The organism is Streptomyces sp. ITFR-21, from assembly GCF_031844685.1.
GTDB lineage: Bacteria > Actinomycetota > Actinomycetes > Streptomycetales > Streptomycetaceae > Actinacidiphila.
On the sequence record NZ_CP134605.1, the window covers coordinates 3,396,848 to 3,454,518 of the forward strand.

The following is a 57,671-nucleotide window of genomic DNA, read 5'->3' on the forward strand; positions in this document are numbered from 1 at the left end:
CCACAGGCGCTGCCTTCTTAACAGGTTTATTGGCACGGGCATCGGCCGCGGCACGACCGCGGCTGAGCACTCCGGGGAGCAGTGAGCGACGTTTCACGTGGAACACGATGCACAGCGGCACGCCGCTATCTCCGCAGACACTCCGGATTATGTCGGTTTGACCGTTTGTATGGCCCAGCTTCTGCCGTACGGAGCGGCAGCCCGGCCCTCGGTCAGCGGACGGAAACCCCGCCCCCATTTCTACGGGGCCCTACGGGCGGCTCAGCGCCGACGACGGCTCCCGTTGGCGGTCCGCGGGTTGCGGCTCGCGCGGGCCGCCTTCGCCCTGCGAGTGGCCGCACGGACGCCCCCCGGGCTCTCCCCGACCAGCACCCGTACCACGGTCGACAGCGGGTCCACGACGCCATCGCCGACCTGGACCACCGTGGCGTCCACCGCACCCAGCCGGCTCAGCGCCGCGCGCGCCGCCTTCAGCTCCTGCTCCGCGGTGTCGCCCTTGAGCACGGCCATCTCCCCGTGCGGACGCAGCAGCGGGAGCCCCCAGCCGGCCAGCCGCTCCAGCGGCGCCACCGCCCGCGCGGTCACCACGTCGACCGGCGGCAGCTTGCCCACCATCTCCTCGGCCCGGCCGCGTTCCACCCGCACGTTCTCGACACCGAGCAGCTTGACCACCTCCTCCAGGAACGTGGTCCTGCGCAGCAGCGGCTCCAGCAGGGTGATCCGCAGATCCGGCCTGGCCAGCGCCAGCGGAATCCCGGGCAGTCCGGCCCCGGAGCCCACGTCGCAGACCGACACGTCCTCGTCGATCACCTCGGAGAGGACCGCGCAGTTCAGCAGATGCCGCTCCCACAGCCGGGGGACCTCCCGGGGACCGATCAGCCCACGCCGCACTCCCGCGTCCGCGAGCAGCTCGGCGTAGCGCAGCGCGTCGGTGAACCGGTCGCCGAAGACCGTCCGAGCCTGCTCCGGCGGCGCAGGAAGCTCCGCTGCTGCCTCGGTCACGGGGGCTGTCCTTTCCTCGGTCCTGCACCAGACACCAGACGTACACGATCAGGCTTACAAGCTTCGGCCCCGCCTGCGAACAGACGGGGCCGATGGGACGGACAGCACACGTAGGGCGATCAGACCACGCTCAGGCGGGAAGCACGACCACCCGGCGCTGGGGCTCCTCACCCTCGGACTCGCTGCGCAGCCCGGCGGCGGCCACCGCGTCGTGTACGACCTTGCGCTCGAACGGCGTCATCGGGTCCAGCTTCACCGGGAGGCCGGTCTGCTTCACCTCGTCCGCCGCGCTCGTCCCGAGCGTGGCCAGCTCGGTCCGCTTGCGGGCCCGGAACCCGGCGATGTCCAGCATCAGCCTGCTGCGCTCACCGGTCTCCCGGTGGACCGCCAGCCGGGTCAGCTCCTGGAGCGCCTCCAGCACCTCGCCGTCCCGGCCGACGAGCTTGTTCAGCTCCCGGCTCGCGGTGTCACCGACGATGGACACCGAGGCACGCTCGCCCTCGACGTCCATGTCGATATCCCCGTCGAGGTCCGCGATGTCCAGCAGACCCTCCAGGTAGTCCGCGGCGATCTCACCCTCCTGCTCCAGGCGGGTCAGGGTCGCGGACGAACCGCTGTCGGGTGCCGTGGTGGTGTTGACGTCGCTCACGCCTGGCCTCTCCTCTTACTTCTTCTTCGAGACGTTGTTCGGCCTCTTGGGTCCGCCCGCCTTCGGAGTACCGCCCTTGCCGGCCCCGGCCCGCGGCGCGCCCGCCCGGGGAGCGCCGGCCCGCGGCGCACCGGGGGATCCCTTGGCGCCCCCTCCGGAGCCCTTGGCCGCACCGGCGTCCTGCGGCGCGGCGGTGGATCCGCCGGCCGACCCGGAACCGCCCGCCGAACCCGCGGCGCCCGCGGAGCCGGAACCCGCGCCGCCGCCCGCGACCGGGCCGCCGGTGCGCTGGGACTTCGACTGCCGCTTGGGCTGGGTGCGGTTGGCACGCGCGGCCTCCACCGCTTCCTTGGCCTTGACCTCCTCCGGCGGCTCCACCAGCTTGCCCTTCGCCCGCAGCCGCTCCTGGCGCTGTTTGAAGGCGAGGCTGCCCGGGGTGGGGTTGCGCCGGATGACGACGAGCTGCTGGCCCATCGTCCACACGTTGGTGGTCAGCCAGTACACCAGCACACCGACCGGGGCGATGATGCCGAAAACGGCGAAGATCAGCGGGAACACGTACATCAGCATCTTCTGCTGCTGCATGAACGGCGTGTTCACCGACATGTCCACGTTCTTGGTCATCAGCTGGCGCTGCGTGTAGAACTGCGAGAAAGACATCAGCACGATCATGATGATGGTGACGATGCGGACCTCGGTCTGCGTGGTGCCCAGCTTGGCCAGCGTCTCCGCGCTGTCCAGGAACTTGGCCGGCAGCGGGGCGCCGAAGATGTGCGCCCGCTGCGCACTCTCCACCAGGTTCTCGTGGATGACGCCGACCGGCTTGCCCTTGGCGACGTTGCTGAGCACGTGGTAGAGGGCGAAGAAGAACGGCGACTGGACGAGGATCGGCAGGCACGAGGAGAGCGGGTTGGTGCCCGTCTCCTTGTACAGCTTCATCATCTCTTCGGACTGCCGCTGGCGGTCGTTCTTGTAGCGCTCCTGGATCGCCTTCATCTTCGGCTGGAGCACCTGCATGTTCCGCGTCGACTTGATCTGCTTGACGAACAGCGGGATCAGGGCGGTGCGGATCAGGACCACCAGCGAGACGATGGACAGACCCCACGCCCAGCCGCTGTCCTTGTCGAAGATCATGCCGTAGAAGGCGTGGAACTGGACGATGATCCACGAGACGGCGTCATAGAGGGGGTTCAGGATCCCCACGGTCAGGCTCCTTGGGCGTGAGAGGGTCCGGTGGGCTCGGGCGTGACGGGCCCGTCGGAGCCGCCCCGCAGGTAGCGGCGCAGCCGATCGTGCCATGGCGGTCGTTTACGCGGCGGGACATGGTCCACACCGCCCGCCGACCAGGGATTGCACCGCAGGATGCGCCATGCGGTCAGGGCGGTGCCCTTGACGGCACCGTGCCGGTCGATGGCCGTGTATCCGTAGTGCGAGCAGGAGGGGTAGTACCGGCACACCGGCCCCAGCAGCGGACTGATCGTCCACTGGTAGAGCTTGATCAGTGCCAGTAGCGGATATTTCATCGAGCCACCCTCCCCTCGGCCTCGCCATGGGTGTCGCGACCCAGCAGCCGCGTCAGTGCGGCGTCCAGGTCGAGGGCCAGCTGTGCATGGTCCGCACCGCCGGCTCCGGGCAGTGCGCGTACGACAACCAGGCTACCGGGGGGCAGCAGGGACAGACGGTCGCGGACCAGATGACGCAGTCGGCGCTTGACCAGGTTGCGTTCCACCGAGCCGCCCACCGCCTTGCTCACGACGAAACCCGCACGTGCCGGGGGAGTGCGCCCCCCAGGCACATGCGGGTCCGTGGTGTCGCGGCGCAGATGGACGACCAGCAGCGGACGGCCTGCTCGGCGTCCGCGGCGAACCGCTTCTGCGAAGTCCTGCCGTCGCCTCAGCCGATTCTCGGTGGGAAGCACGGCATGGACCTGTGATGATCAGGCGGACAGCCGGGCGCGGCCCTTGCTGCGGCGGGTCGCGATGATCGCGCGGCCGGCACGGGTGCGCATCCGCAGACGGAAGCCGTGCGTCTTCGCGCGACGGCGGTTGTTCGGCTGGAAGGTGCGCTTGCTCACTCGGGGGCTCCAGGGAGGATCGTGGGTCCGACGGGGCTGTAGGGACTACGGGGGGCTACGCGGAATCGCCTGGCTGTCACCGTTTGCCCACGAGGAACTCGCGGACCAGTCTGGTGTACCGCTTCGTCGACCGCCCGAAGCCATCCGGAAGGTCTTCGCCCATCGGCAGGCAGGCGGCAGCAGCCATCGACAACTCGACCTCGATACGGTACGTGCGGCTAGGCCATCCGGTCAAACCCGGCGGCGGCACCCCGCCATTTGTACACAGCCTGTGGACAACGACTTGAACCGCGCACGTCGGCCTGACTACCGTGGCGGGGCCCGATGCCGCGCCGGCACCGAACCTCACAGACTTCCCGCCCGTCCCGACGATCACACTTTCGCGGGAGTTGTTTCAGCACCACCCAGACACCGAGAGAGCGTGCACTGTGACTGCCGATCTTGCCGCAGTGTGGCCGCGGGTACTGCAGAAGCTCCTGGTGGACAGCGAGGACCTGAAACCCAAGGACGCCGAGTGGCTCAAGCGCACCCAGCCGCTGGCGCTGGTGGCCGGCACGGCGGTGCTCTCGGCGCCCAACGAGTTCGCCAAGAGCGTCCTGGAGGGGCGGCTGCTGCCGCTGATCACCGAGGTGCTCAGCCATGAGTTCGGCCATCCCGTCGGCATCGCCATCGCCGTCGCGTCCGGCGGCGACCAGGAGCAGCCGCCCCCGCCGCAGGAGCGGCCCGACCCGCCCGAGCCGATGGCCCCGCAGGATCCGTACGACCAGGGCGGCCCGCGGATGCGCCCGGCCTACTCCGAGCGCCGGGACTGGCAGCAGCCGGGGCTCGGCACCTGGGGAGCACCGGGGCCCGGCGGCTTCCAGGACGCCGACCCCTACGGCGGCCAGCGGGAGCCGTACGACGGCAGGCGCGATCCGTACGACGGGCAGTCCGGCGGCTACGAGGCCCCGCGCGAACCGCGCTACCGGCCCGAGCCGCACGACGGCTACCCGACGGTCCCGCACCAGGGCCACCAGCCGTACGCCCCGCCCGGCTACCAGCAGCCGGGCGGGGGCCCGCTGACGGCCCGCCCCGAGCCGCCCCCCGGCGGGCCGTCAGCGGGCACCGGACGGCCCGGGGGCGGCGGCTCGGGCTCGTCGGGCGGCGCCGTCGAGCCGACCGCCCGGCTGAACCCCAAGTACCTCTTCGACACCTTCGTGATCGGCGCCTCGAACCGGTTCGCGCACGCCGCGGCCGTCGCGGTGGCCGAGGCGCCGGCCAAGGCGTACAACCCGCTGTTCATCTACGGCGAGTCCGGTCTCGGCAAGACGCACCTGCTGCACGCCATCGGGCACTACGCGCGGAGCCTGTACCCGGGTACCCGCGTCAGGTACGTCAGTTCCGAGGAGTTCACCAACGAGTTCATCAACTCCATCCGGGACGGCAAGGCGGACGCGTTCCGCAAGCGGTACCGGGACATGGACATCCTCCTGGTCGACGACATCCAGTTCCTGGCGCAGAAGGAGTCGACGCAGGAGGAGTTCTTCCACACCTTCAACACCCTGCACAACGCCAACAAGCAGATCGTGCTCTCCTCGGACCGGCCGCCCAAGCAGCTGGTCACCCTGGAGGACCGGCTGCGCAACCGCTTCGAGTGGGGTCTGATCACCGACGTCCAGCCGCCCGAACTGGAGACCCGGATCGCGATCCTGCGCAAGAAGGCGGTCCAGGAGCAGCTGAACGCGCCGCCCGAGGTGCTGGAGTTCATCGCCTCCCGGATCTCCCGCAACATCCGGGAGCTGGAGGGCGCGCTGATCCGCGTCACCGCCTTCGCCAGCCTCAACCGGCAGCCGGTGGACCTCCAGCTCACCGAGATCGTGCTGAAGGACCTGATCCCGGGCGGCGACGACTCGGTGCCGGAGATCAGCGGCACCGCGATCATGGCGGAGACCGCCGCGTACTTCGGGCTCGCGGTCGACGACCTGTCGGGCTCCTCGCGCAGCCGGGTGCTGGTCACCGCGCGGCAGATCGCGATGTACCTGTGCCGCGAGCTGACGGACCTGTCGCTGCCGAAGATCGGTGCGCTCTTCGGCGGCCGTGACCACACCACGGTGATGCACGCGGACCGCAAGATCCGCTCGCTGATGGCCGAGCGGCGCTCCATCTACAACCAGGTGACGGAACTCACCAACCGCATCAAGAGCTGAGTCCCGGCCGCCCCCACGCGGCCCCCACGCGGCCCCCACGCGGCCCCCACGCGGCCCCCACGCGGCCGGCGGGCGGCCCACCGGCCCACCGGCCGGGCGCCCGCACCCCCGTGCACAGGCCGTCGCCCTCGCCCCCCTCCGCCGGCGCTTCCACAGGCTCCTCTCAGCCCTCTCGGTCCTCTCCGCCCTCTCAGCGCCCCGGGATCCCTCCCCGGGGCGCTGCTCGTCGTTCACTCTCGCGTGAGGTCGCTGTTCGATTACCCGTCACCGACGGACGGTTCTCCACAGATAGGGTCCGATCCGGCTGTCCACAGGCTGGGGACACCGGAGTTGTCCCGAAGGCTTCCACAGGCCACCCGTCACCTGAGGCGTATGCCCTGCTCAGCCAGCTGTGGATATGTGGGCAACCGCTGTCCACAGGTTGTGGACGGAAAAGGCGCCCCCAGGGGGCCGTTCGGGGTTGTCCACCGCTCGCCCACAGGATGGTCCCTGTTGTGCACAGCTCCAGGCCAGTTCTCCACACCTTTGTCCACTGTTCGGTAATGAAATGCAGTCTGTCCCCTGGAAGAGTGAAAGGCGTCACACCATGGTGGTGGGTTGGCCTGGGGAGAACCTGGGTATTCCTGGGGACGGAGCTGGGGAGAACCCGGGGTCCCCTGTGGACCGGGTGTGCACAACTTCCGGCCGTCCACAGAGGGGCCTGGTTGTCCACCGGCCCCGTCCACAGGTCCGGTGGACAAAAAACACCGTCCGACCTGCAGGGGAACCGGTTATCCACGGTATCCACAACCCCTATTACTACGACTACACGTAGATACCGGGGAAACCGCTTCGAAGCGGGGGCTGTGCACAAGTCGGCCCGGAGCCGCCCCGCCGCCGTGTCGCGGCTTGACGCCAACCCGCGCCGAGTGTCAGTCCGGTGCGTCAGACTGGTCCCCGACAGTCAGCAACAAGCAGGAGGCGGTTCCGGTGAAGATCCGGGTGGAGCGCGACGTACTCGCCGAGGCGGTGGCTTGGGCTGCCCGCAGCCTCCCGGCCCGTCCCCCGGTGCCCGTCCTCGCCGGGCTGCTGCTCAAGGCCGAGGAGTCCAGGCTCAGCCTGTCCGGCTTCGACTACGAGGTCTCGGCCCGCGTGTCGGTCGACGCCGAGGTCGACGAGGAGGGCACGGTCCTGGTCTCCGGCCGGCTGCTCGCCGACATCTCCCGGGCGCTGCCCAACCGCCCGGTGGAGATCTCCACCGACGGCGTACGGGTCACCGTCGTCTGCGGCAGCTCCCGCTTCACCCTGCACACCCTGCCGGTGGAGGAGTACCCGGCGCTGCCCGCGATGCCGGTCGCCTCCGGCACCGTCCCCGGCGAGGTCTTCGCCGCCGCCGCCGCCCAGGTGGCCATCGCCGCCGGCCGGGACGACACCCTGCCGGTGCTCACCGGTGTGCGGATCGAGATCGAGGGCGACACGGTCACGCTGGCCGCCACCGACCGCTACCGCTTCGCGGTCCGCGAGTTCCTGTGGAAGCCCGAGCAGGCCGACATCTCCGCGGTCGCCCTGGTCCCCGCCAAGACCCTGCTGGACACTGCCAAGTCGCTCACCAGCGGCGACACCGTCTCCATCGCGCTGGCCGGCTCCGGCGCGGGGGAGGGCCTGATCGGCTTCGAGGGCGCCGGCCGCCGGACCACCACCCGGCTGCTGGAGGGCGACCTGCCCAAGTACCGCACCCTGTTCCCGACCGAGTTCGCGTCGGTCGCGGTGATCGAGACCCCGCCGTTCGTCGAGGCCGTCAAGCGCGTAGCCCTGGTCGCCGAGCGCAACACCCCGGTGCGGCTGAGCTTCGAGCAGGGCGTGCTGACCCTGGAGGCCGGCTCCAGCGACGACGCACAGGCCGTGGAGAAGGTCGACGCCAAGCTGGAGGGCGACGACATCTCGATCGCCTTCAACCCGACCTTCCTGCTGGACGGGCTGAGCGCGATCGACTCCCCGGTGGCCCAGCTGTCGTTCACCACCTCCACCAAGCCGGCGCTGCTCGGTGGCCGTCCCGCCCTCGACGCCGAGGCGGACGACGCGTACAAGTACCTGATCATGCCGGTGCGGCTGTCCGGCTGAGTGCCCCGCCACCGGCCGACGTAGGCTCGTCCTCGGTCAGTCTGGCGCAGGTCAAGCTCGCGTCGAACGCCTCGAAACGGCCTCGAAACGAAGGATCAGTGATGGAGCTCGGTCTCATCGGTCTCGGCAAGATGGGCGGCAACATGCGCGAGCGCATCCGCCGCGCCGGCCACACCGTTATCGGGTACGACAGGAACCCCGATCTCGCCGATGTCCACAGCCTCAAGGAACTGGTGGACTCGCTGCAAGGTCCGCGCGTGGTATGGGTGATGGTCCCGGCGGGCGCCGCCACCCAGTCGACCATCGACGAACTGGGCACGCTGCTCTCCCCCGGCGACACCGTGGTGGACGGCGGCAACTCCCGCTGGACGGACGACGAGCGGCACGCCAAGGAACTGCGCGACAAGGGCATCGGCTTCGTCGACTGCGGCGTCTCCGGCGGCGTCTGGGGCCTGGCCAACGGCTACGCGCTGATGTACGGCGGCACCGACGAGGACGTCGCCAAGGCGCAGCCGATCTTCGACGCCCTCAAGCCCGAGGGCGACGCCGGCGCCGTGCACGCCGGCGTGGTCGGCGCCGGTCACTTCGCCAAGATGGTCCACAACGGCATCGAGTACGCGATGATGCAGGCCTACGCCGAGGGCTGGGAGCTGCTGGAGGCGGTCGGGTCGGTCACCGACGTCCGCGAGGTCTTCCGCTCCTGGAAGTCCGGTACGGTCATCCGCTCCTGGCTGCTGGACCTGGCCGTGGACGCCCTGGACAAGGACGAGCACCTGGGCAACCTGCGCGGTTACGCGGACGACTCCGGCGAGGGCCGCTGGACGGTCGAGGCGGCCATCGACAACGCGGTGCCGCTGCCGGCCATCACCGCCTCGCTGTTCGCCCGCTTCTCCTCCCGCCAGGACGACTCGCCGCAGATGAAGATGATCGCCGCGCTCCGCAACGAGTTCGGCGGCCACGCGGTCACCGCGGCCGAATAGGCCATCGGCGGGTCACCGCCGGCCCCTGGCGGCCGGCGACGGCCCGCGACCGCACCGCACCGCACCACAGCAGGGAGGTCGGCGCGCCCAGCGCCACAGCACGCGATGCACGTAGCGCACCTGTCGCTCGCCGACTTCCGCTCCTACGCCCGGGCCGAGGTCCCTCTCGACCCGGGCGTCACGGCTTTCGTGGGGCCCAACGGCCAGGGCAAGACCAACCTGGTCGAGGCGGTCGGCTACCTGGCCACCCTCGCCAGCCACCGGGTCGCCTCCGACCAGCCCCTGGTCCGGGTCGGCGCCGAACGCGCGGTGGTACGCGCCCAGGTGGTGCAGGACGAGCGCCGGCAGCTGGTCGAGCTGGAGATCAACCCGGGCCGGGCCAACCGGGCCAGGATCAACCGCTCCTCCCAGGCCCGGCCGCGCGACGTGCTGGGCATCGTCCGCAGCGTGCTGTTCGCCCCCGAGGACCTGGCCCTGGTCAAGGGCGACCCGGGTGAGCGCCGCCGCTTCCTGGACGAGCTGATCACCGCCCGCGCGCCGCGGCTGGCCGGGGTGCGCGGCGACTACGAGCGGGTGCTCAAGCAGCGCAACACCCTGCTGAAGACCGCCGCGCTGGCCCGCCGGCACGGCGGCCGCGGCGCCGACCTGTCGACGCTCGACGTCTGGGACCAGCACCTGGCCCGGGTCGGCGCGGAGCTGCTGGCCCAGCGGCTGGACCTGGTGGCGGCGCTGCAGCCGCTGACCGACAAGGCGTACGAGCAGCTGGCCCCCGGCGGCGGCCCGGTCGCGCTGGAGTACCGCGGCTCGATGGGCGAGGAGCGGATGGCGGGGGCGGCCGGCCGGGAGGACCTGTACGGCAGGCTGCTGGAGGCGCTGGCGGCGTCCCGGCGCCAGGAGATCGAGCGCGGTGTGACGCTGGTGGGGCCGCACCGTGACGATCTGGTGCTGAAGCTGGGGCCGATGCCCGCGAAGGGCTATGCCAGTCACGGGGAGTCGTGGTCGTACGCGCTGGCGCTGCGGCTGGCGTCCTACGAGCTGCTGCGCGCCGACGGCGGCGAGCCGGTGCTGGTGCTGGACGACGTGTTCGCCGAGCTGGACGAGCGGCGCCGGGAGCGGCTGGCCGAGCTGGTGGCGCCGGGCGAGCAGGTGCTGGTCACGGCGGCGGTGGACGACGATGTGCCGGACGTACTGCTCGGCACGCGGTTCTCGGTGGCGGACGGGACGGTGGAGCGGCTGTGAGCGAACAGGAACCGCGGGGGGTGCCGGCGGCCCGGGACGAGGCCGCCGCGGCGGCCACCGGCGCCGGGCCGGCCGGAGTGGACCTGGCGCGCGTCGCCCTGCGCGCCGCCAAGGAGCAGGCCAGGGCCAGGGGCGCCGCGGCCGTACAGAAGCGGCAGGCCAGGCGGGGGGGTCTGCGCAGCGGCGCCCGCGCCGACGGCCGGGACCCGCTGCCGCTGGGCGCCGCGATCAGCCGGCTGATCACCGAGCGCGGCTGGGAGGCGCCGGCCGCGGTCGGCGGTGTGATGGGCCGCTGGCCGCAGATCGTCGGCCCCGAGGTGGCGCTGCACTGCGCCCCCGACCGGTACGACGAGGACGCCTGCGTGCTGACGGTGAGCTGCGACTCCACCGCCTGGGCCACCCAGCTGCGGCTGCTGGCGCCCACCCTGGTGGCCCGGCTGAACGCGGATCTCGGCCACGGCACGGTGAAGCTGATCAAGGTGCAGGGCCCGGCCGCGCCGCCGCGTACCTACGGCCGGCTGCGGGCGCCGGGCAGCAGGGGCCCCGGCGACACCTACGGGTGAGGCGGCCGTCCGCCGTGGCTCGCGCCCTGGCCTCCGCCGTCGGCGGGGGCGCGGTGGACGGCGGCCGTCCGCGAACGGGCGGAGGCAGGTACGCGCCGGTTACGGGCGTGACGGGAGTTCCCCTGCGCTGCGTAGCCGGGGGTTGACAGCCGGAAGCCCTGGACGCCCGCGTGAGCGGTTTCTGCCCCGGGGCCGCGTGTAGGGAGTCGGGCGGCAGCGGATTCGGTCGGTACATGGGAACTGAGGTACCGCCATAGCCCCATTCATGTCGTCGCTACCGGTAGACTGACAGGCAGACCGCCCTCCCCTGGCAGACCGGCAGGGGTACCCCAGCGGAACTTGTCGAACGACGCAGCCGCCCCCGTCCGCGGAGACGGCTCGTGCTGTGCCAGAAAGGGCGCTTCGTGGCCGATTCCGGCAACCCCAACGAGAACTCCAGCAAGTCCTACAACGCCAGCCAGATCACCGTGCTCGAAGGACTCGACGCGGTACGCAAGCGCCCCGGCATGTACATCGGCTCGACCGGTGAGCGGGGCCTGCACCACCTCGTGTACGAGGTCGTCGACAACTCCGTCGACGAGGCGCTGGCGGGCCACGCGGACTCCATCGACGTCACGATCCTGCCGGACGGCGGGGTCCGGGTGGTGGACAACGGCCGCGGTATCCCGGTGGACATCGTGCCCTCGGAGGGCAAGCCCGCCGTCGAGGTGGTGCTGACCGTGCTGCACGCGGGCGGCAAGTTCGGCGGCGGCGGCTACGCGGTCTCCGGCGGTCTGCACGGCGTCGGCGTCTCCGTGGTGAACGCGCTGTCCTCCCGGGTCGCGGTGGAGGTCCGCCGCGACGGCCACCGTTGGACGCAGGACTACAAGCTGGGCGTACCGACCGCGCCGCTGGCCAGGAACGAGCCGACCGACGAGACGGGCACCACGGTCACCTTCTGGGCCGACGCCGACATCTTCGAGACCACGGACTACTCCTTCGAGACGCTGTCCCGGCGCTTCCAGGAGATGGCGTTCCTCAACAAGAACCTCCGGCTGGCCCTGACCGACGAGCGTGCCGACCGGGTGGACGAGGACGGCCGGCCGCTGCACGCGGAGTACCGCTACGAGGGCGGCATCGTCGACTTCGTGAAGTACCTCAACGCGCGCAAGGGCGAGCTGATCCACCCCACCGTCATCGACATCGAGGCGGAGGACAGGGAGCGGCTGCTGTCGGTCGAGGTCGCGATGCAGTGGAACACCCAGTACAGCGAGGGTGTCTACAGCTTCGCCAACACCATCCACACCCACGAGGGCGGCACCCACGAAGAGGGCTTCCGCGCGGCGCTGACCAGCCTGGTCAACCGCTACGCGCGGGACAAGAAGCTGCTCCGGGAGAAGGACGACAACCTCGCCGGCGAGGACATCCGCGAGGGCCTGACCGCGATCATCTCGGTCAAGCTCGGCGAGCCCCAGTTCGAGGGGCAGACCAAGACCAAGCTCGGCAACACCGAGGCGAAGACGTTCGTCCAGAAGGTCGTGCACGAGCACCTGACCGACTGGCTGGACCGCAACCCCAACGAGGCCTCGGACATCATCCGCAAGTCGATCCAGGCGGCCACCGCCCGGGTCGCGGCCCGCAAGGCGCGTGACCTGACCCGCCGCAAGGGGCTGCTGGAGTCCGCGTCGCTGCCCGGCAAGCTGAGCGACTGCCAGTCCAACGACCCGACGAAGTGCGAGATCTTCATCGTCGAGGGCGACTCGGCCGGCGGCTCGGCCAAGTCCGGCCGCAACCCGCAGTACCAGGCGATCCTCCCGATCCGCGGCAAGATCCTCAACGTGGAGAAGTCCCGGATCGACAAGATCCTGCAGAACACCGAGATCCAGGCGCTGATCTCCGCCTTCGGCACCGGTGTGCACGAGGACTTCGACATCGCCAAGCTCCGCTATCACAAGATCATCCTGATGGCGGACGCCGACGTCGACGGCCAGCACATCAACACCCTGCTGCTGACCTTCCTCTTCCGCTTCATGCGACCGCTGGTCGAGGCCGGGCACGTCTACCTGTCCCGCCCGCCGCTGTACAAGGTCAAGTGGGGTAGGGACGACTGGGAGTACGCGTACTCCGACCGCGAGCGCGACGCCCTGGTGGAGCTGGGCAAGCAGAGCGGCAAGCGGATCCGCGAGGACTCCATCCAGCGCTTCAAGGGCCTCGGCGAGATGAACGCCGAGGAGCTGCGGGTCACCACCATGGACATCGACCACCGCGTGCTCGGCAAGGTCACCCTGGACGACGCGGCGCAGGCCGACGACCTGTTCTCGGTGCTGATGGGCGAGGACGTGGAGGCGCGGCGCACGTTCATCCAGCGCAACGCCAAGGACGTCCGCTTCCTGGACATCTGAGCCGGTCCCGCCGGCGGCCGCTCAGGCCGCTGCGGACGCTCCGGCCCCGGGCCGGACCAGAGCCCCGTATGACCCGTGGCCGTGTGTGCCGTGTGCCGTGTGCCGTGTGAAAGGACTATCTGACAGCGATGGCCGACGAGACTTCCAACATCCCCCCCGCGCCCGACATCCCCGAGTCCGAGCAGGACCTGCGCAACGAGTCCGGGGCGCTGCGCATCGAGCCCGTCGGGCTCGAGACCGAGATGCAGCGCAGCTACCTCGACTACGCGATGTCCGTCATCGTCTCGCGCGCGCTGCCGGACGTACGGGACGGCCTCAAGCCGGTGCACCGCCGCGTGCTCTACGCGATGTACGACGGCGGCTACCGGCCGGAGAAGGGGTTCTACAAGTGCGCGCGCGTCGTCGGCGACGTGATGGGCACCTACCACCCGCACGGCGACTCCTCGATCTACGACGCGCTGGTCCGGCTCGCCCAGCCGTGGTCGATGCGGATGCCGCTGGTCGACTCCAACGGCAACTTCGGTTCGCCGGGCAACGACCCGGCCGCCGCGATGCGGTACACCGAGTGCAAGATGGCGCCGCTGGCCATGGAGATGGTCCGGGACATCGACGAGGAGACCGTCGACTTCACGGACAACTACGACGGCCGCAACCAGGAGCCGACGGTCCTGCCCGCGCGCTTCCCGAACCTGCTGATCAACGGCTCGGCGGGTATCGCGGTCGGGATGGCCACCAACATCCCGCCGCACAACCTGCGCGAGGTCGCCGACGGCGCCCAGTGGTTCCTGGCCAACCCCGACGCGGAGCCCGAGGAGCTGCTCGACGCGCTGATCGAGCGGATCAAGGGCCCGGACTTCCCGACCGGCGCCCTGGTGGTCGGCCGCAAGGGCATCGAGGAGGCGTACCGCACCGGCCGCGGCTCGATCACCATGCGCGCGGTCGTGGAGGTCGAGGAGATCCAGAACCGGCAGTGCCTGGTCGTCACCGAGCTGCCGTACCAGACCAACCCGGACAACCTCGCGCAGAAGATCGCCGACCTGGTGAAGGACGGCCGGATCGGCGGTATCGCGGACGTCCGCGACGAGACCTCCTCCCGTACCGGTCAGCGCCTGGTGATCGTGCTCAAGCGCGACGCGGTCGCCAAGGTGGTGCTGAACAACCTCTTCAAGCACACCGACCTGCAGACCAACTTCGGCGCCAACATGCTGGCCCTGGTCGACGGGGTGCCGCGCACCCTGTCGCTGGACGCGTTCATCCGCAACTGGGTGACCCACCAGGTCGAGGTCGTCGTCCGGCGCACCCGCTTCCGGCTGCGCAAGGCCGAGGAGCGTGCCCACATCCTGCGCGGCCTGCTCAAGGCGCTCGACGCGATCGACGAGGTCATCGCGCTGATCCGGCGCAGCGACACGGTCGAGATCGCGCGTGAGGGCCTGATGGGCCTGCTGACGATCGACGACATCCAGGCCAACGCGATCCTGGAGATGCAGCTGCGCCGGCTGGCCGCCCTGGAGCGGCAGAAGATCATCGCCGAGCACGACGAACTCCAGGCGAAGATCAACGAATACCAGGCGATCCTGGCCTCCCCCGAGCGGCAGCGGCAGATCATCAGCGAGGAGCTGCAGGCCATCGTCGACAAGTTCGGCGACGACCGGCGCAGCAAGCTGGTGCCCTTCGACGGTGACATGTCCATCGAGGACCTGATCGCCGAGGAGGACATCGTCGTCACCATCACCCGCGGCGGCTACGTCAAACGCACCAAGACCGAGGACTACCGGTCGCAGAAGCGCGGCGGCAAGGGTGTGCGCGGCACGAAGCTGAAGCAGGACGACATCGTCGACCACTTCTTCGTGACCACCACCCACCAGTGGCTGCTGTTCTTCACCAACAAGGGGCGGGTCTACCGCGCCAAGGCGTACGAGCTGCCCGACGCCGGCCGGGACGCCCGCGGCCAGCACGTCGCCAACCTGCTCGCCTTCCAGCCGGACGAGCGGATCGCGCAGATCCTGGCCATCAAGGACTACGAGGCCGCGCCGTACCTGGTGCTCGCCACCAAGTCCGGTCTGGTGAAGAAGACCGCGCTCAAGGACTACGACTCCCCGCGGGCCGGCGGTGTGATCGCCATCAATCTGCGCGAGGCGGAGGGAACCGAAGGCGGCGCCGCGGAGTCTGATGAGTTGATCGGCGCTGAACTGGTGTCGTCGCAGGACGACCTGCTGCTGGTCAGCCGCAAGGCCCAGTGCATCCGGTTCACCGCGACGGACGAGGCACTGCGCCCGATGGGCCGGGCCACATCCGGTGTGAAGGGGATGAGTTTCCGCGAAGGTGACGAACTTCTCTCCATGAACGTGGTCAGGCCGGGTACTTTCGTCTTCACTGCCACTGATGGCGGCTACGCCAAGCGGACCCGGGTCGACGAGTACCGGGTCCAGGGGCGCGGCGGGCTCGGCATCAAGGCGGCGAAGATCGTGGAGGACCGCGGCTCGCTGGTCGGGGCCCTGGTGGTCGAGGGGACCGATGAGATCCTCGCCATCACCCTGAGCGGTGGCGTGATCCGCACCCGGGTGAATGAGGTCAGGGAGACCGGCCGTGACACCATGGGCGTTCAGCTGATCAACCTCGGGAAGCGGGACGCCGTCGTCGGCATCGCGCGCAACGCCGAGGCGGAGGACGATCCGGAGGTGGCCCTGGTGGCCGGCGAAGGAGAGCTCGACACTGCGGCCGAGGGCGAAGCGCCCGCGGCCGGTGAACCGGAGGAGTAAGCCGTGAGTGGAGCCACGGGCGCCGCGGGTGGTGCCGGTATGACCGGAGGGGCCCATGGCTCGGCCAACCTCAGCGGCCCTCAAGAGGGGGGATACACCGTGACGGACACCCGTCAGCCGTCGCCGCACCAGCCGGTGTCGGCGTACGCGCCGCCACCGCCGCCGGGCGCGCCCGGTGCGCCGGGCCCCGGCCTCCTGGGCGGCCCCGGCGGGCCCGCGGCCGCCGGAGTGCGCCGGCCGCGGCCGGCCGCCCGTACCGCGCCGCGCACCCGCAAGGCCCGGCTGCGGGTCTCCAAGGCCGACCCGTGGTCGGTGATGAAGGTGAGCTTCCTGCTCTCCATCGCGCTCGGGATCTGCACGATCGTCGCGGTCGCGGTGCTGTGGATGGTGCTGGACACCATCGGCGTCTTCAGCACCGTCGGCTCCACCATCAGCGAGGCCACCACCTCCGAGCAGGGCGGCAAGGGCGGGTTCGACCTGGTGTCCTTCCTGTCACTGTCCCGGGTGATGACGTTCACCATCGTCATCGCGGTCATCGACGTGGTGCTGGCCACCGCGCTGGCGACGCTGGGCGCCTTCATCTACAACCTCTCGGCGGGGTTCGTGGGCGGCGTCGAGCTGACCCTCGCGGAGGACGAATAGCGGACCACCGGGGCCGTGGATCAACCGATTTTGGGGCACGGCCATCGGTGCGCTAATCTTTCGGTGCAGCGCGGGGCTATAGCTCAGACGGTTAGAGCGCTTCCCTGATAAGGAAGAGGCCCCAGGTTCAAGTCCTGGTAGCCCCACTCGCATCGAGACCCCCGGCCGGATCGGCCGGGGGTCTTTTGTGTCGGCGGCAGGTCACCGTTCGGTATCGGCCGCTGTGTATAGTCGGGCGCGTCAGATGCTGTCCCCATGCAGAAGGAGGAGGTCACGCCATGAAGAAGATTCTTTTGGTCGCACTGGCCGCCGTCGCCGGGCTGTTCGTGTACCGGCAGATCCAGGCGGACCGCGCCGAGCAGGACCTGTGGACGGAAGCCACTGACACGGTTCCGGCGGGCTCCGGCTCCGGTACCGGCTCGGGCCCCGTCGCCGGCGAGAGTGTGTGACCGGCGGGAACGCAAAGCCCCGTGTGCGCGTATGACGGTGTGACGCGCGACCACGCGGCTCCGTGACACGTGACGATATGAGACGCCGCCGAGGACGCCGACACCGTGTGTCGCGACCGGGCGTCCTGGGCCCCGGCCGCTGAACGCGGTCGGGGCCGCTGCCTTGCCGACCCGGTGGCGGCCCCCGCGGGCGGTGGGTGGCCGGGTGGCCCGGCTGGTGAGGGTGCCGTCCGGGCCGGGGCGCCGGCGGCCGGGGTGAGGGCGACTTCCGGCCATTCCGGCCCTTCCGGCCCTTCCGCCCGTTGCGGTTCACCGGCCCCGTCGGCCCGTGGCGCTCCGCACGGCGCTGCCGCCACCGGCCGGGACCCGCTCCCCGCCGTCGCGGCGGGGCCAAGCGCCCCCACCGCACCGGCGGGGGCGGCGGACCGGGACCCGTACGGACAGAGGTGGGGTATGAGGCGTACGACGTCCTTGGCGGCGACGGTTCTGCTGGCACTGGCCGCCCTCCAGGCGCAGGGGCGGGCGGTCGCCGACGGCACGCCCGTAGCCGCCGGACCCGGGACACCGGCGGTGTCCGTGGGCCTGTCGGCCGGCCCGCCGGGAAGCGCGCCGACAGCCGCTTCGGGAAGCGCGTCCGGCGGTGTGGCCGCGGGCCGTATGTCGGGCGCCACGTCCGACACCCCGGCGAGGTGGCAGGTCGAGGGAAAGCCGCTGTCCGGTGCCGCCGGCGCCCCGGACGCGCCCGCCATGGACCCCACGGTCACCTACCAGGACACCATCGGGCCCGGCGAGACCAAGTTCTACGGTGTCGCGCTCGACGCCAGGTCCTCCGCCTACGTCTCGGCGTTCGCGGTCCCCGTCCCCCGCACGCGGGTCGGGTACGGCGACGGCCTGGACCTCAGGCTGACGAGAGCCGACGGCGCCGCCTGCGACAGCCGGACCGCGCACTTCCAGGACAACGGGGACGCCCGGCCGATCGGCACCGCGGTCTCCCGGCTCATCGGTGTCGGCACCTCCTGCCAGGAGGCCGGCCGCTACACCCTCCGGGTGCGCCGGGCGAGCGGCGCGACCTCCGACCCGGACGGCTGGCCGCTGGAACTGCGCTACGTGGCGGAGCCGCCGCTCGTCGCCGGCGCGACCGTGCCTCCCGCGCTGCCCACCGGGACCGCCCCGCCCGTACCCCTCACCGCGGGCACCCCGCGCCAGGCGCGCGGCGGCACCGGCTTCGAGACGGCGGCGGCGGTGCGGACCGGCATCTGGAAGGACAAGGTGCTGCCCGGCGAGACGCGCTTCTACAAGGTGCCGGTCGACTGGGGCCAGCAGGCCACCGTCTTCGCCGACTTCGCCGACGCCCAGGCCACCGGCGTGTCCGCGTTCGTGGGCTCCGGGGTGCGGCTGTCCGTCTTCAGCCCGGTCCGGGAGTACGTCGACGGCGAGGAGAGGTCGTACCTGGGCACCCCGACCTCGGTCGCCGAGCGGCTCGCACCGGTCTCGTACGCCAACCGCGCGGCCGACGACAACCGGGTGGCACGGGTCCGCTACGCGGGCTGGTACTACCTCGCCGTGTCGGTGCACCCGAAGGTGGCCGAGGTGGTGAGCGGTGCGCTGCCGGTCACCCTGCGGATCGAGGTGACGGGCGCCGCGCAGGCCGCGCCCCCGTACGACGGCGACCCGGGGGCGGCCGGTATCGGCGTGAGCGCGCACGACGCGGCCTCGGCGGGCGGGACGGCGGCCGAGGCCGGCGGGGGCGCGGCCGGGGGCGGGGCGCCCGCCCGGCCGCTGCGGGTCGTCGCCTTCGCGGCGTTCGGCGCCGGGACGGCGCTGCTGCTGGTGCTGGCCGGCTGGTCCGGGTACGGGTACGCGGCCGGGCGGCGCCGGTCCGGACGCGGGCGTGGGGCAGCGGACGCCGCACCGCCGGGAGCGGCCTGACCCCCGGCCGCTCCCGCGCCGGAGCCGGGGCTCCCGCGGCCCGGGGGCGTCGCCGCCCCCGGTGGCCCCCGGCGGGGCTCGGGGAGGTCCTCAGCCGGGCTTCTGACGGTCTGTCAGGAGGCGAGCAGGGCCAGGACGCCGACCGCGAAGCAGAGCGCGGCCAGCAGGAGGATCGTGACCGCCGCGCGGGCGGAGGGGCCGGGCCGGCGCCGGGCGGCGGGCAGATGGCGCGGCGCGGCGCCTTCCGGGAGCGGCAGGGTCGCGGTGGGGTGCGGCACGGCGGGCGGCGCCGGGGGGAGCGGCTGCACCCGGGGCCGGGGCGGCGCCGACCGCCCGGACTGCCCCTGGGCCCGCTGGAACGGCCGGACCTCCTGGGCGGCCCCCGGGGCGGCCTCCTGACGCGGTTCCGGCGCGGCCCGCTCCGCCCGCGTCGTGGTGTGCGTCACCGGCTCGTGGGCCGGGAGCGGCGCCGCGTGCCTGCCCTGGGGCCGGGGCGGCGCGGGCCGGGGCGGCCGCAGCGCGAAGTCACCGGTCTGAGCCGGCCCGTGCGGCTTCGGGGTGGCGGCGGCCAGCGGCCCCTGGGGGCCGAAGCCGTCCGGCAGCGCCCCGATCTGGTCGAAGATCACCACGGGTTCCTCGTCGGCGGGCGGCTCGGGCAGCAGCTCGACGACGGCCGTCAGCGCCTTGCGGGCGCCGGTCGCGGTACGGAACCGGGCGTTCGGGTCCGGCTGCAGCAGGGCCCCGACGACCTGCCAGAGCGGTTCCGGCACCCCGCGCGGCGCCGGCGGCATGCCCATCGCCAGGAAGCGCTCCTTGACGGCGTCCGCGTCCGGCTTCTGGCCGCCGAGCAGGAAGAGCGCGAGGAGGCCGACGGCGTACAGGTCGGCGGGGAAGTCGGGTTCCTCGCCGAGCAGCTGCTCGGGCGCGAAGTAGCCGGGTGTCCCGACCACGTAGTCCGTCTCGGTCAGCCGCGCGTCCCCCTTGCGCATGGCGATGCCGAAGTCCGACAGCCGTACGTGCGGGGCGCCGGCGCCCGTCGCCTCCAGCAGGATGTTCGCGGGCTTGATGTCCCGGTGGACGACCCCCTCGGCGTGCACCGCGGTCAGCCCGGCGAGCAGCTGGTCGAGCAGGACGACCACGTAGTGCGGCGGCAGCGGGCCGTAGTCCCCGACCAGGTGCGACAGCGAGCCGCCGCGGACCAGGTCCATGGTGAACAGCACCTTGTCGTCGTCGGCCGCCCAGCTGGCCGGCGCCAGCACATGGGGGTGGTCGATCCGCGTCGCCTGCTCGCGGACGAACCGCAGCAGGGCGTGGGCGTCGCTCTGCTGGAGCACCTTCGCGGCGACATAGCGCCGTCGCCGGTGGTCCCAGGAGCGCCAGACCGCGCCGACCCCGCCGCGTCCGATCGGGTCCACCAGCTCGTAGCGGCCCGCGAAGACCTCGCCCATGGTGTGCCGCCCCCCTCAGCTCCGGTCGGTCCCGTCAGTCCTGATGCGCTTCGTAGTGTGTGACGGCCTCACCGGTACGCCCGCCGCCGTACACACGGAGAAACTCTGCCAGTTGCGGGTACGCGTACGCGAGGGTGTGCGCCGCGCCCTCGATCTCCGCGGCCGACGCGACCGACCGCAGCACCGTCTGGATCCCCCGCACCACCTGCCGGGCGTCCGCGGGCGCCGCCGTCCCCGAGACCGAGTGCGTGGTGCTCAGCACCGAGGTGCCGGCCGACTCCCGGATCTCCGCCATCCGCGCCGCCGCCTCCATCGCCCCCGTCCCGCCCTCCGCCACCTGGAACGCCAGTTCCTGCAGCGCCTGCAGCCGCTGCACCACCGCCGGATTCCCGATCTTGGCCCGCTGCCCGCTCATCAGCTGCGACAGCATCGGCGCGGACAGCCCCAGCACCCCGGCCAGCCGCACCTGGTTCAGCCCCAGATCAGCCATCAACCGCCGGAACAGATCCCCCAGCGGCTCCCCGTACCACCCCCGCTGCAGCTCCATCGCCTCCACCGCCCGAGCGCCGGACCCCGGCACCGATGTCTCCATGCGCCCTCCCGTTTGCTCCCGCGAAATCGCAAACCATCCTACGTACCCCCCTCCCGGCTCCGCCCCCGCCTCGCCACCCGCTACGCTATTGCTGTCGCGGGGCCTTAGCTCAGTTGGTAGAGCGCTGCCTTTGCAAGGCAGATGTCGGGGGTTCGAATCCCCCAGGCTCCACTGTTTTTTCGCCGCCTTCTCGCCTCCGGCCGCTTGGGTCCGGTGTCGACGGTCCTCGTCGTACGGTCGCTCCTTTTTTGCCGCCTTCTCGCCTCCGGGTGCTTGGGTCCGGTGTCGACGGTCCTCGTCGTACGGTCGCTCCTTTTTTGCCGCCTTCTCGCCTCCGGCCGCTTGGGTCCGGCGTCGACGGTCCTCGTCGTACGGTCGCTCCTTCGTCGCTTCCTTCTCCTCGTCTCTTTCGACACCGGCGCGGCCTTTGGCTCGCCGGCTACCCGGTGGCACCGCGGGCGGTATCGGTGCCGTGGGTGGGTGCCCGGCATTTGGAGGGGTGCCGTCGGGCGCAACGGCACCAAAAGGGGGCCCAGGCCCGGGGGGTGCCGTGCCCCCCGCAGCGCCATAGGGTCCGCCGGTTGGTTCACCTGACGCCGTACGGCACCCACTTATGGGCACCCTGTCGCTGCGGGGCACCCCGCGTGGGCGCCCTGCTGCCGGACGGCACCCCCCAATCGGCGCCCCAAAGCCGGTGGGCGCCCCCCCGGGGCGCCGTTGCGCCCGACGGCCCGCCCCCGCGTCCACTGACCCGCTCGGCGGCACCCCCGGGTAGCCGGTGAGCCGAAGGGCGCGCCGGTGTCGAAAGGGAGAGCGCGCGCAGTGAGCGAGGTACGAGCGAGTGAGCACGGTCGACCGTCGGCACCGGATCGAAGCGCCCGGAGGCGAAGCGGCGGCAAAAAAGGGGTATGGGCGGTGCCGTAACGCCGTACGGCACCCACCCACGGGCCTCCCAACGCTGCGGGGCACCCGTTCGCGGGCACCCCAAGGTCGCCGGGCACCCACCCATGGGCGCCCCGACGTCCAACGGCACCCACCCATGGGCGCCCCCACCCCACCGGGCATCCGCCAGCGCCCCCAACGGCGCCCACCCCACGGCCCCTCCCGCACTCACGGGCGCCCACTCACAGCCCCCCACCCCAGTGGGCACCCCCTGCCGCCACCCCCGTCCCGGTGCCCCGACGGGGAAATCCCCCCGCGCCTGTGGTCGGAACCCCTCGGGAGGGGGGTTCCGACCACAGGCGCGGGGGGATTCGGGAAGGCGGCGGGGGAGGTCAGCGGTCGTCGTCCGGGCGTTCGGCGTCTGCCTGTTTGGCCTTGACCTCCGGGTCGAGTTCGTGGCCGTCGACGTGGTCGACGCGAGGGGCGGAGCCGTTGAGGGAGCCGGTGCGCGTCTCGTCGGCGAGGGTTTCCTCCAGGGGGTCGACCACGGTGAGCGTGCCGCTGCCGTTCATCGACGCGCGGTCGCCGGGGTCGGTCGGCTCGGAGGGTTCCACCAGCCAGTCCGGGTTGGACTGCTTGCGCCACCACTTGAACGCCGCGTACGCGGCGCCGCCGGCCAGGCCGACGACGAACAGGCCGCGGAAGACCCGGCCGGTCTGCTGTCGGCGCGCCCGGCGCCGGACCAGCCGGTCGATCTCTGCTGCGGAGACCTGGCCCCGCAGGGCGTGCAGGGCGGCGCCGCCGCGCTGCACCACTTCGGTGGCCGCCGGGACGGCGACCGCCCGGGTGGCGACCACGGCGGTGCCGACCTTCGGCGCGGTGTAGTCGGCGGCCGCCTTCGCCCCCTCCTTCGTGCGCTTGGCCGCGACCGCCGCCTTCGGCGGGACCGCCGCGGCGGCCTGGTCGCGTACTTGTTCCAGCACGTGGTCGACGTGCTCCGCCAGTTTCGCGTCGTACTGCTGCTTCGCCATTGCTCCGGCCTGCCTGCCGTAGTGCACGGCACCGTCCTTGGCCGTGCTCGCGTACGGTGCCGCCACCTCCGCGGCGTGCCGCACGCTGTCCTTGGTCACGTCAGCCGCGTGGCGCACGCTGTCGATGCGGGTCACAGGAACCTCCTCCTCGGTGGCGTACGGTTTCCGCCTTTCCCTCCGGTTTGAAATCATGCATGGGCGAACCGGGTACGGCATGTGCGGCAAGGCATACGGGTCAGCGGGCCCGATCGGTGGGGTCCAGCTGTCCGTGATCGCCGGGAACCCGGCGCGCGGCGCGCGGGCCGTGCAAGGATTTGTCCCCTGTCAGTGAGGACTATGGAAGGTAGATCGTGGCCGAGCAGCTCTACGCCACCCTGAAGACCAACCACGGCGACATCGTGATCCGGCTGCTGCCGAACCACACCCCCAAGACCGTGGACAACTTCGTCGGGCTCGCCGAGGGCACCCGCGAGTGGACCGACCCGCATACCGGCAAGCCGTCCACCGGACGGCTTTACGACGGGACCGTGTTCCACCGCGTCATCTCCGGTTTCATGATCCAGGGCGGCGACCCGCTGGGGAACGGGACCGGCGGTCCGGGTTACGAGTTCCCCGACGAGTTCCACCCCGACCTGGCCTTCGACCGGCCCTACCTGCTGGCGATGGCCAACGCCGGGCCGAACACCAACGGCTCGCAGTTCTTCATCACGGTCGCGCCCACCACCTGGCTGACCCGCAAGCACACCATCTTCGGTGAGGTCGCGGACGACGCCAGCAAGAAGGTGGTGGACGGGATCATCGGCGCGCCGACCAACCCGCGCACCGACCGCCCGCTGGACGAGGTGGTCATCAACACGGTCGTGGTGGAGAAGCGCGACGCCTGAGCCGCTCCCGCGACCCGTGGGCTGCCGGGCCGCGTGATCCCGTACGCTTCGGGAACAACCGCGCCCTGTCCGCACGTCATCAGTGGGCGGGGCGCGTGAGCGCACGGTGAGCGCTGTTTTCAGGGGAGTGGACGTCACATGAGCCAGCAGCCGGCCGGTTGCCACCGGCACCCGGACCGGGAGACCGGCATCCGCTGTACCCGGTGCGACCGGCCGATCTGCCCCGAGTGCATGGTCAGCGCCTCGGTCGGGTTCCAGTGCAAGGAGTGCGTGGGCCAGGCGGCCGGTGCGCACGTCCGGCCGCGTACGGTCGCCGGCGGCACGGTGGCGGCCGACCCGTTCCTGGTCACGAAGATCCTGATCGGGCTGAACATCGCGGTCTTCGTGCTGGAACTGGCGATGGGCGACCGGCTCGTCGACCGGCTGGGGCTGTACGCGCTGTGCGGCAGCGACATCACCGGGCAGCACGTGTGCATCGGCGTCGCCCAGGGCCCCGGTCAGTGGTACCGGGTGCTGACCTCGGCGTTCGTGCACCAGAACTCCATACCGCCGATGCACATCGCCTTCAACATGCTGTCGCTGTGGTGGATCGGGGCGCCGCTGGAGGGGCTGCTCGGCCGCAGCCGCTATCTGGCCCTCTACCTCGTCTCGGCGGTCGCGGGCAGCGCGGCGGTGCTGGTGCTAACACCGGACTCGCTGACCATCGGGGCCTCCGGGGCGATCTTCGGACTGTTCGGGGCGACCGCGGTCTTTATGCGGCGGCTGCGCTACGACATGCGCCCCATCCTGGCCCTGCTGGTGCTGAACATCGTCTTCAGCTTCACCTGGAGCGGGGTGAGCTGGCAGGCGCACCTCGGCGGTCTGGCCGCCGGCACGCTGATCGCCGTGGGCCTGGCCTACGCGCCGCGGGAGCGGCGGGACCAGGTGCAGTGGGGGACGACCGCCGCGGTGCTGGTGCTGTCGCTGGCGGTCAGCGCCGTCGCTGTGGCCCAGGTCACATCCTAAGGGCCGTATCTCCTGGCGTTGATCACACGTTATCCACAACGTGCGAGGCCGTGGACCCAGCCTGTGCACAACTGGTGGGAACGGCTGTGCGGAGGGTCACCGATCAGGGTTTTACCTGCAAGATCAACGAAAGACCGGTGGCCACCACCGGGCCACCGGTCCTGTCGCCGGTCGTACCGGCGTCAACCTCGTAGAGGTTATCCACAGATCTTCCGACCTTTTCCCCACTGTGGATAACCATGTGGAAAAACCCGCGACCGCTACTTCCACTGGGTGGAGACGACGAACCCGCCCGCGATGAAGCCGAAGCCGACCACGATGTTCCAGTTGCCGAGCGCTTCGACCGGCAGGCTGCCCTGGGTCACGTAGAAGAGGACGATCCAGGCAAGGCCGACGATGAAGAACGCCAGCATCAGGGGCGCCACCCACCCGCTCCGGTTGCCGAACTTGATGGCAGTGGCCGTCTTGGCCGGCGGCGGGGTGAAGTCGGCCTTCTTGCGGATCCGTGACTTCGGCACGAGGGACTCTCCTGTCGATGCGCTGCGTAACCGCGCGGGTGTCGTGGGTTAGCGGGGTGGATGGGGTGCCTGGTGGCGGCACTACCACTTCCGGGCGTCCGTTAGCGTAGTGCTTCCTCGGGTTGTCAAGGAGACAGGGTATTTGGTGACCGATACCGGTGGCACCTCCCCCACCCCCTCTTCCCGTTCTGTCCACCGCACCGTAGCGCTGAGAGTGCTCAGTGCGGGAGTCTTCGCGCTGGCCGGACTGATCTTCTGGACGAGTTTCGACACCGCGAAGGGTGTGGACATCCGCAGCGACGACCCACTGCCCAAGCTCTCCGACAACGTCCGCAGCAAGAGCAGCGCGAACGAGGAGCTGGAGAAGCAGGTCGCCGGAGTCCGCAGGGACGTCGACCAGCTCACCCGGCACGGCAGCAGCGGGCTGTCGCCGGCCGAGCGGGCCCGGATCGACGGCCTGGACAAGGCGGCCGGCACCGATCCGCTGACCGGCCCGGTCCTCGACGTCACCCTGGACGACGCCCCGCCCGACGCCGGCCCGCTCGTCCCCGGCGTCCCCGATCCGCAGCCCAACGACCTGGTCATCCACCAGCAGGACCTGCAGGCCGTGGTGAACGCGCTGTGGCAGGGCGGCGCCCGAGGCGTCCAGGTCATGGACCAGCGGCTGATCTCCACCAGCGCGGTCCGCTGCGTCGGCAACACCCTCATCCTCCAGGGGCGCGTCTACTCCCCGCCCTACCGGATCACCGCTGTGGGTGACCGCAAGAAGCTGCGTCAGGCGCTCGACGCCAGCCCGGCGATCCGGAACTACCTGCAGTATGTGCAGGCGTACGGCCTCGGCTGGAAGGTCGGGCAGCGCGACCGGGTCACTCTGCCGGGTTACACCGGCTCGGTCGATCTGCACTACGCGAAGCCGGTGAGCCCGCGGTGAGCCGGCGGTGAAACGGCGGTGAGCCGGCGGTGGGTGCGCTGGGAAGCGGCCTGTCGCCGCCCTGTCGCCGCCCTGTCCGTACCCCGGATTGCGGGGGAATCGGCAGATGAACCGATGCCGAAGCTTTGACCGGCCGGATCCCCTGGACCGGCGATCTCCCTCTACTCTGTTCCGGGGACTCGGAAGGAAGGCATGGCATGTACGGCTGGATCTGGCGGCATCTGCCGGGTAACGCGTATGTGAGGGCGCTTATCTCCCTCGTGCTGACCTTTGCCGTCGTCTACCTGCTGTTCCAGTACGTCTTCCCGTGGGCGGAGCCGCTGCTGCCGTTCAACCAGGTGACCGTCGACAACCAGGACAACGGGCTGCGGGCCGTCAGCGGGGTGGCCGCGGTCCTATGAGCGCTCGCATCCTCGTCGTGGACAACTACGACAGCTTCGTGTTCAACCTGGTCCAGTACCTCTACCAGCTCGGCGCCGAGTGCGAGGTGCTGCGCAACGACGAGGTGGCACCGGAGCACGCCCAGGACGGCTTCGACGGCGTCCTGCTCTCCCCCGGCCCCGGCACCCCTGAAGAGGCCGGCATCTGCGTCGACATGGTGCGGCACTGCGCGCGGACCGCGGTGCCGGTCTTCGGCGTCTGCCTCGGTGTGCAGTCCATGGCGGTCGCCTACGGCGGAGTGGTCGGGCGGGCGCCCGAGCTGCTGCACGGCAAGACGTCCGCGGTGCTCCACGACGGCACGGGCGTCTTCGCCGGTCTGCCGTCGCCGTTCACCGCCACCCGGTACCACTCGCTGGCCGTCGAGCAGGACACCCTGCCGGACGAGCTGCGGGTGACCGCCCGGACGGAGAACGGGATCATCATGGGGCTGCGGCACCGGGACCTCGCCGTCGAAGGCGTGCAGTTCCACCCGGAGTCGGTGCTCACCGAGTGGGGGCACCTGATGCTGGCCAACTGGCTGGCCGAATGCGGCGACCCGGGCGCGCTGGAACGCTCCCGCGGGCTGGCGCCGGTGGTCGGGGCGGACGGGCTCACGGGGAGGGCCGGGGCGTGACCACGCTCCGGCCGGAGCGTCCCGCCGACGGCCCGATGTCCTACGAGGACACCGGGCAGTTCGCCGCTGTGGTCCAGCAGCTGGCGGACCCGCTGAACGACCCGCTGCCCGGCCGGCCGCCCGCCGTCTCCGACGAGGAACCCGACGGCGGGGCCGGGGCGGCCGCACCCGAGGCACCCGCACCGGGGAGGACCGGGGCACCCGCGCGGAGGAGGGCCGCGGCGCCGGCGCCCGTACCGGGGCCGCCGCCGACCTCACCCGCGAGGGCCTCCTCCCCGCAGGCCGCGCCGCCCCAGGTCTCCTCCTCGCAGGCCGCAGCCCCCGAGGTACGGCGGGAGGCCCCGCCCGCCGCGCCCCCGCCGCCCTACTACGGCAGACCGCTCGTCACCGACCTGCCCTCGGCGCCCGCGAACGGCTCCCCCTGGTTCCGGCCCCCCGAGCCCGCGCGGGGCCTGGCACCGGCACCGGAACAGCCGCCGGTACGCGAAGAACGGCCGGTGGAGCGGCCGGTACGCGGCGAGCGGCCGCCGGTACGGGAGCAGGCTGTACGGACCGAGCGGTTCGGGGCGCCGGAGGCGGTACCGGCGGAGCCCTACGCCGCGCCGGAGGCCGTATCTGCGGAGCCGTACGCGCCGCCCGAGCCCGTACCTGCGGAGCCCAACGTGCCGCCGGAGACGGAGCCCCCGGCACGGGAGGCGTTCGTACCGCCCGAGCCCGTACAGAGCCGGCAGGCTGCCCGGCGGGCGCTCGCGGAGACCGCGAAGCTGCCGGTGATCCAGGTACCGCCGCCGACCGCCGTGGAGCCGCAGGCGGGCGGCGGGGCACAGCCGGCCGGGACGGACGCCGGCTTCGACGGGGCGCCGACGGACGGCGGGCGGGCGGCGCGGCGCAAGGCCGCGCGGGGAGGCCACCGGGCCCGGGGCCGCGCCGGTACCGGGCCGGCCGCGGGCAGCGCCCCCTCCCCGGCGGGCGCGGGCGCCTCCTCCCCGGCGGAGCCGTCCGCGCCGCTCAGCCGGGTCGAGGCACGGCGAGCCGCCAAGGCGGCCAAGGAGAGCCCCTCGGTCGTCATCAGCCGGATCGTCGGTGAACTGTTCATCACCATCGGCGTCATCATGCTGCTGTTCGTCACCTACCAGCTGTGGTGGACCAACGTCCGCGCCCACCAGCAGGCCAACAGCGCCTCCAACAAGCTGGAGCAGCAGTGGCAGACCACCACGGGCGGCCCGGACCGGGCGGCCGGCACCTTCTCCCCCGGCCAGGGCTTCGCGATCATGTACATCCCGAAGCTGGACGTCAAAGCCCCTATCGCGCAGGGTGTGGACAAGACCTCGGTCCTCGACAAGGGCATGATCGGCCACTACGACGGTGACCTGAACACCGCGATGCCGTGGGACAGGAGCGGCAACTTCGCGGTCGCCGCGCACCGGAACACCCACGGTGAGCCGTTCCGCTACATCAACCACCTCGTGCCGGGCGACAAGGTGGTGGTCGAGACGGCCACCACGTACTACACCTACCAGGTCACCAGCTCGCTGGCCTCCACGCCGCCCTCCAACATCGGTGTGCTGCAGCCCGTGCCGCCCGGCTCCGGCTTCACCACCGCCGGCCGCTACCTGACCCTCACCACCTGCACCCCCGAGTTCACCAGCACCAACCGGCTGATCGTCTGGGGCAAGCTGATCGAGGAACGGCCGCGCAGCAAGGGCAAGCCCGACGCGCTGGTCGGGGGCTAGGGCCTGTCGCCCGAGCCGGCGCGGCTCCACCCGACAGGCTACGGGCGGCCGGCGGCCACCGGGGCCGCAGGACAGGACTCCACCGGTGCGGTGGCAGCCAACAGCGACGGAGAACGGAACAGCGTGACAAGCAGCAACGAGCCGCCGAGGCGGGGGCCTGTCGCGGCCACCGTGAGTGTCATCGGCGAGATCCTGATCACCGCCGGGCTCGTGCTCGCGCTCTTCGTCGTCTACTCCCTGTGGTGGACCAACGTCGTCGCCGACCGCCACGAGAAGCAGGCGGGCGACAGGGTCCGCCAGGAATGGGCGCACAGCGGCGTCCCGGGCGGCGGCGCCGACGCGCCGGGCCGGCTGGACACCGCGGACGGCATCGGCTTCCTGCACGTGCCGGCGATGGGCAAGGACTACGAGGTGCTGGTCAAGAAGGGCACCTCCACCGACGTCCTCAACGAGGGCGTGGCCGGCTACTACACCGAGCCGACGCCCGCCGCGATGCCCTGGGACACGGTCGGCAACTTCACCCTGGCCGCCCACCGCGACGGCCACGGCGCCAAGTTCCACGACATCGACAAGATCAGGACCGGTGACCCGGTCGTCTTCGAGTCCAAGGACACCTGGTACGTCTACAAGGTCTACAAGGTCCTGGACCAGACCTCGAAGTACAACGTGGCCGTCACCGACCAGGTCCCCGAGGAGTCCGGCAGGTCCAGGCCGGGCCGCTACATCACGCTGACCACCTGCACGCCCGTCTACACCTCCCGCTACCGCTACGTGGTCTGGGGCGAGCTGGTCCGCACCCAGCGGGTCGACGCCCGGCGCACGCCGCCGGCGGAGCTGAAGCGGTAGCCGTTCCCCGCGAGGGCCACGGCAGAAGGGGGCGGTCCGCACCGGCATCGTGCGGACCGCCCCCTTCTGCCATACCGTGACCGGCGGCGCTCAGCCGCCCAGGCCGTTGCCGAAGACGTGGATCTGGATCGGCTGGCCCTCGGTGAGCGGGGAGTTGGCGCCGGGGTCGGTGCTCATCACGTGGGCGTCGTCGGGAGCGTTGTCGTCCACCCCGATCTGCAGGTTCAGGCCCAGGGCGTTCAGCGTGGCCTTGGCCTGGCCCACGGTCTGGCCGAACAGGTTGGGCATGGTCTTCTGCGGGTCCGGGGTCGCCGGGCCGGAGGAGACGGTCAGCACGATCTGGGTGTCCAGCGTCTGGGAGCTGAACGGCGCCGGCGTCTCACCGATGACCGTGCCCGCCGGCGCGTTGTCCGGCTGGTCCTGCCGTTTGACGTTCTCGAAGCCCTGCGCGGCCAGCTGCGCCTTCGCGGTGTCGAAGTCGACGTTCTGGACGTTCGGGACCTGCTTCTGCTCCGGCGGCTCGGCCACCGTCAGGGTGACCACCGTGCCCTTGGCCGCCTTGGTGCCGGCGTCCGGGCTCATCGACAGTACGGTGTCCTGCTGCTCGGTGGTGCTGGTCTGCACCTTCTTCTTGACCTGGAAGCCCTTGTCCACCAGCTGCTGGCTGGCCGAGTCGAAGGGGTCGTTGGTGACGTCCGGGATCTCGACCGGCGCCGGGCCCTTGGAGACCGCGACGGTGATCGTCTTGTCGGTGGGGACCGGGGCGTTGGCGGCCGGGTTCTGCCGGCAGATCAGGCCCTTGTCGACGTTGTCGCAGAACGAGGCGGCGCCCTGGACGAGGGTGAGGTCGACGTTGGTGGCCCTGGTCGTGGCGTCGGACACCGAGAGGTTGAGGAAGCTCGGCACGGTCGCGTCGGCGTCCGGCGAGCCGCCGCCGAACAGCGCCTTGCCGAGGAAGATTGCGCCCACCAGTACCAGGACGCCGGCCACCACCAGCAGCACCACGGAGGTGTTGTTGCTCTTCTTCTGGCGGCGCCGGTCGGGGCGGTCCTCGTAGCCGTAGCCGCCGTCGTCCTCCCGCAGCGGGGGCAGCATCGAGGTGTGCTGGGCGTCCGGCTGGGGCGGCAGCGCGGTGGTGGCGCCGCCGTCGCCGTACTGGTGCGGGTAGCCGTAGCCGACCGAGCCCATCACGGCCGCGGCGGCGATCGGCTGGCCGTCGAGCGCGGCCTCGATGTCGGCGCGCATCTCGTCGGCGGACTGGTAGCGGTAGTCGGGGTCCTTGGTCAGCGCCTTCAGGACGATCGCGTCCATCGCCGGGGTGACCTCGGGGTCGTAGACCGACGGCGGCTGCGGCTCCTCCCGTACGTGCTGGTACGCGACCGCGACCGGTGAGTCGCCGACGAAGGGCGGCCGTACGGTCAGCAGCTCGTAAAGCAGACAGCCGGTGGAGTACAGGTCGGAGCGGGCGTCGACCTGTTCGCCCTTGGCCTGCTCGGGGGAGAGGTACTGGGCGGTGCCGATCACCGCGGCCGTCTGGGTCATGGTCATGCCGGAGTCGCCCATGGCGCGGGCGATGCCGAAGTCCATGACCTTGACCTGGCCGGTGCGGGTCAGCATCACGTTGGCGGGCTTGATGTCGCGGTGGACGATGCCCGCCCGGTGGCTGTACTCCAGGGCCTGGAGGATGCCGACGGTCATCTCCATGGCGCGGTCGGGCAGCAGTTTGCGCCCGGAGTGCAGCAATTCGCGCAGGGTGGAGCCGTCCACGTACTCCATGACGATGTACGGGATCGAGACCCCGTCGACGTAGTCCTCGCCGGTGTCGTAGACGGCGACGATCGACGGGTGGTTGAGCGAGGCGGCCGACTGTGCCTCACGGCGGAACCGGGCCTGGAAGGACGGGTCGCGGGCGAGGTCCACCCGCAGCGTCTTCACGGCGACGGTACGGCCGAGCCGGGTGTCGTGGGCGAGGTACACCTCGGCCATGCCACCACGGCCGAGCACCGAGCCCAGCTCGTACCGGCCGCCGAGGCGACGCGGCTCTTCCATAGCTCTGCCCTCTCTCAAACCCGATCTGCAACCGAATCCGTTAACCATTGCCCTGTGCCTTCTCGGGCATACGCTACCGGGCGTACACAGTGTGACCGCGCCCCGGCCGCCCGCCGATACCTGACCGGTACCTGGCCGCGACCGCGCGGGTTCCTCACTTGTTGAGGACGGCCTCCATGACCCTCTTGGCGATGGGAGCGGCGAACCCGCCGCCGGAGACGTCGTCGCGGTTGGCGGAGGCGTCCTCCACCACGACGGCCACCGCGACGGGCGAGCCCTGGTCGGTCTTGGCGTACGAGACGAACCACGCGTACGGCGTGCCCTTGTTGTTCACGCCGTTCTGCGCGGTGCCGGTCTTGCCGCCGACGACGACGTCCCGGATCCTGGCGTTGGTGCCGGTGCCGGACTCGACCACCGTCTCCATCATCGACTGGAGCTTCTGCGCGTTCTCCGGCGACAGCGGCTGGCTCAGCTTGCTGGGGCTGGTCTGGGAGATGGTGCTCAGGTTCGGCGCCACCAGCTTGTCGACCTCGTACGGCTTCATCAGGGTGCCGTTGTTGGCGATGGCGGCGGCGACCATGGCCATCTGCAGCGGGGTGGCCGCGGTGTCGAACTGGCCGATCGAGGACTGCGCGACCTGGTCCGGGCTCATCTTGGTGTCGAAGTTGCTGGCGTCGGCGCGGACCGGGACGAACTGCTCCTCGTTGAAGCCGAACAGCTCGGACTCGTCCACCATCGTCTTCAGCCCCATGTCCGCGCCGAGCTTGCCGAAGACGGTGTTGCAGGAGTACTTGAGGGCATTGCGCAGGCTGGCGTTGCGGCAGGGGATGCTGCCCTCGTTGACCAGGTTGACGGTGGTGCCGGGCAGCGGGTACGGGTCGGGTGACTCGGTGTCCTTGTCGACGTCCGTGATCGCCCCGCTCTGCAGCGCCGCGGCGGCCGTGACCAGCTTGAACGTCGAGCCGGGCGGGTAGGTCTGGCGCAGCGCCCGGTTCAGCATCGGGTCGTCGGTGTCGCTGCCCTTCTGCAGCCCGACCCAGCTCTTCTCGTCGTTCTTGGAGTTCCCGGCGAAGGTCGAGGGGTCGTACGAGGGGGTGCTGGCCAGGGCGAGGATCGCGCCGGTGCGGGGGTCGATGGCGGCGACCGCGCCCTTCTTGTCGCCCAGGCCCCTGAAGGCGGCCTCCTGGGCCTTGGCGTTGAGCGTGGTGACGACGTTCCCGCCCTGCTTCTGCTTGCCGGTCAGCAGGTCGATGGTGCGGTTGAAGAACAGCCGGTCGTCGTTGCCGGTGAGGAACTTGTCCTCGACGCCCTCCAGGAACGAGGTGCCGAACGCCTGCGAGGCGTGCCCGGTCACCGGCGCCCACATCGGGCCGTCGGTGTACGTGCGCTTGTACTTGAAGTCGCTGCCGGTGGTCGTGGTGTGGCCGGTGATGGCCTTGCCGTCCACGATGATGTCGCCGCGCGGCTGGGCGTACTGGTTGATGGCGACCCGGCGGTTGTGCGGGTCGTTGGACAGCTGGTCGGCCTGGACGAACTGGACGTAGTTGACCCGCAGCAGCAGGGCGAGGACGAGCAGGCCGCAGAAGACCGCGACCCGTCGCAGGGGCTTGTTCACTGGCTGCGCACCACCTGGGTCGCTTCGGCGTCGGGGGAGGGGGCCGGGCTCGGGGCCGGCCGCCGGGCGGTGTCGCTGATCCGCAGCAGGATCGCGACCAGCGCCCAGTTGGCGATCACCGAGGAGCCGCCCTGGGCCAGGAACGGCATCGTCATACCGGTCAGCGGGATCAGCCCGGTGACGCCGCCCGCCACCACGAACACCTGGAGCGCGAAGGCGCCCGACAGGCCGATGGCGAGCAGCTTGCCGAAGGGGTCGCGGGCGGCCAGCGCGGTACGGATGCCGCGTTCGATCAGCAGCGCGTACAGCAGCAGCACGGCCATCAGCCCGGCCAGGCCGAGCTCCTCGCCGACGGTGGCCAGGATGTAGTCGCTCTTGGGGGCGATGCCGCCGATCAGCCGGGAGTAGCCCTGGCCGAGGCCGGAGCCGAAGATGCCGCCGGACCCGAAGGCGTACATGGTCTGCGCGGTCTCGGTGACACCGCCGTTGGCCAACTGGAGGGGGTGCAGCCAGTTGTGCACCCGCTCCTTGACGTGCGGCTCGAACGACGACACCAGGACCGCGCCGCCGGCGCTGAGCAGCAGGCCGAAGACGATCCAGCTGGTCCGCTCGGTGGCCACGTACAGCATGATCACGAAGAGGCCGAAGAAGAGCAGCGAGGTGCCGAGGTCGGTCTCGAAGACCAGGATCAGCAGACTGATGGCCCAGATCACCAGGATCGGGCCCAGGTCGCGGCCGCGTGGCAGGTACAGGCCCATGAAGCGGCGGCTGGCCAGTGCCAGGGCGTCCCGCTTGACCATCAGGTAGCCGGCGAAGAAGACGGTGATGACGATCTTGGCGAACTCACCGGGCTGGAGCGAGCCGATGCCCGGCAGCGTGATCCAGATTTTGGCGCCGTTGACGCCGGGGAAGAAGATCGGCGCGACCAGCAGGACCAGCGCCACCATCATCGAGATGTAGGTGTAGCGCTGGAGGATGCGGTGGTCCTTGAGGAAGATCAGCACCATCACGAACAGCGCCAGGCCCAGGGTGGACCACATCAGCTGGTTGGGCGCCATCGCCTTGCCGAGCACGGGCTCCTGGTCCAGCCGCCAGATCAGCACCAGCCCGAGGCCGTTGAGCAGGGTGGCGATCGGCAGCATCAGCGGGTCGGCGTACGGGGCGTACTTGCGCACCAGGAGGTGGGCGACGCCGGCCAGCAGGCCGAGGCCCACGCCGTAGCCGAGCAGGCCGGCCGGCACCTGGTCGTGCTTGGCCAGCCCCGCGTTGACGTAGGCGAACACCGGGATGAGGACGGCGAAGACGAGCAGCGCCAGCTCGGTGTTGCGGCGGTTGGGCGCGCCGATGGACGTGATGGTGGTGGTGTTGCTGGCGCTCATGGCGAGCCGACCCCTCCTGCTACTGCTGGCCCGTACCGCATTCCCCGGCCAGGTTCTTCTCTTCCGGCGTCAGGGACGGGGTGGGGGCGGTCGTCGGGGTGGTGCCGCCGGTGGCCTTGGCACCGGGCTTGGCGTTGACCGGCCCGGTGGCGCCGCCCGCGCCCCCGGCGCCTCCTGCCGTCCTGCCGGTGGCGGCGGCCGCCTTGGCGTCGGCGACCTTCCGGCAGACCGCGGCCTGCTGGGCGAGTTCGTCGGCCTTGTCCTGCGCCTGCCCGAGGCTGCCTACCGCGATGGTGTCCTGGAGCCTGTTCTGCTGGTAGGTCGGCAGGTACTTCAGTTCGATGTCGGGGCGGTCCCGGTGCACCTTCGACAGCTTGATCCAGGCCAGCTTCTGGTCGATGCCCTGGTAGACGGCGACATGATCGCCCTTGGTGCCGACGTAGTACTGCGTCTGCGTCCAGGCGTAGGCGCCGTACAGCCCGCCGCCGATCACCGCGAGAACCACCAGGCCGACGGCACTGCGCTTGGCCCAGCGGCGGCCCTTGCCGGGCTTGTCGAAGGCGTCGTCGTCGTATCCGCCGAAGGCGCCGAGCACGCCGCCGGAACCCTGCTCGCCGCTCCCGGGCGGGCCGAAGGCGCCCGCCGGGCCGGCCTGGTGCGGGGTGCGGCCCAGTTCGGAGGCGCGGCCGGCCGGGGTCTGGAGGTGGCGCGGGTCCTGGGGCGGCAGCTGGGTGTCGGCGACGGCGCCGACCACCACGGGGGTGTCATTGAGCTGCGCCGCCAGCGTGTCGCCGTCGTCGGTGTCGAGGACATCGGCGACGATGCACGTGATGTTGTCGGGTCCGCCGCCGCGCAGGGCGAGCTGGATCAGCTCCTGCACGGTCTCGTGCGGGGCCTGGTAGCCGGCCAGGGTGTCTTCCAGGGTCTGGTGGCTCACCACCCCGGACAGGCCGTCGGAGCAGATCAGATAGCGGTCGCCGACGCGTACCTCACGGATGGAGAGATCGGGTTCGACGTGTTCGCCGCTGCCCAGGGCGCGCATCAGCAAAGACCGCTGCGGGTGAGTGGTGGCCTCTTCCTCGGTGATCCGGCCCTCGTCGACCAGCCGCTGCACCCAGGTGTGGTCCTGGGTGATCTGGGTCAGTACGCCGTCGCGCAGCAGGTACGCGCGGGAGTCGCCGACGTGCACCAGGCCGAGCCGCTGCCCGGTCCACAGCAGGGCGGTCAGGGTGGTGCCCATGCCCTCCAGCTGCGGGTCCTCCTGGACCATGTGCAGCAGCTGGTCGTTGGCCCGCTGTACGGCGGTGCCCAGCGAGGTGAGGATGTCGGAGCCGGGGATGTCGTCGTCGAGCGTGACGATGGCGGAGATCACCTCGGAGGAGGCGACCTCGCCGGCGGCTTGGCCGCCCATGCCGTCGGCGATCGCGAGCAGACGGGGGCCGGCGTAGCCGGAGTCCTCGTTCCCCTCGCGGATCATGCCCTTGTGTGAACCGGCGGCGAAACGCAGGCTCAACGACATGCGTACCTCCCCCGTCGGCTCCGGGTACATCCGCACGCTGCCCACCCTCTCGCTCGCGCGTCGTGGCTCCGCTCGCCCATTGTGCGACTACTTCCGCAGTTCGATGACGGTCTTGCCGATGCGGATCGGCGCGCCCAGCGGGACCGGCGTGGGCGTGGTCAGCCGGTTCCGGTCCAGATACGTGCCGTTCGTGGATCCGAGGTCCTCGACGATCCACTGGCCGTCGCGGTCCGGGTAGATCCTGGCATGCCTGCTGGACGCGTAGTCGTCGTCGAGCACAATCGTGGAGTCGTGCGCCCGGCCCAGGGTGATGGTCTGGCTCTGGAGCGCGACGGTGGTACCGGCCAGCGAGCCCTCGGCGACCACCAGTTTGGTGGGTGCACCGCGCCGCTGCCGGTTGCCCTGCGGCTGCTGGCGGGCGGGCGGCGCCTGCTGCTGGCGCTGCTGCGGCGGCCGGGACTGGCCCTCGCTGCGGCGCGCGCCGCGCTGGGTCACCCGGGTGCCGAACAGGTCACTGCGGATGACCTGCACGGCGACGATCACGAACAGCCACAGGACGGCGAGGAAACCCAACCGCATGACCGTCAGGGTCAGCTCTGACATTGCCCCCGCTTCACCCTTCGGCTTGCCTGTACACGATGGTGGTGCTCCCCACGACGATGCGGGAGCCGTCGCGGAGCGTAGCGCGCTGGGTGTGCTGTCCGTCCACCACGATGCCGTTCGTGGAACCGAGGTCCTGGACCACGGAGGGCGTACCGACCCGGATTTCGGCGTGCTTGCGCGATACGCCGGGGTCGTCCACCCGTACGTCGGCCTCGGTGGAGCGGCCGAGCACCAGGGTGGGGCGGGAGAGCTGGTGGCGGATGCCGTTGATCTCGATCCAGCGGCGGACGCCGGCCGCGGCCGAACCGGCGGGGAAGCCGGTGCCGGGCAGCCGGGTCACGGGGGCGGGGCCCGCGGCGGCGTGCGCCCCGGGCCGGGCGGCTCCGCCGGGAGGCGGCGCGGCGGGCATCGGAGGGGGGCCGGCCGGGCGCTGCGGGGCGCCGGCGCCCGGCCCCGGCTGCGGGTAGGCCGGACGCTGCTGGTAGCCCTGCGGGCTCTGCTGGTACCCGGCCTGGGCCGGTTCCGCCTGCTGCTGGTGGGGGTGCTGGGACTCGCTGCTGGCCAGGGTGCGGCTGCGCACCCGGTACAGGCCGGTGTCCAGGTCGGCGGCCCGCTCCAGGTGGACCTTGACCAGCCCCATGAAGGTGTAGCGCTGCTGCTTGGCGTAGTCCATGACCATGCCGGCCAGCTCGTCGCCCAGCTGGACCGCGTACGGGCTGAGCCGCTCGTAGTCGCCCGAGCTCAGCTCCACGATGAAGTCGTTCGGCACCACGGTGCGGTCGCGGTTCCAGATCGTGGCGTTGTTGTCGCACTCACGCTGCAGCGCGCCCGCGATCTCCACGGGCTGCACCTCGCTCTTGAACACCTTGGCGAAGGTCCCGTTCACCAGGCCCTCCAGCCGCTGCTCAAAGCGCTTCAGTACACCCACCGGGCACCTCCCTCCTCGGGGCCTTTCTTCGAGTCATTTCCGATACTGCTTACTGATCGTATCCACGCGCGGGGAAAACAGCTGGTTCCCCGATCCTGCTGGACAGAGCGGTGTCAACCCTCACACCGCGCCTGTGGCCGTCACCCGCCCCCGCCCCTGCCCACAGCGATGGTAGATGCGGTGCGCGGGTGCGGTGCCCGGATCCCCGGTCCCGGTCCCGGTCATGTGTCCTGTCGTGCCGTTGCCGTCCGCCCTTGCTGCGTGCCCTTGCCGTGTGCCGCCCTGCCGGCGTCCCGATGCGGCGGTGTCCCGTCGTTCCGATGTCCTGTGCCCTCACGTCTTCCCGGTCCAGTGTCCCGCACCGCCGCGCCTCCTTCCGTCCGCCGCGCGCTCCGCGTCCTCGTACCCCCGCCCTGCCCGCTCCAGGCCGAACGCATGTGATTCCACTCCGGACGGCGTGCTAATCTTCTGCATGTCGGGAGGCGCTCCCCCACCAACAGGACCGGCCAGTCCACCTGGTGCGAAGCAGTCGAACGGCAACACCTATGCGCGGGTGGCGGAATAGGCAGACGCGCTGGATTCAGGTTCCAGTGCCCGCAAGGGCGTGGGGGTTCAACTCCCCCCTCGCGCACATAGTCGGCAGAGCTCCTGTACCGGAGAGATCCGGGACGGGGGCTTTCGCTGTTTCCGGGTTCCGGGTTCCGGGTTCTGCGGGGCCGGGGCCGCCGGAGCGGCGTGGGGGCGCCAGGACAGGGTGGTACGGCACCGGGTGGTACGGGGGCGGTGTACGCCGAAGGCCGTCGCCGGGGTTCCCTTGCGACGCGCTCGCCGGGCTCACCGTGCTCACTCCGGTGGAGGCGGGGGCGCGGCCCGGTCCCGGGGAGCGTCCCCGACGTGTCCGGGTGCGGCCGGGCGGGCCGATCGGGCGGCCGGACAGGTCCGGGAAAGGGGTGTTTCCGGAGAGATACCCGGTTGGGGACGCGTCAGGCAATCGACCCGGGACAGGGAGAACGGTGGCACGCGGCGGGGAACCGGGGCAGGGTGGTGTCCGTTGGAGCCAATGGGCAAAGGAACCGTCAAATGGCGCGGCCCGCGCCGAACCGAGCAGGGAGATCCACCATGGGTGTCAGCCTCTCCAAGGGCGGCAATGTCTCGCTGACGAAGGAGGCCCCCGGACTCACGGCGGTCACCGTCGGCCTGGGCTGGGACGTCCGCACCACCACGGGTACCGACTTCGACCTCGACGCGAGCGCGCTGCTGCTCAACACGTCGGGCAAGGTCGTCTCGGACAAGCACTTCATCTTCTTCAACAACCTCAAGAGCCCCGACGGATCCGTCGAGCACACCGGCGACAACCTCACCGGTGAGGGCGAGGGCGACGACGAGGCGATCAAGGTGAACCTCGCCACCGTGCCCGCCGAGGTCGACAAGATCGTCTTCCCCGTCTCCATCTATGACGGCGAGACCCGGCAGCAGAGTTTTGGCCAGGTGCGCAACGCCTTCATCCGCGTCGTCAACCAGGCCGGCGGCGTCGAGATCGCCCGCTACGACCTCACCGAGGACGCGTCCACCGAGACCGCCATGGTCTTCGGCGAGCTCTACCGCAACGGCGCCGAGTGGAAGTTCCGCGCCGTCGGCCAGGGCTACGCCTCCGGCCTGCGCGGCATCGCGCAGGACTTCGGCGTCAACCTCTGACCGCGGGCGTCGGCCTTCGACGCGACGGACGGACAGCCGCGCGGACGGCGGGGCCGCGGCCACCGGTGGCGAGAGCGCCGGTGGCCACGGCCCGAGTGTGCCTGCCCCGGCGCGGCGGGCTCGGCGGACCCGTACGCGGCCGGGCGGATGTCCGGGCGGCGGGTGCCGCGCCGGCAGCCGCCAGGCCGGGTTGGGGTGAGGCGGGGGGTCAGCCGACCGAGGGGGCCGGCCGGCCGTAGGGGGCGCAGGCGACGAATGCCGGGCGCCGGCCGGGGTCAGGCGACGACGAACCGCGCGGCCAGCGTCTTGGCCTTGGCCGCCGCGTCCGCCTGCGCCTTCGTGCGCGAGGCGTCGGCCAGCTCGACCAGGTCGGCCATCGCCGGCACCTGCCGGGCCAGGGTGAGTTCGGGGATGATGAAGTCGACGTCCAGCCCCAGCAGCCCGGTCAGCACCTTCTCCAGGTACGTCGCCACGAACTCGAAGCTCTCCCGCGGCGTGCCCGGACCGTAGCCGCCGCCGCGCGCGACGACCACGGTGGTCGGCTTGCCGGCCGCCGAGGGGGACTCGCCGGAGGTCCGGCCGCTGATGATCACCTGGTCCAGCCACGCCTTGAGGGTGGAGGGGATGGTGAAGTTGTACATCGGAGTGCCGATCAGGATCGCGTCGGCGCGCTCCAGCTCGTCGGCCAGCTCCGCACGCAACGCGGCTCCCGCCGCCTGCTCGGGGGTGTGGCTTTCGGCCGGGGCGAAGGCGCTGGCGATCGCGTGTGCGTCCAGGTGGGGCAGCGGGTCCTTGGCGAGATCGCGGTAGATCACGGTCCCGTCCGGGTGCTGGCTCTCCCACTCCTTGCGGAAGATGGCGGTGACCTCGCGGGAGACCGAGGTTTCGTAGAATGCGGAGGAGTCGATGTGCAGCAGGGTGGCCACGGGAAGCCTCATTCAGGTAGATCGGGAACGGGCACGGGTCGCCGTACGGCGTTGTACGTCGTCAACCGCGCCGCAGTTTGGTACGTAGCTATTGATAACACAGCTACTTACTTTTTTGCGGCTCGGGCCTGGTGCCGGGGTACGCTGAGGACATGGAACGGGGACAGCAGTTGCCGGCGCGGGTACCGTGTACCGGCGTCGATGTGGCCCTGACCAGGGTCTTCGAGCTGTTCGGCAAGCGCTGGACGGGCCTGATCGTGGCCGTTCTCACTCAGCGCGCCGCCTATTTCGCCGAGCTGCGCCGGGCCATCCCCAGGATCAGCGAACGCATGCTGTCCGACCGGCTGACCGAACTCGCCGACGCGGGGCTGGTGGTCCGCGAGGTGGATCCCGGGCCGCCGCTGCGGGTCAGCTACGGACTGACCGAGGCGGGTCTCGCCATCCGGCCGGCTCTGCACGAGCTGGGTCAGTGGGCGCAGACGTACCTCCCGGAGAACAGCCCCTGCGTCGGGACGGCCGCCGAGGACGTGCTGATCGCGGCCGAGGTGCTGGGATCCGGGGCGTGTGGCGGGGACGAGAACGTCGGCTGCTGACGGCGTCGGCCGCCGAGGGCGCCCCACGGCCTTGGGGCGGCCCACCGCCTCGGGCCCACTGCCACTGCCGCGGCCGAGGCCGCGGCACGCCGCGATGCCGTGTGGTGCCGAGGCCGACCGGACTCGGCCCGGGGCCACGGCGTCCGCCCGGTGAGCGGGCCGACGGCCGGATCAGGCGGTCGGCAGCGGCAGTTCGAACCAGACGACCTTGCCGACCGCCTTGCGACTGGTCCCCCAGCGCTGTGAAAGCTGCGAGACCAGGGCGAGCCCCCGCCCCTGCTGGTCGTCGGCGTCCGCGCGCTGGAGATGCGGCATGTTGTGGTTGTCGTCGCTCACCTCGACCAGCAGTTTGCCGACCCGCATCAACCGTAGCTCGACCTCGTACGACGCTGCCCGTATCGCGTTGGTCACCAGCTCGCTGACCAGCAACTCCGTGGTGTCGCTGAGCCGTCCCAGGCCCCATGCGGCCAGTTGGCGGCGGGTCAGGTCCCGGGCGGCGGCCACCTCGGAGTTGTCCAGGCGCAGCGTCCAGCGCGCCACGTCCTGCGGCGGGATGCCCTCGAACCGGGCGACGAGCAGCGCGACGTCATCCCTGCGGTCCTCCGAGTGCACCCGGGCCAGGATCTGCGCGCATACGTCCTCGGGCGTCTGCTCCGGTTCGATCACGGTGGCGCACAGGGCGGCCAGCCCGGCGTCTATGCCCTGCCCGCGCACTTCCACCAGCCCGTCCGTGCACAGCACCAGCCAGCTGCCGTCCGGTACCGGGACCTCCACGGTCTCGAACGGCACCCCGCCCACCCCGATCGGCGCGCCGCCGGGGATCTCCAGCAACTCGCTGCGCCCGTCGTAGCCGGCCGACAGCACCGGCGGGATATGGCCGGCGTTGGCGAGGGTCAAGGTGCGCGCGATCGGGTCGTAGACGGTGTACACGCAGGTCGCTAGGTGCTCGGGGCTCAGCCGGTGGGCCAGGTTGTCGAGGTGGCGCAGCAGCTGCGCCGGCGGCAGGTCCAGGGCCGCCATGGTGATCACGGCGGTACGGAACTGGCCCATCACCGTCGCCGCCTGCAGGCCGTGTCCCATCACGTCGCCCACGATCAGTGCGACCCGGCCGCCGGGCAGCTGGATCGCGTCGAACCAGTCGCCGCCGACCTGGGCCTGCCGGTCACCCGGCATGTAGTGGTGCGCGATGCGGACCCCGGGGATGCGGGGCGGCCGGGTCGGCATCATGGAGCGCTGCAAGGTGGCGGCGGCGCGCGACTCCTGGAGGTGCAGCCGGGCGTTGTCGATGTGTACGGCGCCGCGGGACACCACCTCGGTGGCGGTGGCGGCGTCGCGGGCGTCGAACGGGCGGCGCCCGGGTCCGCGCAGGAAGCACACCCGGCCGAGTACGGTGCCGCGCGCGCTGAGCGGCGCCACGATCATGGAGTGGCCGGGCAGCAGCGGGGCGAGCGATGGCACCCCCAGGTCGCTCGCGATGTCGGGGGCGAGGGTCGGGTCGACGACGGGGATGAGCACGGGGTCGCCGGCCCGCGGCACGATCTGCGCGGCGGGCAGCGTCAGCAGCTCGCCCTCGGGGAGGGCCGCCTCCCAGACCCCGGGCGGACCCTCGTAGGCGATGGCGACCCGGCGGATGAGCACGGTGCTGCGGGGCCGGTCGTCGTTGGGCGGCTCGGTGTCGGAGAAGAGCTCCTCCACGATGAGGACGGCCGCGAAGTCGGCGAATCGCGGCACTGTGACCGTGCACAGCTCGCGGGCGGTGGTCTGCAGATCGAGGGTGGAGCCCACCACCGCGCCGGTCTCGCGGAGCAGCGCGAGCTGCTCGTCCAGCGCGGTGCCGGCGGTCGGGCGGGGGGTCTGCCGGGCCGCGGCGGTGGTCGGCACGGCGGTGAAACCGGGGGACGACGACGCCGGGGACAGCGAGGTGACCGAGGGCAGCGGCACGGCGGTGAGCGCGGACGCCCTGGACAGGTCGCCGACCGGCGGGGTGGCGCCGCCGGCGGCGGGGCCGTCGGGATACGGGGGTGGCGGCAGCTCCCGGCGGACGGACCGGGCGGCGGCCCGCGAGGCGGCGCTGACCTGGGCGTAGTCGTGCGGGACGACCGGCAGCCGGGTGCTGCCCTCGACCTCCAGACCGGGCTGCCCGAGCGGCGCGATCTGCCGCACGATGCGGTCCAGCCGGCCGGGACTGACACCGGGCAGTACACCGCGCAGCCGGGCGGCCATGGCGCGGGCCCGCGCCGGGTCGTCGGCGGGCGTCAGTACCGCCGCGACGGAGATGTCCTGCCGCTGTGGGCCCTGCGCCGTGTAGGGCAGCAGCCGCCCGCCGAGGGCGATCCGCAGGCTGCCGGTGCGCAGCGGTTTGGCGTGGGCGGCGATGGCCAGCAGGCTCGGGCCGGTCGGCTCCATGATCCGGTAGGTCCACCACAGGACGTCCTTGATGACGCCTTCCCGATCGGTGGCCGCGAGCGCGCCCGCCCACGCGGGCTGGGTGAGGTCGTCCAGCAGATCGAGGGTGTCCTGGTGCTGGGCGGCGGACCGCACGCCGGCCGGGGCCGTCCCCGACGGCCTCGCCGAGAGCAGTTCGGAGGCGCGGTGGCCGAAGACGTGCTCCCAGTGGTGGCCGAACAGCTCCTCGGCACCCCGGTTCCAGTACGAGATGCGGCCGTCGGGGTCCACGCACAGCACGGCGAGACGGACCAGCGCGGCCACGTCGGGGACCAGGTCGGCCGGTTCCGGGGGCTGCGGGTCCCGGTCCGGTGCGGCGGCGGGTACGGGGGCACGTCGGGGCGCCGGACGGCCGGCGGCGAGCATGCTCTGCCGCCTGCGGGGGCCGTCCCGGTCCGGCAACTTGGGGTGCTCGTGCGGCTCTCGGTCTTCGCGCTGTTCATAACCGATGGGATGGTCGGTGTGCTGATCTGCGTCGGGGGCTGCGGACTGCCGGGTGATCTCGTCCAACGTCGTGCACCTGCGGTTCGGCGCTGAGTGGGCTTCCTTTGGCCCTAAGGCAAGCACGAAACCATGGACGGAGTCGACAGGATTGCCGGATTACCCCTCGGTAGTGGGACGCTGACGTGCCGTTCGCTGACGGGAGCGGGCGGGAGCGGGCGGGAGCGGGCGGGAGCGCCCGGGAGCGCCCGGGAGCACCCGGGAACGGCCCCGAACGGCCGGGAACACGGAGGGACGGCCGGGAACCGACGGGGCCGACGGGGAACTGAGGGGGAGCGGGCGGGAGGGGCAGGGGGGCCGGACCGGGTGGGTGCGCTGGGTGCGGCTGGAGGTGCCTCACCGTGGTGGGCTCCGGCGTGGTCGGGTGGTACGGCACGGCGGCCCGCCGTACGGGGGGCGATGTTTCACGTGGAACATTGCCCCGGCCCGCTGACTGAAAGGGATGGGTTGCGCAGGGCCTAGGCTGTCCGGGTGACCAACACCTCCGGTACCGAATCCTCCGCTGCCGCCCCCGCGCCCGCGCCGGGCTCCGAGGACCGGCTGGCGAAGGCGGTGCGCGCGGCCGAGCAGGCCCTGATCGAGTTCGAGATCGCGGTGGACACCTACCGGGTCGAGGTCGAGAACTTCTCCCGGCTCCATCATCAGCGGCTCGGCCCGATGTACGCGCGGCTCGACGAGCTGGACGCGCTGATCGCGGAGGCCGTCGCGGCGAACAGCGGCGACCGGGCGGACATCGAACGCGCCTGGGAGGCCAGGGCGCTGGTGATGCCCATGCCGGGAGTCGAGGAACTGTTCGGCGGGCTGCTGGGCTCGGACGGGGTACGACCGGTGGAGGACCCGAATCCGCCTCGCCGGGTCCGGCCGGGCAAGGAGGCTCAGCGGCTCTACCGGGAGCTCGCCCGCAGGGCCCACCCCGACCTCGCCCAGGACGAGGCCGAGAAGGAGCGCCGCAGCGCCTTCATCGCCCGGGTCAACGAGGCCTACGCCTACGCCGACGAGGACCTGCTGCGGGCCCTGGCGGAGGAATGGGCGGCCGGGCCGGCGCCGGAGGAGGAGCTGCCCGATGAGGCCGAGGTGCTCTACGCCCGCCTGGAATGGCTCGCCGAACGCAAGGAGAAGCTGGCGGCACTGGCGGCCGAGCTGGCCGACAGCGCGATCGGGCAGATGATGGGGCTGGCGCCGGACGACCCGGATGCGCTGCTCAACGAGATCGCCGAGCAGCTGCTGACCCAGGTCGCCCAGCGCGAGGCCCGGCTCGCCGAACTCGTCCACCAGACGTCCAGCGGCTGACGCGGTACCGGCCGCTCGTCCGGCCGCCCGGTCGGCGCTGTCCGACGGCTGTTTCCGGCTCGGCGGTCGGTATCCCCGGCGGCTGAGGTAGCTTTTCCCCGTTGCCTGTCAGCGGTTCGCGCCCGGTGCGCTACCGCCAACTCTTGCCGTGCCCAGGAGGCCGCGTCCGATGTTCCGCTCCCAGCTGCCCGCGGTGGATGCCGCCGCCGTCCCTGCCGACGCGATTCTGCTGGACGTCCGCGAGAACGACGAGTGGGCCGCCGGGCACGCCGACGGCGCCCTGCACATCCCGATGGGCGAGGTCGTCTCGCGCTTCGCCGAGGTCCCCGAGGGCGGCCGGGTGCATGTGGTCTGCCGGGTCGGCGGCCGTTCGGCACAGGTCACCCAGTACCTGATCGGGCAGGGCGTCGACGCCGTCAACGTCAACGGCGGCATGCTCGACTGGGAGGCCGCCGGCCGCCCGGTGGTGGACGACAACGGCGCCGAGGGCTACGTCCTCTAGATGAATGAGTCCAAGGGTTCGCCTGCGGACATGGTGCGAGGGCGCCCATGGTCGGTGTGTGAAGACAAACCTGGACACCCTCGCGACTGCACTCTATGCCCGGATCGATGATGAGTTGAAGGCTTCGCCGGGGCTGGCCCCGTGGCGGCCGAAGGTGGGGATCGCGCCTACGCTCAGCGATGCTGAACTGGTCACTCTGGCGGTGATGTCGGCGCTGCTCGGGTACACCTCCGAGCGGCGGTGGCTGCGCCGCGTCGACCGCGACTTCCGCGGCATGTTCCCCTACGTGCCCCAGCCCTCCGGCTACGGCAAGCGACTGCGTGCCGCATCGTCCCTGCTCACCAGCACCATCCGGATCCTGGCCCGGGACACCTCGCTGTGGACCGACGACGTGTGGGTGGTCGATTCCACACCGGTCGGCTGCGGCTGCTCGCGGGAGACCGCGAAACGGTCGGACCTGGCCGGCTGGGCGGAGTACGGCTACTGCGCGTCGCACTCCCGGTATTTCTGGGGACTGCGCCTGCACCTGGTGTGCACGCTGGGCGGCCTGCCGGTCCTGTTCGCGCTGACCGGCGCGAAGGCCGACGAACGCGAGACCCTGCGCGACATGCTCGACACCGCACCCGACGTGGCCGCCTCCCACCCCGGCCAGACGATCATCGGCGACAAGAACTACTACGGACACGACTTCGAGCACGACCTCACCGAACGTCACCTGCACCTGCTGCGACCGGCCCGCAAGGGCGAACCCGAACGGCCCGGCGCGCACCTGTTCAAACCGTTGCGACAGACCATCGAGTCGATCAACCAGACCCTCAAAGGCCAGCTCGACCTGGAACGGCACGGCGGCAAGAGCCCGGCGGGCGTCACCGCACGAGTCCTGTCCCGCGTCCTCGCGCTGACCGCCGCGATCTGGCTCAACGACAAAACCGGGCAACCCATCAAGCGATCCCTGACCGCCTACGACCACTAACCGTGACCCCAACCCTTGGACTCAATCATCTAGGGCCTGGGGTGACCTTCCGGCCGTCAGGCGTCGAAGTCCACCTCGACCACCGGTGTCACCGGATGCGACTGGCACGCCAGTACATACCCGGCCTCGGTCTCCTCGGGCTCCAGCGCGAAGTTGCGGTCCATCCGCACCTCACCGGAGACCAGCTTCGCCCGGCAGGTCCCGCACACCCCGCCCTTGCAGGCGTAGGGGGCGTCCGACCGGTTCCGCAGCACGGTCTCCAGTACGGACTCGCCGCCCGCCGACGGCCAGCTGCCACCCCGGCCGTCCAGCGTCACCCGCACGGTGCCGCCGCCGGACGTCGGCCCGGCCGCGGCCGGGCCCGCCGGAACCTCGTCCACATGGAAGATCTCCTGGTGGACCCGGGACCGGGGCACGCCCAGCGCGTTCAGCGCGTGCTCGGCGGCGCCCACCAGCCCGAGCGGCCCGCACAGAAACCAGGCGTCCACGGCGGACACCGGCAGCAGCGCCGGGAGCAGCGTGACCAGTCGGTCCGCGTCAAGGCGCCCGGACGGCAGCCCCGACCGCCGGTCCTCCCGGGACAGCGCGGACACCAGCTGGAACCGGTCCGGCCACCGGTCCTTCAGGTCCGCCACCTCCTCCAGGAACATCGTGGACGCGGCCGTCCGGTCGCTGCGGATCAGGCAGAAGCCCGCCGCCGGCTCCCGCGCCAGCACCGTGCCGATCTGCGCCAGCACCGGCGTGATGCCGCTGCCGCCGACCACCGCGGCGAACCGCCCCGGGCGCGGTTCCAGCACGAACCGCCCCGCGGGGGTCATCACGTCCAGCACATCGCCGGCCAGCAGTTCCTTGAGGGCGTACGTGGAGAACGCGCCGTCCTCGACCAGCCGCACCCCTACCCGCAGCCGCGCCGGCCCGCGAGAGGCTCCGGGCACCGGCCCCGAAGCCGGTGCGGGTCTCGGCCCGGACGCTGATCCGGTGGCCGAAGCACCCGGTATCGGGTCCGCGGGCACCGGGTCGCACAGTGAGTACGTCCGCCTGATCTCGACGCCTCCCACCTGTCGGCGGATGGTGATGTGCTGGCCCGGCGCGTACCAGTAGGCGGCGCGCAGTTCGTCGGGGACCTCGAAGGAGATGGTCACCGAGTCGTCCGTGAGCGGGCAAACCTCCGCCACCCGGAGCTGATGGAACATTCACACCTCCTTGAAGTGGTCGAAGGGTTCCCGGCAGGTCTCACAGCGCCGCAGCGCCTTGCACGCGGTGGAGGAGAAGCGGCTCAGCAGCCGGGTGTCGGTCGAGCCGCAGTGCGGGCAGCGGATCGCCAGGTCCACGGCCACCGGGCCGGCGCCACCCGGGTCGGCCGCCGTGCCAGCGGACCGGTGGCGTGGGGGCGCCACCCCGGCCTCGGCGAGCTTGCGGCGGCCCTCCGGGCTGATCGCGTCGGTCGACCAGGCCGGCGCGAGCACGGTCCGCACCTCCACCTCGGCCATGCCGTGGGCCTTGAGCACGTCGGCGACATCGGCGGCCATGGTGTCGATGGCCGGGCAGGCCGTCCAGGTCGGCGTCAGCTCCACCGCCACCCGGCCCGGACCGAGGACCCGTATGCCCCGCAACACGCCCAGCTCGGCCAGCGAGACCACCGGCAGCTCGGGGTCGGGCACAGCGCCCGCCAGCCGCAGCAGTTCGCGCTCCAGCGGGGTCGGGGAGACGGCGCCGGGTCCGGTCGCCCCGGCGGGGGCCCCGGCGGTCACCATGACGCCCCCGGGTGCGCCCGGTGCAGATACTGCATCTCGGCCAGCAGCAGCCCGAACGGCTCGGTGTGCACGCCCTGCCGTCCGGCGCCGGCCGACCACAAAACACGGTCCGGGCCCCCCGGAGGCATCAGCGTGGCCCGCCGCAGGATCGCCGTCACCCGCTCCAGCCAGCGCTCGCGCAGCGCCGGCAGGTCGACGTCCAGGCCGTCCAGCGGCTCGAACAGCTCGCCCGTGTACCGCCACACCCCTTCCAGGGCACGCTGCATCCGGCGGTGGCTCTCCTCGGTGCCGTCGCCGAGCCGCAGCGTCCACTGCTCGGCGTGGTCGCGGTGGTAGGCCACCTCCTTGACCGCCTTCGCGGCCAGCGGTGCCAGCGCCCCGCCGGCCGCCGCCAGCGCGGCGTAGAGCAGCTCCTGGTGAACGGAGAAGCAGAGCTGGCGGGCGATGGTGTCGGCGAAGTCCCCGTTCGGCCGCTCCACCAGCTGCACATTGCGGAACTCGTGCTCCGCGCGCAGGAACGCCAGCTCGTCCTCGTCACCGGTCAGCGAGAGCAGGGTGCGGGCCTGGCCGAGCAGGTCGAGCGCGATGTTGGTGAGGGCGACGTCCTCCTCCAGCACCGGGGCGCTCCCGGCCCACTCCCCCAGTCGCTGGGCGAGTACCAGGGCGTCGTCACCGAGTGCCCGGGCGGCAGCGGCGGCGGTGCCGGTCAGCCGCGTCGCCGGGGCCGCCGGGGCCGCGCCGGTCGTCTCCACGGCGGTCACAGGTGTCTCACCCCTTCCGGGATCTCGTAGAACGTCGGGTGGCGGTACGGCTTGTCTGCCGCCGGATCGAAAAACGCGTCCTTCTCGTCGGGGGAGGAGGCGGTGATCGCGGTGGACGGCACCACCCAGACCGAGACGCCCTCGGCGCGGCGGGTGTACAGGTCGCGGGCGTTGCGGAGCGCCATCAGGGCGTCGGGCGCGTGCAGGCTTCCGGCGTGGCTGTGGCTGAGCCCGCGCCGGCTGCGGACGAAGACCTCCCACAGGGGCCATCCGGCGCCGAGCGGCCCGCTCCCCGGCTGGTTCTCGGTCATACCTGCCCCTCCCCGTGCTTGGCCGCGTAGGCCACGGCCGCGTCCCGTACCCAGGCGCCTTCCTCGTGTGCGGTCCGGCGCCGCGTGAGCCGCTGCTCGTTGCACGGGCCGTTGCCGCGCAGCACCTGCTGGAACTCGCTCCAGTCGATCGCCCCGTGGTCGTACCCGCCCCGCGTCTCGTTCCACCGCAGGTCCGGGTCGGGCAGGGTCAGGCCCAGGGCCTCGGCCTGCGGGACGCAGATGTCCACGAAGCGCTGCCGTAGCTCGTCGTTGGAATGCCGCTTGATCTTCCACGCGGTGGACTGCGCGGAGTGGGCGGACTCCTCGTCCGGCGGGCCGAACATCATCAGCGACGGCCACCACCACCGGTTCACCGCGTCCTGTGCCATGGCGTGTTGCGCGGGGGTGCCGCGGCTGAGGGCGAGCAGCGACTCGAATCCCTGGCGCTGGTGGAAGGACTCCTCCTTGCAGATCCGCACCATGGCCCGAGCGTAGGGACCATAGGAGCAGCGGCACAGCGGGACCTGGTTGGTGATCGCCGCGCCGTCCACCAGCCAGCCGATGGCGCCGACGTCGGCCCAGGTGAGGGTCGGGTAGTTGAATATCGAGGAGTACCGCTGACGGCCCGCGTGCAGCTTGTCCAGCAGCTCGTCCCGGCTCACCCCCAGCGTCTCGGTGGCGCTGTAGAGATAGAGGCCGTGACCGGCCTCGTCCTGGACCTTGGCCATCAGGATGGCTTTGCGGCGCAGCGAGGGCGCCCGGCTGATCCAGTTGGCCTCCGGCTGCATGCCGATGATCTCGGAGTGGGCGTGCTGGGCCATCTGGCGGACGAGCGTGGCCCGGTAGGCGTCCGGCATCCAGTCGCGGGGCTCGATCCTGGTGTCGGCGGCCACCGCGACGTCGAAGGCGGCCGTCATGGCGTCCCGGTCCGCCGCCGCGGTTGCCGGGGACTGCGTGGTGGTCGTCATCGGACCCTCCCTCTCCGTCGCCTGATCCAATGGACCGACCGATCGTTCGGTCCATTCCATGGTCGATGCTGCGAGAGGGGGGTGTCAAGCCGTTCCTGAGGCTGTGGATAACTGGGTAAGGTCACCGCCGGGGCCCGGCGTGGGTAGCGTGCTGCGCGGCAGCCGGGGGCCGGGCAGCGGTGAGAGCGGAGAGACGATGGACTCAACGGAGGGGCCGCCCCGGGTGGCGGCGCTGTCGCTGCCCGCGCGCATAGTCGTGGCGGTGGCGGTGGGCGCTGTCCTGGTCGCCGCGCTGTTCCACCTCGCCATGGTGTTCCTGCACGTCGCGCCGTCGAACACGCTCAGCAAGGAACACGCGACCGCGGTCAGCGGCTACATCTACCCGGAGTTCGAGCAGAACTGGAAGCTGTTCGCCCCGGACCCGTTGCAGCAGAACGTCCACGTCCAGGCGCGGGCCGAGGTGCGCAAGCCCGGCGGCACCCTGGAGACCACCGGCTGGGTCGACATGACCGGCATGGACGTCTCCGCCATGCGGCACGACCCCGTGCCCAGCCACACCCGGCAGAACGAGCTGCGCCGCGCCTGGGGCTACTACACCGACACCCACGACCAGCAGGACCAGCCCACCGGCGGCCGCGCCGACCTGAGCCGCGAGTACCTCCAGCGGATCCTGCAGGATCGTTTCGGGCCGCGGCTCAACGGCGGCGACGTGGTCCGCATCCAGGCCCGCGCGGCCACCACCCAGGTCCCGCAGCCTGCCTGGATCGCCGGCCGGAGCAGCACCAGCACCCAGTATCGGGAGCTTCCCTGGTGGGTCGTGACCGCCACGTCGTCCGGGCAGGAGAACGCCTCGTGAGCGCCCCTCTCAGCCACGCCGCCGAGCCGGCCGACGACACGCCGCCCGCGGGCTTCGGCGCCGGGCTCGACCGGGCCATCGCACGGGGGCTCCGCCGGGCCGCCGAGACCGCCCTGGGCCCCTACCAGAGCGCGGTCGTACGGATCGGCTTCGGGCTCACCTGGCTGCTGTACCTGCTGCGGGAGTTCCCGCACCGTGACGAGCTGTACGGTCCGGACAGTCCCTGGGGCCTCGACCTGGCCAAGCAGCTCATCGCCGGCAACCACGCCTTCAGCGCGCTGATGTGGAGCGACAGCCGAGCCTGGTTCGAGCTGGTCTACGCGGCCGCGATCGTGGCGAGCGCGGCGATGCTGCTCGGCTGGCGGACCCGGACCTCGTCCCTGGTCTTCATGGTCGGCGTGCTGTCACTGCAGAACCGCAGTGTCTTCGTGGGCGACGGCGGCGACAACGTCGTCCACATCATGGCCATCTACCTCGTCTTCGCCCGCTGCGGACAGGTCTGGTCCCTCGACCGCCGCCGGGCGGTGCGCCAGGTGGCCCGGACGCGGGAGGCCGCCGAGATCGCCGCCGCCGACGCCTTCACCGCCGACGCGGCCGACGACGGCGCCGCGGTCCGCTCCCCCCACGCGGGAGCCGATCCGGTCGGCATCGCCCTGTGGACGGTGCTCGGCGCCGCCCTGGCCGCGGTTTCCCTCGCCGGCAAGCCCAGTACCGGGTGGGCGCTGGTCCTCTGGGGCTTCTGGCTGGGCCAGGCGGTGTGGTGGGCGGTGCGGCGCTACGCCCCCGGCGAGCCGCGCACGGTGCTCGACATCGTCGCCAACATCGTCCACAACGGCGCCATGCTGGTGATCGCCGCCGAGGTGTGCCTGATCTACTCCACCGCGGGCTGGTACAAGATCCAGGGCAGCCGCTGGCAGGACGGCACCGCGCTCTACTACCCGCTGCACCTGGACGACTTCACCCCCTGGCCTGCGCTGTCCCACCTCCTGGCCGGCAGCGACATCATGGTCATGCTGATCACCTACGGCACCGTCATATGCCAGGTCGCCTTCCCCTTCACCCTGTTCAACCGCCGGGTGAAGAACGTGCTCCTGTGCGTGATGATGCTGGAGCACGCCTCCATCGCCGTCGTACTGGGCCTGCCCTTCTTCTCACTCGCGATGATCGCCGCCGACGCGGTCTTCCTGCCCACCGGTTTCCTGCGCTGGCTCGGCGGCCGGGCGGTACGGCTGGTGCGGCCGGCCCGCGGACCCGCCGGCGCGGTGATCCACGAACAGCGCTCGCCGGGCGGCATGGAGCCGGCCGTCGGCCCGCCGCCCAGCACCGTCTCCTGACCCGCCCCCCGGCCCCGCGGCCGGGGGCGGGGGCGGGGGCGGGCCCGCCCCCCGGGCCCCTAGGCTGGCGCCATGACCGAGGACGACGCCGTACGGCGCTGGCGGGAGGCCGCCCCCGCCGCGGTGCTGCTCGACGGCTTCCACGCCCTGAAGCACGCCTTGCGCTTCGGCGCCGACGTACGGGTCGCGGTCACCGCCGACAAGGCGGCCACGCTGCGACTGGCCGCCGAACTCGCCCCCGACCTCACCGGGCGGCTCACCGGCGGGCTCACCGAGGTCCCGGCGGCGGTACTGCGCGGCCTGGTGACCCGGGTGCACCCCACCGCGGTGGCCGCTCTCGCCGCCCGCCGGGACCGGGCGGCGAACCTGGCCGATCTCACCCGGCTGCCCCGTCGGGCGCCGGTCGTCGTCCTGGATGAGCCCCGCAACCTCGGGAACGTCGGCGCGGTCGTCCGGCTGGCCGCCGGTTTCGGTGTCACCGGGGTCGTCACCACGGGCGACCTCGACCCCTGGCACCCCAACGCGGTGCGGTCCGGCGCCGGGCTGCACTACGCGACAGCGGTGGAGCAGCGGGAGGCCGCGGCCCTGCCGCCGGGCCCGCTCTTCGTACTGGACCCGGAGGGGCGGGACATCCGCGCCACCGACCTGCCCGACGGCTCACTGGTCGTCTTCGGCTCCGAACGGCACGGAGTCTCCGACGAACTGCGCGCCCGGGCCGACGCCCTCGTGGCGCTCCCCATGCGGGCGCAGGTCTCCAGCTACAACCTCGCCACCAGCGTCGGCATGGCGCTCTACCACTGGGCGGCCACATCCCGTTCCCCCCTGGTCCCGGGGCGCGCCTGAGCCGGGCGGGCGCGGTGTCCGGCGGCAGGCCCCGGTGCCCCGCGTCAGGCCGGCCGGCGCACCTCCACCATCCGGAAGCGGCTCGCGACGAAGGCCCCGTCGCACAGCGCCGCGTTGGCCGCCGGGTTGCCGCCCGAGCCGTGGAAGTCGGAGAAGGCCGCGGTCTGGTTGACGTAAACGCCGCCGGTGAGGTTCAGCGAGAGCTGTGCGCACTCCTCCCGGCAGACCTCCTCCAACTGCCGCTCCACCTCGGGCGAGGTGGTGTATCCGCCGACCGTCATGGCGCCCTGCTCGCGGATCGTGCGCCGGAGCAGGTCCAACCCGTCCTGCGTCGAGTCGACCGCGACCGCGAAGGAGACCGGGCCGAAGCACTCCGCCATGAAGGTCGCCTCCGCGTCCGGTTTGGCCGCGTCGAGCTTGACCATCGCGGGCGTGCGGACCACCGCGTGCGGGAAGTCGGGGTGCGTGACGGGACGGGAGGCGAGAGCGATCTCCCCCATGCCCGCGGCGGCTTCCAGCCGCGCCCTGACCTCCGGGTTCACCAGGGCGCCCAGCAGCGCGTTGGCCCGCGCGTCGTCGCCGAGCAGCCCGTCCACCGCGGCGGCGAGGTCGGCGACCACCTCGTCGTACGACTTCGGTCCGGCGTCGGTGCCGATGCCGTCCCGGGGGATCAGCAGGTTCTGCGGTGTGGTGCACATCTGACCGCTGTACAGGGAGAGGGAGAACGCCAGGTTGGCGAGCATGCCGCGGTAGTCGTCGGTGGAGTCGACCAGCACGGTGTTGACCCCGGCCTTCTCGGTGTAGACCTGCGCCTGCCGGGCGTTGGCCTCCAGCCAGTCGCCGAAGCCGGTGGAGCCGGTGTAGTCGATGACGCGGATCTCCGGCCGGAGCGCGAGGGTCTTGGCCAGGCCCTCGCCCGGCTGCTCGGCGGCCAGGCAGACCAGGTCGGGCGGGAAGCCGGCCTCGGTCAGTACCTCGCGGGCGACGGACACGGTGAGCGCGAGCGGCAGCACCGCCCGCGGGTGCGGTTTGACCAGTACCGCGTTTCCGGTGGCCAGGGACGCGAACAGGCCCGGGTAGCCGTTCCAGGTGGGGAAGGTGTTGCAGCCGATCACCAGGCCGACGCCGCGCGGCACGGCGGTGAAGGTCTTGCGCAGGCCGAGCGGGTCCCGCTTGCCCTGCGGCTTGATCCACTGCGCCGTCTCCGGGATGCGGACCTGCTCCACGTACGCGTACGCCACCGCTTCCAGGCCGCGGTCCTGCGCGTGCGGGCCGCCCGCCTGGAAAGCCATGGTGAGGGCCTGACCGGAGGTGTGCATGACCGCGTGCGCGAACTCGGGCGTCCGGGCGTTGATCCGGGCCAGGATCTCCAGGCAGACCATGGCACGAGCCTCCGGCCCGGCGTCCCGCCAGACGGGCACGGCCGCGCGCATGGCCGGCAGCAGCACGTCCGGGTCGGGGTGCGGATACCGCACGTCCAGCTCTATTCCGTACGGCGACCGCTCGCCACCGGTCCAGGCGTCGGTGCCGGGCTGGTCCAACGCGAAACGGTGGCCGCGCAGCGCCTCGAAAGCCGCCCGGCCGCCCTCGGCGTCCGCGTACGCCTTCGGATGTTCGGGATAGGGGGACCAGTACTCGCGGGTCCTGATGGTCTCCAGCGCCTTGTCGAGCGTGCCGCGGTGGCGTTCGATCAAGAGCACGGGGGAGAGATCGGCGGGCATGGGACCAACTCCTCGTCGAGCTGGGCTGGGGGACGGGTACACCGCTAGATTAACCGAATGTTCGGTCGGGACAAGCGGACCTTCCCGGCCTGTGGACAACTTCTGACACCTGCACAACGGACGATTCGGGGACAACCCGGCGAGGAGTCGTGGCAACCGTGAGCGCACTTGACCGCAACAGCGTCGTGGCCGTCGTCGGCGCGGGCACCATGGGCCGGGGAATCGCGCAGGTCGCGCTGCTGGCCGGGCACCGCGTACTGCTCCACGACGCGGCGCCCGGCCAGGCCGGGGCCGCCGTGGAGGCGGTCGCGGGCCGCTTGGACCACCTGGTGACCAAAGGCCGGCTGGCGGACACCGCGCGCAAGGCGGCGCTCGACCGGCTCGCGGCGGCCGACGGCGTCGGGGACCTGGCCGGGGCGGGGCTGGCGGTGGAGGCCGTGGTCGAGGACCTCGCCGTCAAGCAGCGGCTGTTCGCCGAACTCGAAGCGGTCGTCGGTGACGGCTGCCTGCTGGCGACCAACACCTCCTCGCTGTCGGTCACCGCGGTGGCGGGCGCCCTGCGCCGGCCCGGCCGCCTGGTCGGCCTGCACTTCTTCAACCCCGCGCCGCTGCTTCCGCTGGTCGAGGTCGTCGCAGGCGCGGCCAGCGACGCCGAGGCCGTCGCCTCGGCCTTCGACACCGCCGCCGCCTGGGGGAAGACCCCGGTGCGCTGCGCCGACACCCCGGGGTTCCTGGTCAACCGCGTCGCCCGCCCCTTCTACGCGGAGGCGCTGCGGGTGTACGAGGAGCGGGCCGCCGACCCGGCCACGATCGACGCACTGCTGCGCGAGTGCGGCGGCTTCGCCATGGGCCCCTTCGCCCTGATGGACCTGATCGGCCAGGACGTCAACGAGACCGTCACCCGCTCGGTGTGGGAGGCGTTCAGTCACGACCCGAAGTTCACGCCCTCGCTCGCCCAGCGTCGGCTGGTCGAGTCGGGGCGGCTCGGCCGCAAGTCCGGCCGGGGCTGGTTCTCCTATGGCCCCGGCGCGGCAGGCGCGCCGGAACCGCACACCGCCGGGCCCGAGGCCGCCCCGACCTTCGTCACGGTGCGCGGCGACCTGGGGCCCGCCCGTGAGCTGGTCGCGCTCGCCGAACGGTCCGGGATCGACGTACGCCGGGATCCGTCCCGGCGGTCACGCGGCGGCGAGTCGCCCGGCGCCCGCGGCGTCGTCCTCCTCCCCGCCGGGACTCCCCTTCACCTGGCGGACGGCCGCCCGCCGGGTGCCCCGGCGGTGCAGTTCGACCTGGCGCTGGACTACCGCGCGGCCACCCGGATCGCGATCGCGCCGTCCGGGGCGGTTCCCGCGGACGCCGTCGCTCAGGCGACCGGTCTGTTCCAGGCGCTGGGCAAGAAGGTGAGCGTCGTCGCGGACGTGCCCGGCATGGTCGTGGCGCGGACCGTCGCCATGCTGGTGGACCTGGCCGTCGACGCGGTGGCCAAAGGCGTGGCCTCCCGGGAGGACGTGGACACCGCGATGCGGTCGGGCGTCAACTACCCGCTGGGCCCCCTGGAGTGGGGCGAGCGCATCTCGGTGTCCTACGTACGCGAACTCCTCGACGGCCTGCACGCCTGGTACCCCACCGGCCGCTACGCCCCCTGCCCGGAACTGAGAAGGCGTGCGGCCGTGGCTGAAAATGTGATCTCCTCATGACCATGTCCAAGCGCGACACGTACACACCTGACTCGCTGCTCGCCGTCGCCGTGCGGGTCTTCAACGAGCGCGGCTACGACGGCACCTCGATGGAGGACCTCTCACGCGCGGCGGGCATCTCCAAGTCGTCCATCTATCACCACGTCCGCGGCAAGGAGGAATTGCTCAACAGGGCGGTGGGTCGTGCCCTGGACGGTCTCTTCGGCATTCTGGAGGAGCCGGAGTCGTGCGACGGCCCCGCGGTCGAGCGGCTGGAGCACGTCACCCGGCGTACGACACGGGTGCTGATGAAGGAACTCCCCTACGTCACCTTGCTGCTGCGGGTGCGGGGCAACACGAAGACCGAGCGGTGGGCGATGGAACGCCGCAGGGAGTTCGACCAGCGGGTCTCCGCTGTGCTGAGGGCCGCCGTGCGGGAGGGCGATCTGCGGGCCGACGTGGAGCCCAGGCTCGCGACCAGGCTGCTGTTCGGGATGATCAACTCGATCGTGGAGTGGTACCGGCCCGACGGAAAGGGCGCCGTCGAGGGCGCCC

Annotated in this window: 51 protein-coding genes and 3 tRNA genes (1 of these 54 cut by a window edge); 30 read left to right on the forward strand and 24 right to left on the reverse strand. The window is 71.7% G+C overall.

Annotated features, from left to right (window positions below):
* Positions 1-261: 261 nt before the first annotated feature.
* The 6 genes from rsmG to rpmH form a co-directional block, all read right to left on the reverse strand.
* Complete coding sequence (gene rsmG / locus RLT57_RS14845; protein ID WP_311297870.1) at positions 262-1,002, reverse strand: 16S rRNA (guanine(527)-N(7))-methyltransferase RsmG; 741 nt, start codon at positions 1,000-1,002, stop codon at positions 262-264.
* Positions 1,003-1,132: 130 nt separating this feature from the next.
* The gene (locus RLT57_RS14850) at positions 1,133-1,651 is read right to left on the reverse strand and encodes a protein jag (RefSeq protein ID WP_311297871.1); all 519 of its coding nucleotides are present in this window, start codon (positions 1,649-1,651) and stop codon (positions 1,133-1,135) included.
* A 15-nt stretch (positions 1,652-1,666) separates the two neighbouring features.
* Positions 1,667-2,854, reverse strand: coding sequence for a membrane protein insertase YidC (gene yidC / locus RLT57_RS14855; protein WP_311297872.1), 1,188 nt, complete (start codon positions 2,852-2,854; stop codon positions 1,667-1,669).
* 2 nt (positions 2,855-2,856) lie between these two features.
* Complete coding sequence (gene yidD, locus RLT57_RS14860) at positions 2,857-3,174, reverse strand: membrane protein insertion efficiency factor YidD (RefSeq protein WP_311297873.1); 318 nt, start codon at positions 3,172-3,174, stop codon at positions 2,857-2,859.
* Entirely contained in the window at positions 3,171-3,569 is a 399-nt protein-coding gene (gene rnpA / locus RLT57_RS14865) for a ribonuclease P protein component (RefSeq protein ID WP_311297874.1), read from the reverse strand. The genes yidD and rnpA overlap by 4 nt, the downstream gene beginning before the upstream one ends.
* A gap of 18 nt (positions 3,570-3,587) precedes the next feature.
* Positions 3,588-3,725 carry a 50S ribosomal protein L34 gene (gene rpmH / locus RLT57_RS14870; protein WP_059010105.1) on the reverse strand — a complete coding sequence of 46 codons (138 nt, stop codon included), beginning with the start codon at positions 3,723-3,725 and terminating at the stop codon, positions 3,588-3,590.
* Between the two features lie 428 nt (positions 3,726-4,153).
* Between rpmH and dnaA the strand changes: the two genes are divergently transcribed.
* The 11 genes from dnaA to RLT57_RS14925 all read left to right on the forward strand — a co-directional run bounded on the left by dnaA (position 4,154) and on the right by RLT57_RS14925 (position 18,953).
* On the forward strand, positions 4,154-5,911 hold the full coding sequence (gene dnaA, locus RLT57_RS14875) for a chromosomal replication initiator protein DnaA (RefSeq protein WP_311297875.1): 1,758 nt from the start codon (positions 4,154-4,156) through the stop codon (positions 5,909-5,911).
* A 969-nt stretch (positions 5,912-6,880) separates the two neighbouring features.
* The gene (gene dnaN / locus RLT57_RS14880) at positions 6,881-8,011 is read left to right on the forward strand and encodes a DNA polymerase III subunit beta (RefSeq protein WP_311297876.1); all 1,131 of its coding nucleotides are present in this window, start codon (positions 6,881-6,883) and stop codon (positions 8,009-8,011) included.
* Between the two features lie 101 nt (positions 8,012-8,112).
* Entirely contained in the window at positions 8,113-8,991 is an 879-nt protein-coding gene (gnd, locus tag RLT57_RS14885; protein WP_311297877.1) for a phosphogluconate dehydrogenase (NAD(+)-dependent, decarboxylating), read from the forward strand.
* A 105-nt stretch (positions 8,992-9,096) separates the two neighbouring features.
* Entirely contained in the window at positions 9,097-10,230 is a 1,134-nt protein-coding gene (recF, locus tag RLT57_RS14890) for a DNA replication/repair protein RecF (protein ID WP_311297878.1), read from the forward strand.
* A 20-nt stretch (positions 10,231-10,250) separates the two neighbouring features.
* Positions 10,251-10,793, forward strand: coding sequence for a DUF721 domain-containing protein (locus tag RLT57_RS14895; protein WP_311300719.1), 543 nt, complete (start codon positions 10,251-10,253; stop codon positions 10,791-10,793).
* Positions 10,794-11,173: 380 nt separating this feature from the next.
* Positions 11,174-13,174, forward strand: coding sequence for a DNA topoisomerase (ATP-hydrolyzing) subunit B (gyrB, locus tag RLT57_RS14900; protein WP_311297879.1), 2,001 nt, complete (start codon positions 11,174-11,176; stop codon positions 13,172-13,174).
* A 128-nt stretch (positions 13,175-13,302) separates the two neighbouring features.
* The gene (gene gyrA / locus RLT57_RS14905; RefSeq protein ID WP_311297880.1) at positions 13,303-15,933 is read left to right on the forward strand and encodes a DNA gyrase subunit A; all 2,631 of its coding nucleotides are present in this window, start codon (positions 13,303-13,305) and stop codon (positions 15,931-15,933) included.
* Between the two features lie 3 nt (positions 15,934-15,936).
* The gene (locus tag RLT57_RS14910) at positions 15,937-16,575 is read left to right on the forward strand and encodes a DUF3566 domain-containing protein (protein WP_399128694.1); all 639 of its coding nucleotides are present in this window, start codon (positions 15,937-15,939) and stop codon (positions 16,573-16,575) included.
* 72 nt (positions 16,576-16,647) lie between these two features.
* Positions 16,648-16,721 (forward strand) — tRNA-Ile (locus RLT57_RS14915).
* A gap of 132 nt (positions 16,722-16,853) precedes the next feature.
* The gene (locus tag RLT57_RS14920) at positions 16,854-17,024 is read left to right on the forward strand and encodes a DLW-39 family protein (protein ID WP_311297881.1); all 171 of its coding nucleotides are present in this window, start codon (positions 16,854-16,856) and stop codon (positions 17,022-17,024) included.
* A gap of 453 nt (positions 17,025-17,477) precedes the next feature.
* Positions 17,478-18,953: a hypothetical protein gene (locus tag RLT57_RS14925; RefSeq protein WP_311297882.1), complete on the forward strand. Its 1,476-nt coding sequence runs from the start codon at positions 17,478-17,480 to the stop codon at positions 18,951-18,953.
* Positions 18,954-19,066: 113 nt separating this feature from the next.
* Here RLT57_RS14925 and RLT57_RS14930 read toward each other — a convergent pair whose 3' ends face one another.
* On the reverse strand, positions 19,067-20,401 hold the full coding sequence (locus RLT57_RS14930) for a serine/threonine-protein kinase (protein WP_311297883.1): 1,335 nt from the start codon (positions 20,399-20,401) through the stop codon (positions 19,067-19,069).
* A gap of 34 nt (positions 20,402-20,435) precedes the next feature.
* Positions 20,436-20,993, reverse strand: coding sequence for a helix-turn-helix domain-containing protein (locus tag RLT57_RS14935; protein WP_311297884.1), 558 nt, complete (start codon positions 20,991-20,993; stop codon positions 20,436-20,438).
* 98 nt (positions 20,994-21,091) lie between these two features.
* Between RLT57_RS14935 and RLT57_RS14940 the strand changes: the two genes are divergently transcribed.
* Positions 21,092-21,164 (forward strand) — tRNA-Ala (locus RLT57_RS14940).
* 1,103 nt (positions 21,165-22,267) lie between these two features.
* Here RLT57_RS14940 and RLT57_RS14945 read toward each other — a convergent pair.
* Positions 22,268-23,041, reverse strand: a complete 774-nt coding sequence (locus RLT57_RS14945) for a DUF5324 family protein (RefSeq protein WP_311297885.1) — start codon at positions 23,039-23,041, stop codon at positions 22,268-22,270.
* A gap of 215 nt (positions 23,042-23,256) precedes the next feature.
* Here RLT57_RS14945 and RLT57_RS14950 point away from each other — a divergent pair, with 215 nt between their 5' ends.
* Both RLT57_RS14950 and RLT57_RS14955 read left to right on the forward strand, forming a co-directional pair.
* Positions 23,257-23,790, forward strand: a complete 534-nt coding sequence (locus RLT57_RS14950; protein WP_311297886.1) for a peptidylprolyl isomerase — start codon at positions 23,257-23,259, stop codon at positions 23,788-23,790.
* 138 nt (positions 23,791-23,928) lie between these two features.
* A complete protein-coding gene (locus RLT57_RS14955) occupies positions 23,929-24,795 on the forward strand; it encodes a rhomboid family intramembrane serine protease (protein WP_311297887.1) in 867 nt (288 codons plus the stop codon).
* 260 nt (positions 24,796-25,055) lie between these two features.
* On the opposite strand, the gene crgA is transcribed toward RLT57_RS14955, so the two are convergent.
* Complete coding sequence (crgA, locus tag RLT57_RS14960; protein ID WP_311297888.1) at positions 25,056-25,313, reverse strand: cell division protein CrgA; 258 nt, start codon at positions 25,311-25,313, stop codon at positions 25,056-25,058.
* 208 nt (positions 25,314-25,521) lie between these two features.
* Here crgA and RLT57_RS14965 point away from each other — a divergent pair, with 208 nt between their 5' ends.
* The 5 genes from RLT57_RS14965 (at position 25,522) to RLT57_RS14985 (ending at position 29,877) form a co-directional block, all read left to right on the forward strand.
* Positions 25,522-26,244 carry a DUF881 domain-containing protein gene (locus RLT57_RS14965; protein WP_311300721.1) on the forward strand — a complete coding sequence of 241 codons (723 nt, stop codon included), beginning with the start codon at positions 25,522-25,524 and terminating at the stop codon, positions 26,242-26,244.
* 197 nt (positions 26,245-26,441) lie between these two features.
* Positions 26,442-26,645 carry a hypothetical protein gene (locus RLT57_RS14970; protein ID WP_311297889.1) on the forward strand — a complete coding sequence of 68 codons (204 nt, stop codon included), beginning with the start codon at positions 26,442-26,444 and terminating at the stop codon, positions 26,643-26,645.
* Positions 26,642-27,298, forward strand: coding sequence for an aminodeoxychorismate/anthranilate synthase component II (locus RLT57_RS14975; protein ID WP_311297890.1), 657 nt, complete (start codon positions 26,642-26,644; stop codon positions 27,296-27,298). Before RLT57_RS14970 ends, RLT57_RS14975 begins: the two co-directional genes overlap by 4 nt.
* Complete coding sequence (locus tag RLT57_RS14980; protein ID WP_311297891.1) at positions 27,295-29,031, forward strand: class E sortase; 1,737 nt, start codon at positions 27,295-27,297, stop codon at positions 29,029-29,031. The genes RLT57_RS14975 and RLT57_RS14980 overlap by 4 nt, the downstream gene beginning before the upstream one ends.
* A gap of 90 nt (positions 29,032-29,121) precedes the next feature.
* Positions 29,122-29,877 carry a class E sortase gene (locus RLT57_RS14985; RefSeq protein WP_399128699.1) on the forward strand — a complete coding sequence of 252 codons (756 nt, stop codon included), beginning with the start codon at positions 29,122-29,124 and terminating at the stop codon, positions 29,875-29,877.
* 90 nt (positions 29,878-29,967) lie between these two features.
* On the opposite strand, the gene pknB is transcribed toward RLT57_RS14985, so the two are convergent.
* From pknB to RLT57_RS15015, 6 genes are all read right to left on the reverse strand, one after another.
* Positions 29,968-31,926, reverse strand: a complete 1,959-nt coding sequence (pknB, locus tag RLT57_RS14990; RefSeq protein ID WP_311297893.1) for a Stk1 family PASTA domain-containing Ser/Thr kinase — start codon at positions 31,924-31,926, stop codon at positions 29,968-29,970.
* Positions 31,927-32,080: 154 nt separating this feature from the next.
* Positions 32,081-33,541, reverse strand: coding sequence for a peptidoglycan D,D-transpeptidase FtsI family protein (locus RLT57_RS14995; RefSeq protein WP_311297894.1), 1,461 nt, complete (start codon positions 33,539-33,541; stop codon positions 32,081-32,083).
* Positions 33,538-34,920, reverse strand: coding sequence for an FtsW/RodA/SpoVE family cell cycle protein (locus RLT57_RS15000; RefSeq protein ID WP_311297895.1), 1,383 nt, complete (start codon positions 34,918-34,920; stop codon positions 33,538-33,540). The genes RLT57_RS14995 and RLT57_RS15000 overlap by 4 nt, the downstream gene beginning before the upstream one ends.
* Positions 34,921-34,939: 19 nt before the next feature.
* Entirely contained in the window at positions 34,940-36,469 is a 1,530-nt protein-coding gene (locus RLT57_RS15005; RefSeq protein WP_311300722.1) for a Stp1/IreP family PP2C-type Ser/Thr phosphatase, read from the reverse strand.
* 57 nt (positions 36,470-36,526) lie between these two features.
* The gene (locus RLT57_RS15010; RefSeq protein WP_311297896.1) at positions 36,527-37,042 is read right to left on the reverse strand and encodes an FHA domain-containing protein FhaB/FipA; all 516 of its coding nucleotides are present in this window, start codon (positions 37,040-37,042) and stop codon (positions 36,527-36,529) included.
* Positions 37,043-37,052: 10 nt separating this feature from the next.
* Positions 37,053-37,970 carry an FhaA domain-containing protein gene (locus RLT57_RS15015; RefSeq protein ID WP_311297897.1) on the reverse strand — a complete coding sequence of 306 codons (918 nt, stop codon included), beginning with the start codon at positions 37,968-37,970 and terminating at the stop codon, positions 37,053-37,055.
* A 547-nt stretch (positions 37,971-38,517) separates the two neighbouring features.
* Between RLT57_RS15015 and RLT57_RS15020 the strand changes: the two genes are divergently transcribed.
* Both RLT57_RS15020 and RLT57_RS15025 read left to right on the forward strand, forming a co-directional pair.
* Positions 38,518-38,601: transfer RNA gene (locus RLT57_RS15020), tRNA-Leu, on the forward strand.
* Positions 38,602-39,089: 488 nt separating this feature from the next.
* Complete coding sequence (locus tag RLT57_RS15025; RefSeq protein ID WP_311297898.1) at positions 39,090-39,665, forward strand: TerD family protein; 576 nt, start codon at positions 39,090-39,092, stop codon at positions 39,663-39,665.
* Positions 39,666-39,940: 275 nt separating this feature from the next.
* Here RLT57_RS15025 and RLT57_RS15030 read toward each other — a convergent pair whose 3' ends face one another.
* Entirely contained in the window at positions 39,941-40,591 is a 651-nt protein-coding gene (locus RLT57_RS15030) for an FMN-dependent NADH-azoreductase (RefSeq protein WP_311297899.1), read from the reverse strand.
* A 152-nt stretch (positions 40,592-40,743) separates the two neighbouring features.
* Here RLT57_RS15030 and RLT57_RS15035 point away from each other — a divergent pair, with 152 nt between their 5' ends.
* Complete coding sequence (locus tag RLT57_RS15035; protein ID WP_311297900.1) at positions 40,744-41,184, forward strand: winged helix-turn-helix transcriptional regulator; 441 nt, start codon at positions 40,744-40,746, stop codon at positions 41,182-41,184.
* Between the two features lie 171 nt (positions 41,185-41,355).
* Here the strand turns inward: RLT57_RS15035 and RLT57_RS15040 are convergent, their stop codons facing one another.
* Positions 41,356-44,139 carry a SpoIIE family protein phosphatase gene (locus RLT57_RS15040; protein ID WP_311297901.1) on the reverse strand — a complete coding sequence of 928 codons (2,784 nt, stop codon included), beginning with the start codon at positions 44,137-44,139 and terminating at the stop codon, positions 41,356-41,358.
* 462 nt (positions 44,140-44,601) lie between these two features.
* On the opposite strand from RLT57_RS15040, the gene RLT57_RS15045 reads away from it, so the two are divergent.
* The 3 genes from RLT57_RS15045 to RLT57_RS15055 all read left to right on the forward strand — a co-directional run bounded on the left by RLT57_RS15045 (position 44,602) and on the right by RLT57_RS15055 (position 46,895).
* Entirely contained in the window at positions 44,602-45,420 is an 819-nt protein-coding gene (locus RLT57_RS15045; protein ID WP_311297902.1) for a J domain-containing protein, read from the forward strand.
* 169 nt (positions 45,421-45,589) lie between these two features.
* Positions 45,590-45,922, forward strand: coding sequence for a rhodanese-like domain-containing protein (locus tag RLT57_RS15050; protein ID WP_311297903.1), 333 nt, complete (start codon positions 45,590-45,592; stop codon positions 45,920-45,922).
* Between the two features lie 58 nt (positions 45,923-45,980).
* The gene (locus RLT57_RS15055; RefSeq protein WP_311296332.1) at positions 45,981-46,895 is read left to right on the forward strand and encodes an IS982 family transposase; all 915 of its coding nucleotides are present in this window, start codon (positions 45,981-45,983) and stop codon (positions 46,893-46,895) included.
* Between the two features lie 56 nt (positions 46,896-46,951).
* Here RLT57_RS15055 and RLT57_RS15060 read toward each other — a convergent pair whose 3' ends face one another.
* From RLT57_RS15060 to paaA, 5 genes are read right to left on the reverse strand one after another with little or no spacing between them, the layout of a single operon-like run.
* Complete coding sequence (locus tag RLT57_RS15060) at positions 46,952-48,088, reverse strand: 2Fe-2S iron-sulfur cluster-binding protein (RefSeq protein WP_311297904.1); 1,137 nt, start codon at positions 48,086-48,088, stop codon at positions 46,952-46,954.
* Positions 48,089-48,649 (reverse strand): 1,2-phenylacetyl-CoA epoxidase subunit PaaD, encoded by a 561-nt coding sequence (paaD, locus tag RLT57_RS15065; protein WP_311297905.1) that lies wholly within the window; start codon positions 48,647-48,649, stop codon positions 48,089-48,091.
* On the reverse strand, positions 48,643-49,410 hold the full coding sequence (gene paaC, locus RLT57_RS15070) for a 1,2-phenylacetyl-CoA epoxidase subunit PaaC (protein ID WP_311297906.1): 768 nt from the start codon (positions 49,408-49,410) through the stop codon (positions 48,643-48,645). The genes paaD and paaC overlap by 7 nt, the downstream gene beginning before the upstream one ends.
* Positions 49,407-49,721 (reverse strand): 1,2-phenylacetyl-CoA epoxidase subunit PaaB, encoded by a 315-nt coding sequence (gene paaB / locus RLT57_RS15075; RefSeq protein ID WP_311297907.1) that lies wholly within the window; start codon positions 49,719-49,721, stop codon positions 49,407-49,409. Before paaB ends, paaC begins: the two co-directional genes overlap by 4 nt.
* Positions 49,718-50,689, reverse strand: coding sequence for a 1,2-phenylacetyl-CoA epoxidase subunit PaaA (paaA, locus tag RLT57_RS15080; protein WP_311297908.1), 972 nt, complete (start codon positions 50,687-50,689; stop codon positions 49,718-49,720). The genes paaB and paaA overlap by 4 nt, the downstream gene beginning before the upstream one ends.
* A 196-nt stretch (positions 50,690-50,885) precedes the next feature.
* On the opposite strand from paaA, the gene RLT57_RS15085 reads away from it, so the two are divergent.
* The 3 genes from RLT57_RS15085 (at position 50,886) to RLT57_RS15095 (ending at position 53,722) form a co-directional block, all read left to right on the forward strand.
* Positions 50,886-51,545 carry a DUF5819 family protein gene (locus RLT57_RS15085; RefSeq protein WP_311297909.1) on the forward strand — a complete coding sequence of 220 codons (660 nt, stop codon included), beginning with the start codon at positions 50,886-50,888 and terminating at the stop codon, positions 51,543-51,545.
* Positions 51,542-52,879, forward strand: a complete 1,338-nt coding sequence (locus RLT57_RS15090) for an HTTM domain-containing protein (RefSeq protein ID WP_399128706.1) — start codon at positions 51,542-51,544, stop codon at positions 52,877-52,879. The genes RLT57_RS15085 and RLT57_RS15090 overlap by 4 nt, the downstream gene beginning before the upstream one ends.
* A 72-nt stretch (positions 52,880-52,951) precedes the next feature.
* Positions 52,952-53,722: a TrmH family RNA methyltransferase gene (locus RLT57_RS15095; protein ID WP_311297910.1), complete on the forward strand. Its 771-nt coding sequence runs from the start codon at positions 52,952-52,954 to the stop codon at positions 53,720-53,722.
* Between the two features lie 44 nt (positions 53,723-53,766).
* Here RLT57_RS15095 and paaN read toward each other — a convergent pair whose 3' ends face one another.
* Entirely contained in the window at positions 53,767-55,443 is a 1,677-nt protein-coding gene (gene paaN / locus RLT57_RS15100) for a phenylacetic acid degradation protein PaaN (RefSeq protein ID WP_311297911.1), read from the reverse strand.
* 158 nt (positions 55,444-55,601) lie between these two features.
* On the opposite strand from paaN, the gene RLT57_RS15105 reads away from it, so the two are divergent.
* Both RLT57_RS15105 and RLT57_RS15110 read left to right on the forward strand, forming a co-directional pair.
* Positions 55,602-57,137, forward strand: a complete 1,536-nt coding sequence (locus RLT57_RS15105; protein ID WP_311297912.1) for a 3-hydroxyacyl-CoA dehydrogenase — start codon at positions 55,602-55,604, stop codon at positions 57,135-57,137.
* Positions 57,134-57,671: the 5' portion of a TetR/AcrR family transcriptional regulator gene (locus RLT57_RS15110; protein ID WP_311297913.1), read on the forward strand. The gene runs 50 nt beyond the window's last position; 538 of the gene's 588 nt are visible here — the first part of the coding sequence; the start codon lies at positions 57,134-57,136; the stop codon falls past the right edge of the window. The genes RLT57_RS15105 and RLT57_RS15110 overlap by 4 nt, the downstream gene beginning before the upstream one ends.

Bases quoted from the DNA above. Each gene is read 5' to 3' on its own strand.
- yidD (WP_311297873.1), bottom strand. From the start codon at position 3,174: ATGAAATATCCGCTACTGGCACTGATCAAGCTCTACCAGTGGACGATC.
- gnd (WP_311297877.1), top strand. From the start codon at position 8,113: ATGGAGCTCGGTCTCATCGGTCTCGGCAAGATGGGCGGCAACATGCGC.
- recF (WP_311297878.1), top strand. From the start codon at position 9,097: ATGCACGTAGCGCACCTGTCGCTCGCCGACTTCCGCTCCTACGCCCGG.
- gyrA (WP_311297880.1), top strand. From the start codon at position 13,303: ATGGCCGACGAGACTTCCAACATCCCCCCCGCGCCCGACATCCCCGAG.
- RLT57_RS14920 (WP_311297881.1), top strand. From the start codon at position 16,854: ATGAAGAAGATTCTTTTGGTCGCACTGGCCGCCGTCGCCGGGCTGTTC.
- RLT57_RS14925 (WP_311297882.1), top strand. From the start codon at position 17,478: ATGAGGCGTACGACGTCCTTGGCGGCGACGGTTCTGCTGGCACTGGCC.
- RLT57_RS14930 (WP_311297883.1), bottom strand. From the start codon at position 20,401: ATGGGCGAGGTCTTCGCGGGCCGCTACGAGCTGGTGGACCCGATCGGA.
- RLT57_RS14935 (WP_311297884.1), bottom strand. From the start codon at position 20,993: ATGGAGACATCGGTGCCGGGGTCCGGCGCTCGGGCGGTGGAGGCGATG.
- RLT57_RS14955 (WP_311297887.1), top strand. From the start codon at position 23,929: ATGAGCCAGCAGCCGGCCGGTTGCCACCGGCACCCGGACCGGGAGACC.
- RLT57_RS14970 (WP_311297889.1), top strand. From the start codon at position 26,442: ATGTACGGCTGGATCTGGCGGCATCTGCCGGGTAACGCGTATGTGAGG.
- RLT57_RS14975 (WP_311297890.1), top strand. From the start codon at position 26,642: ATGAGCGCTCGCATCCTCGTCGTGGACAACTACGACAGCTTCGTGTTC.
- pknB (WP_311297893.1), bottom strand. From the start codon at position 31,926: ATGGAAGAGCCGCGTCGCCTCGGCGGCCGGTACGAGCTGGGCTCGGTG.
- RLT57_RS15000 (WP_311297895.1), bottom strand. From the start codon at position 34,920: ATGAGCGCCAGCAACACCACCACCATCACGTCCATCGGCGCGCCCAAC.
- RLT57_RS15005 (WP_311300722.1), bottom strand. From the start codon at position 36,469: ATGTACCCGGAGCCGACGGGGGAGGTACGCATGTCGTTGAGCCTGCGT.
- RLT57_RS15010 (WP_311297896.1), bottom strand. From the start codon at position 37,042: ATGTCAGAGCTGACCCTGACGGTCATGCGGTTGGGTTTCCTCGCCGTC.
- RLT57_RS15025 (WP_311297898.1), top strand. From the start codon at position 39,090: ATGGGTGTCAGCCTCTCCAAGGGCGGCAATGTCTCGCTGACGAAGGAG.
- RLT57_RS15035 (WP_311297900.1), top strand. From the start codon at position 40,744: ATGGAACGGGGACAGCAGTTGCCGGCGCGGGTACCGTGTACCGGCGTC.
- RLT57_RS15050 (WP_311297903.1), top strand. From the start codon at position 45,590: ATGTTCCGCTCCCAGCTGCCCGCGGTGGATGCCGCCGCCGTCCCTGCC.
- RLT57_RS15060 (WP_311297904.1), bottom strand. From the start codon at position 48,088: ATGTTCCATCAGCTCCGGGTGGCGGAGGTTTGCCCGCTCACGGACGAC.
- paaD (WP_311297905.1), bottom strand. From the start codon at position 48,649: ATGGTGACCGCCGGGGCCCCCGCCGGGGCGACCGGACCCGGCGCCGTC.
- paaB (WP_311297907.1), bottom strand. From the start codon at position 49,721: ATGACCGAGAACCAGCCGGGGAGCGGGCCGCTCGGCGCCGGATGGCCC.
- paaA (WP_311297908.1), bottom strand. From the start codon at position 50,689: ATGACGACCACCACGCAGTCCCCGGCAACCGCGGCGGCGGACCGGGAC.
- RLT57_RS15085 (WP_311297909.1), top strand. From the start codon at position 50,886: ATGGACTCAACGGAGGGGCCGCCCCGGGTGGCGGCGCTGTCGCTGCCC.
- RLT57_RS15095 (WP_311297910.1), top strand. From the start codon at position 52,952: ATGACCGAGGACGACGCCGTACGGCGCTGGCGGGAGGCCGCCCCCGCC.
- paaN (WP_311297911.1), bottom strand. From the start codon at position 55,443: ATGCCCGCCGATCTCTCCCCCGTGCTCTTGATCGAACGCCACCGCGGC.